61 protein-coding genes, 4 pseudogenes, 1 riboswitch and 1 other annotated feature are annotated in these 57,671 nt (G+C 31.7%); of the genes and pseudogenes, 46 read left to right on the plus strand and 19 right to left on the minus strand.

Annotated features, from left to right (window positions below; translation table 11 throughout):
- From ACQKNI_RS02875 to ACQKNI_RS02890, 4 genes are all read right to left on the minus strand, one after another.
- The coding region (locus ACQKNI_RS02875) for a YrzI family small protein (protein WP_098882331.1) at positions 1-94 on the minus strand (94 nt) is incomplete at its 3' end.
- 26 nt (positions 95-120) lie between these two features.
- Positions 121-264 (minus strand): YrzI family small protein, encoded by a 144-nt coding sequence (locus ACQKNI_RS02880; RefSeq protein ID WP_098253499.1) that lies wholly within the window; start codon positions 262-264, stop codon positions 121-123.
- 28 nt (positions 265-292) lie between these two features.
- Positions 293-436 carry a YrzI family small protein gene (locus ACQKNI_RS02885; protein ID WP_088229387.1) on the minus strand — a complete coding sequence of 48 codons (144 nt, stop codon included), beginning with the start codon at positions 434-436 and terminating at the stop codon, positions 293-295.
- Between the two features lie 27 nt (positions 437-463).
- A complete protein-coding gene (locus ACQKNI_RS02890) occupies positions 464-604 on the minus strand; it encodes a YrzI family small protein (protein WP_088229386.1) in 141 nt (46 codons plus the stop codon).
- A gap of 440 nt (positions 605-1,044) precedes the next feature.
- Here ACQKNI_RS02890 and ACQKNI_RS02895 point away from each other — a divergent pair.
- From ACQKNI_RS02895 to ACQKNI_RS02920, 6 genes and pseudogenes are all read left to right on the plus strand, one after another.
- A pseudogene (locus ACQKNI_RS02895) lies at positions 1,045-1,604 on the plus strand (DUF4825 domain-containing protein).
- A 14-nt stretch (positions 1,605-1,618) separates the two neighbouring features.
- Entirely contained in the window at positions 1,619-2,107 is a 489-nt protein-coding gene (locus tag ACQKNI_RS02900) for a DinB family protein (protein ID WP_427282173.1), read from the plus strand.
- A gap of 125 nt (positions 2,108-2,232) precedes the next feature.
- Positions 2,233-2,613, plus strand: a complete 381-nt coding sequence (locus ACQKNI_RS02905) for a GntR family transcriptional regulator (protein ID WP_427282174.1) — start codon at positions 2,233-2,235, stop codon at positions 2,611-2,613.
- Complete coding sequence (locus ACQKNI_RS02910) at positions 2,610-3,482, plus strand: ATP-binding cassette domain-containing protein (protein WP_427282175.1); 873 nt, start codon at positions 2,610-2,612, stop codon at positions 3,480-3,482. The genes ACQKNI_RS02905 and ACQKNI_RS02910 overlap by 4 nt, the downstream gene beginning before the upstream one ends.
- Positions 3,479-4,150, plus strand: a complete 672-nt coding sequence (locus ACQKNI_RS02915) for a DUF4052 family protein (protein WP_427282176.1) — start codon at positions 3,479-3,481, stop codon at positions 4,148-4,150. The genes ACQKNI_RS02910 and ACQKNI_RS02915 overlap by 4 nt, the downstream gene beginning before the upstream one ends.
- Positions 4,151-4,173: 23 nt before the next feature.
- Positions 4,174-4,437, plus strand: a pseudogene (locus tag ACQKNI_RS02920) (2'-5' RNA ligase family protein); the annotation flags it as partial.
- 15 nt (positions 4,438-4,452) lie between these two features.
- Here the strand turns inward: ACQKNI_RS02920 and coaW are convergent.
- The 6 genes from coaW to ACQKNI_RS02950 all read right to left on the minus strand — a co-directional run bounded on the left by coaW (position 4,453) and on the right by ACQKNI_RS02950 (position 9,643).
- Complete coding sequence (gene coaW, locus ACQKNI_RS02925; protein WP_098266416.1) at positions 4,453-5,274, minus strand: type II pantothenate kinase; 822 nt, start codon at positions 5,272-5,274, stop codon at positions 4,453-4,455.
- Positions 5,275-5,299: 25 nt separating this feature from the next.
- Positions 5,300-5,698 (minus strand): 3-hydroxyacyl-ACP dehydratase FabZ family protein, encoded by a 399-nt coding sequence (locus ACQKNI_RS02930; RefSeq protein WP_144492209.1) that lies wholly within the window; start codon positions 5,696-5,698, stop codon positions 5,300-5,302.
- A gap of 55 nt (positions 5,699-5,753) precedes the next feature.
- Positions 5,754-6,953, minus strand: coding sequence for an LL-diaminopimelate aminotransferase (locus ACQKNI_RS02935; protein ID WP_144492208.1), 1,200 nt, complete (start codon positions 6,951-6,953; stop codon positions 5,754-5,756).
- Positions 6,954-7,436: 483 nt separating this feature from the next.
- Positions 7,437-7,805: a hypothetical protein gene (locus ACQKNI_RS02940; RefSeq protein WP_098768501.1), complete on the minus strand. Its 369-nt coding sequence runs from the start codon at positions 7,803-7,805 to the stop codon at positions 7,437-7,439.
- 181 nt (positions 7,806-7,986) lie between these two features.
- A complete protein-coding gene (locus ACQKNI_RS02945; RefSeq protein ID WP_098266420.1) occupies positions 7,987-8,280 on the minus strand; it encodes a hypothetical protein in 294 nt (97 codons plus the stop codon).
- Positions 8,281-8,440: 160 nt separating this feature from the next.
- Positions 8,441-9,643 carry an MFS transporter gene (locus ACQKNI_RS02950; protein WP_427282180.1) on the minus strand — a complete coding sequence of 401 codons (1,203 nt, stop codon included), beginning with the start codon at positions 9,641-9,643 and terminating at the stop codon, positions 8,441-8,443.
- Between the two features lie 319 nt (positions 9,644-9,962).
- On the opposite strand from ACQKNI_RS02950, the gene ACQKNI_RS02955 reads away from it, so the two are divergent.
- Entirely contained in the window at positions 9,963-10,256 is a 294-nt protein-coding gene (locus ACQKNI_RS02955; protein WP_240522805.1) for a hypothetical protein, read from the plus strand.
- A 49-nt stretch (positions 10,257-10,305) separates the two neighbouring features.
- Here ACQKNI_RS02955 and ACQKNI_RS02960 read toward each other — a convergent pair whose 3' ends face one another.
- Both ACQKNI_RS02960 and ACQKNI_RS02965 read right to left on the minus strand, forming a co-directional pair.
- A complete protein-coding gene (locus ACQKNI_RS02960; protein ID WP_071712142.1) occupies positions 10,306-10,458 on the minus strand; it encodes a YqbF domain-containing protein in 153 nt (50 codons plus the stop codon).
- 726 nt (positions 10,459-11,184) lie between these two features.
- Positions 11,185-11,409, minus strand: coding sequence for a hypothetical protein (locus tag ACQKNI_RS02965; protein WP_071712151.1), 225 nt, complete (start codon positions 11,407-11,409; stop codon positions 11,185-11,187).
- A gap of 503 nt (positions 11,410-11,912) precedes the next feature.
- On the opposite strand from ACQKNI_RS02965, the gene ACQKNI_RS02970 reads away from it, so the two are divergent.
- The 8 genes and pseudogenes from ACQKNI_RS02970 to ACQKNI_RS03005 all read left to right on the plus strand — a co-directional run.
- Complete coding sequence (locus ACQKNI_RS02970; protein ID WP_088229375.1) at positions 11,913-12,317, plus strand: hypothetical protein; 405 nt, start codon at positions 11,913-11,915, stop codon at positions 12,315-12,317.
- Between the two features lie 160 nt (positions 12,318-12,477).
- Positions 12,478-13,713 (plus strand): cytochrome P450 family protein, encoded by a 1,236-nt coding sequence (locus tag ACQKNI_RS02975; RefSeq protein ID WP_088229374.1) that lies wholly within the window; start codon positions 12,478-12,480, stop codon positions 13,711-13,713.
- Between the two features lie 267 nt (positions 13,714-13,980).
- Positions 13,981-15,264 (plus strand): MFS transporter, encoded by a 1,284-nt coding sequence (locus tag ACQKNI_RS02980; RefSeq protein WP_427282183.1) that lies wholly within the window; start codon positions 13,981-13,983, stop codon positions 15,262-15,264.
- Positions 15,254-15,883, plus strand: a complete 630-nt coding sequence (locus tag ACQKNI_RS02985; protein WP_088229372.1) for a Vat family streptogramin A O-acetyltransferase — start codon at positions 15,254-15,256, stop codon at positions 15,881-15,883. The genes ACQKNI_RS02980 and ACQKNI_RS02985 overlap by 11 nt, the downstream gene beginning before the upstream one ends.
- A 73-nt stretch (positions 15,884-15,956) precedes the next feature.
- Positions 15,957-16,112 carry a DUF1540 domain-containing protein gene (locus tag ACQKNI_RS02990; RefSeq protein WP_000046093.1) on the plus strand — a complete coding sequence of 52 codons (156 nt, stop codon included), beginning with the start codon at positions 15,957-15,959 and terminating at the stop codon, positions 16,110-16,112.
- Positions 16,113-16,323: 211 nt separating this feature from the next.
- Positions 16,324-17,178 carry a Cof-type HAD-IIB family hydrolase gene (locus tag ACQKNI_RS02995; protein WP_088229371.1) on the plus strand — a complete coding sequence of 285 codons (855 nt, stop codon included), beginning with the start codon at positions 16,324-16,326 and terminating at the stop codon, positions 17,176-17,178.
- A gap of 448 nt (positions 17,179-17,626) precedes the next feature.
- Positions 17,627-19,366 carry a PAS domain-containing sensor histidine kinase gene (locus tag ACQKNI_RS03000; RefSeq protein WP_098252049.1) on the plus strand — a complete coding sequence of 580 codons (1,740 nt, stop codon included), beginning with the start codon at positions 17,627-17,629 and terminating at the stop codon, positions 19,364-19,366.
- Positions 19,367-19,653: 287 nt separating this feature from the next.
- Positions 19,654-20,196, plus strand: a pseudogene (locus ACQKNI_RS03005) (penicillin-binding transpeptidase domain-containing protein); the annotation flags it as partial.
- Between the two features lie 422 nt (positions 20,197-20,618).
- On the opposite strand, the gene ACQKNI_RS03010 reads toward ACQKNI_RS03005, so the two are convergent.
- Positions 20,619-21,302, minus strand: coding sequence for an aspartate/glutamate racemase family protein (locus tag ACQKNI_RS03010; protein WP_140417265.1), 684 nt, complete (start codon positions 21,300-21,302; stop codon positions 20,619-20,621).
- Positions 21,303-21,453: 151 nt separating this feature from the next.
- A riboswitch (SAM riboswitch) is annotated at positions 21,454-21,569 on the plus strand.
- A 139-nt stretch (positions 21,570-21,708) separates the two neighbouring features.
- Between ACQKNI_RS03010 and ACQKNI_RS03015 the strand changes: the two genes are divergently transcribed.
- From ACQKNI_RS03015 to ACQKNI_RS03030, 4 genes are all read left to right on the plus strand, one after another.
- Positions 21,709-22,257 (plus strand): ECF-type riboflavin transporter substrate-binding protein, encoded by a 549-nt coding sequence (locus ACQKNI_RS03015; protein WP_088229369.1) that lies wholly within the window; start codon positions 21,709-21,711, stop codon positions 22,255-22,257.
- Positions 22,258-22,267: 10 nt separating this feature from the next.
- Positions 22,268-23,968, plus strand: a complete 1,701-nt coding sequence (locus tag ACQKNI_RS03020) for an ABC transporter ATP-binding protein (RefSeq protein WP_088229368.1) — start codon at positions 22,268-22,270, stop codon at positions 23,966-23,968.
- A complete protein-coding gene (locus ACQKNI_RS03025; protein ID WP_088229367.1) occupies positions 23,961-24,761 on the plus strand; it encodes an energy-coupling factor transporter transmembrane component T family protein in 801 nt (266 codons plus the stop codon). The genes ACQKNI_RS03020 and ACQKNI_RS03025 overlap by 8 nt, the downstream gene beginning before the upstream one ends.
- A 134-nt stretch (positions 24,762-24,895) precedes the next feature.
- Entirely contained in the window at positions 24,896-25,003 is a 108-nt protein-coding gene (locus tag ACQKNI_RS03030) for a YjcZ family sporulation protein (RefSeq protein ID WP_088229366.1), read from the plus strand.
- Between the two features lie 101 nt (positions 25,004-25,104).
- Here the strand turns inward: ACQKNI_RS03030 and ACQKNI_RS03035 are convergent, their stop codons facing one another.
- Together ACQKNI_RS03035 and ACQKNI_RS03040 are read right to left on the minus strand one after the other, a co-directional pair.
- On the minus strand, positions 25,105-26,412 hold the full coding sequence (locus tag ACQKNI_RS03035) for a sensor histidine kinase (protein ID WP_098252052.1): 1,308 nt from the start codon (positions 26,410-26,412) through the stop codon (positions 25,105-25,107).
- Between the two features lie 40 nt (positions 26,413-26,452).
- Positions 26,453-27,334, minus strand: a complete 882-nt coding sequence (locus tag ACQKNI_RS03040) for a protein kinase domain-containing protein (RefSeq protein WP_088229364.1) — start codon at positions 27,332-27,334, stop codon at positions 26,453-26,455.
- Positions 27,335-27,461: 127 nt separating this feature from the next.
- On the opposite strand from ACQKNI_RS03040, the gene ACQKNI_RS03045 reads away from it, so the two are divergent.
- The 14 genes from ACQKNI_RS03045 to ACQKNI_RS03110 all read left to right on the plus strand — a co-directional run bounded on the left by ACQKNI_RS03045 (position 27,462) and on the right by ACQKNI_RS03110 (position 42,870).
- On the plus strand, positions 27,462-27,971 hold the full coding sequence (locus ACQKNI_RS03045; protein WP_088229363.1) for a GrpB family protein: 510 nt from the start codon (positions 27,462-27,464) through the stop codon (positions 27,969-27,971).
- 117 nt (positions 27,972-28,088) lie between these two features.
- On the plus strand, positions 28,089-28,619 hold the full coding sequence (locus tag ACQKNI_RS03050) for a hypothetical protein (RefSeq protein WP_427282186.1): 531 nt from the start codon (positions 28,089-28,091) through the stop codon (positions 28,617-28,619).
- Between the two features lie 14 nt (positions 28,620-28,633).
- Entirely contained in the window at positions 28,634-29,308 is a 675-nt protein-coding gene (locus tag ACQKNI_RS03055) for a response regulator transcription factor (protein ID WP_098252053.1), read from the plus strand.
- Complete coding sequence (locus ACQKNI_RS03060) at positions 29,305-30,720, plus strand: HAMP domain-containing sensor histidine kinase (RefSeq protein ID WP_088229360.1); 1,416 nt, start codon at positions 29,305-29,307, stop codon at positions 30,718-30,720. Before ACQKNI_RS03055 ends, ACQKNI_RS03060 begins: the two co-directional genes overlap by 4 nt.
- 432 nt (positions 30,721-31,152) lie before the next feature.
- Positions 31,153-31,752, plus strand: a complete 600-nt coding sequence (locus tag ACQKNI_RS03065; protein WP_098252054.1) for an undecaprenyl-diphosphatase — start codon at positions 31,153-31,155, stop codon at positions 31,750-31,752.
- Positions 31,753-31,981: 229 nt separating this feature from the next.
- The gene (locus tag ACQKNI_RS03070; protein WP_427282187.1) at positions 31,982-34,120 is read left to right on the plus strand and encodes a penicillin-binding protein; all 2,139 of its coding nucleotides are present in this window, start codon (positions 31,982-31,984) and stop codon (positions 34,118-34,120) included.
- A gap of 177 nt (positions 34,121-34,297) precedes the next feature.
- Positions 34,298-34,556: a binding site (T-box leader), on the plus strand.
- 65 nt (positions 34,557-34,621) lie between these two features.
- Positions 34,622-35,860, plus strand: coding sequence for an MFS transporter (locus ACQKNI_RS03075; protein ID WP_088229357.1), 1,239 nt, complete (start codon positions 34,622-34,624; stop codon positions 35,858-35,860).
- 110 nt (positions 35,861-35,970) lie between these two features.
- The gene (locus tag ACQKNI_RS03080) at positions 35,971-36,996 is read left to right on the plus strand and encodes a serine hydrolase domain-containing protein (RefSeq protein ID WP_098252104.1); all 1,026 of its coding nucleotides are present in this window, start codon (positions 35,971-35,973) and stop codon (positions 36,994-36,996) included.
- A 178-nt stretch (positions 36,997-37,174) separates the two neighbouring features.
- A complete protein-coding gene (locus ACQKNI_RS03085) occupies positions 37,175-37,807 on the plus strand; it encodes a VanZ family protein (RefSeq protein WP_240522806.1) in 633 nt (210 codons plus the stop codon).
- Positions 37,808-37,894: 87 nt separating this feature from the next.
- A complete protein-coding gene (locus ACQKNI_RS03090) occupies positions 37,895-38,401 on the plus strand; it encodes a DUF3189 family protein (protein WP_088229356.1) in 507 nt (168 codons plus the stop codon).
- A 200-nt stretch (positions 38,402-38,601) separates the two neighbouring features.
- On the plus strand, positions 38,602-39,408 hold the full coding sequence (locus tag ACQKNI_RS03095) for a DegV family protein (RefSeq protein ID WP_088229355.1): 807 nt from the start codon (positions 38,602-38,604) through the stop codon (positions 39,406-39,408).
- A gap of 366 nt (positions 39,409-39,774) precedes the next feature.
- Positions 39,775-39,990, plus strand: a complete 216-nt coding sequence (locus ACQKNI_RS03100) for a hypothetical protein (RefSeq protein WP_088229925.1) — start codon at positions 39,775-39,777, stop codon at positions 39,988-39,990.
- A 246-nt stretch (positions 39,991-40,236) separates the two neighbouring features.
- A complete protein-coding gene (locus ACQKNI_RS03105; RefSeq protein WP_098840977.1) occupies positions 40,237-41,460 on the plus strand; it encodes a MerR family transcriptional regulator in 1,224 nt (407 codons plus the stop codon).
- Positions 41,461-41,574: 114 nt separating this feature from the next.
- A complete protein-coding gene (locus ACQKNI_RS03110; protein WP_427282188.1) occupies positions 41,575-42,870 on the plus strand; it encodes an MFS transporter in 1,296 nt (431 codons plus the stop codon).
- A gap of 55 nt (positions 42,871-42,925) precedes the next feature.
- Here ACQKNI_RS03110 and ACQKNI_RS03115 read toward each other — a convergent pair whose 3' ends face one another.
- A complete protein-coding gene (locus ACQKNI_RS03115; protein ID WP_140417263.1) occupies positions 42,926-43,642 on the minus strand; it encodes a hypothetical protein in 717 nt (238 codons plus the stop codon).
- Positions 43,643-44,455: 813 nt separating this feature from the next.
- Positions 44,456-44,917 carry a DUF2306 domain-containing protein gene (locus ACQKNI_RS03120; protein WP_088229351.1) on the minus strand — a complete coding sequence of 154 codons (462 nt, stop codon included), beginning with the start codon at positions 44,915-44,917 and terminating at the stop codon, positions 44,456-44,458.
- 159 nt (positions 44,918-45,076) lie between these two features.
- On the opposite strand from ACQKNI_RS03120, the gene ACQKNI_RS03125 reads away from it, so the two are divergent.
- A complete protein-coding gene (locus ACQKNI_RS03125) occupies positions 45,077-45,607 on the plus strand; it encodes a DUF4269 domain-containing protein (RefSeq protein ID WP_088229350.1) in 531 nt (176 codons plus the stop codon).
- 45 nt (positions 45,608-45,652) lie between these two features.
- Here the strand turns inward: ACQKNI_RS03125 and ACQKNI_RS03130 are convergent, their stop codons facing one another.
- Entirely contained in the window at positions 45,653-47,086 is a 1,434-nt protein-coding gene (locus tag ACQKNI_RS03130) for a PLP-dependent aminotransferase family protein (protein ID WP_088229349.1), read from the minus strand.
- A gap of 153 nt (positions 47,087-47,239) precedes the next feature.
- On the opposite strand from ACQKNI_RS03130, the gene ACQKNI_RS03135 reads away from it, so the two are divergent.
- From ACQKNI_RS03135 to ACQKNI_RS03185, 11 genes and pseudogenes are all read left to right on the plus strand, one after another.
- A complete protein-coding gene (locus tag ACQKNI_RS03135; RefSeq protein WP_088229348.1) occupies positions 47,240-48,151 on the plus strand; it encodes a DMT family transporter in 912 nt (303 codons plus the stop codon).
- Positions 48,152-48,261: 110 nt separating this feature from the next.
- Complete coding sequence (locus ACQKNI_RS03140) at positions 48,262-48,720, plus strand: GNAT family N-acetyltransferase (protein WP_098252058.1); 459 nt, start codon at positions 48,262-48,264, stop codon at positions 48,718-48,720.
- 30 nt (positions 48,721-48,750) lie between these two features.
- Positions 48,751-48,846: pseudogene (locus ACQKNI_RS03145) on the plus strand (cytochrome C biogenesis protein); the annotation flags it as partial.
- A 36-nt stretch (positions 48,847-48,882) separates the two neighbouring features.
- Positions 48,883-49,329, plus strand: a complete 447-nt coding sequence (locus tag ACQKNI_RS03150) for an NUDIX domain-containing protein (protein WP_088229346.1) — start codon at positions 48,883-48,885, stop codon at positions 49,327-49,329.
- Between the two features lie 182 nt (positions 49,330-49,511).
- Positions 49,512-49,778 (plus strand): heterocycloanthracin/sonorensin family bacteriocin, encoded by a 267-nt coding sequence (locus ACQKNI_RS03155; RefSeq protein WP_140417262.1) that lies wholly within the window; start codon positions 49,512-49,514, stop codon positions 49,776-49,778.
- Positions 49,779-49,879: 101 nt separating this feature from the next.
- On the plus strand, positions 49,880-50,896 hold the full coding sequence (locus ACQKNI_RS03160) for a serine hydrolase domain-containing protein (protein ID WP_088229344.1): 1,017 nt from the start codon (positions 49,880-49,882) through the stop codon (positions 50,894-50,896).
- 31 nt (positions 50,897-50,927) lie between these two features.
- Positions 50,928-51,071 (plus strand): hypothetical protein, encoded by a 144-nt coding sequence (locus ACQKNI_RS03165; protein ID WP_088229343.1) that lies wholly within the window; start codon positions 50,928-50,930, stop codon positions 51,069-51,071.
- Between the two features lie 278 nt (positions 51,072-51,349).
- Positions 51,350-52,558 (plus strand): L-lactate MFS transporter, encoded by a 1,209-nt coding sequence (locus ACQKNI_RS03170; protein WP_427282189.1) that lies wholly within the window; start codon positions 51,350-51,352, stop codon positions 52,556-52,558.
- 288 nt (positions 52,559-52,846) lie between these two features.
- On the plus strand, positions 52,847-53,290 hold the full coding sequence (locus ACQKNI_RS03175; RefSeq protein WP_427282190.1) for an NUDIX hydrolase: 444 nt from the start codon (positions 52,847-52,849) through the stop codon (positions 53,288-53,290).
- Positions 53,291-53,320: 30 nt separating this feature from the next.
- A complete protein-coding gene (gene dnaN, locus ACQKNI_RS03180) occupies positions 53,321-54,451 on the plus strand; it encodes a DNA polymerase III subunit beta (RefSeq protein ID WP_098840976.1) in 1,131 nt (376 codons plus the stop codon).
- A gap of 22 nt (positions 54,452-54,473) precedes the next feature.
- Positions 54,474-54,995 carry an NUDIX hydrolase gene (locus tag ACQKNI_RS03185; RefSeq protein ID WP_098840975.1) on the plus strand — a complete coding sequence of 174 codons (522 nt, stop codon included), beginning with the start codon at positions 54,474-54,476 and terminating at the stop codon, positions 54,993-54,995.
- Between the two features lie 119 nt (positions 54,996-55,114).
- Here ACQKNI_RS03185 and ACQKNI_RS03190 read toward each other — a convergent pair whose 3' ends face one another.
- Positions 55,115-56,077, minus strand: coding sequence for an MBL fold metallo-hydrolase (locus ACQKNI_RS03190; RefSeq protein ID WP_098840974.1), 963 nt, complete (start codon positions 56,075-56,077; stop codon positions 55,115-55,117).
- Positions 56,078-56,373: 296 nt separating this feature from the next.
- Here ACQKNI_RS03190 and ACQKNI_RS03195 point away from each other — a divergent pair, with 296 nt between their 5' ends.
- Complete coding sequence (locus ACQKNI_RS03195) at positions 56,374-57,144, plus strand: LAGLIDADG family homing endonuclease (protein ID WP_098840995.1); 771 nt, start codon at positions 56,374-56,376, stop codon at positions 57,142-57,144.
- Positions 57,145-57,671 lie beyond the last annotated feature (527 nt).

Raw genomic sequence — 57,671 nt, forward strand, 5'->3', positions numbered from 1 at the left:
TAGTATTTTGAACGTGTTGATCGTGTAAAACCTCATTTTGTGAAAGTCTACGTTTTTGAATGGTAATGGTTAAAAAGAATGCTTTAAATTTCATTAGATTTTTGCCCCTTTAAAAATTATTTAGAAAAGACGGTTGTAAAAAGAGGATTGAAGCTCTTTTACTTCGTCCATAGTATTTTGAACGTGTTGATCGTGTAAAACCTCATTTTGTGAAAGTCTACGTTTTTGAATGGTAATGGTTAAAAAGAATGCTTTAAATTTCATTAAGATATTGCTCCTTTAAAATATATTTTTAACACATTTGTGTATAATGCGAACTTTTAATGTCCGTTATTTTATCCATAGTTTGTTTTAATTGCTGGTTACGAATAATTTCATCTTCAGATAATGTTTTTTTCTGAAGTGCAGTCGTAAAAAAGAAAATATGAAAAGTCATAGACGAATTCCTCCTTTCGAAAAGGAATTACAGGTGATCACAATACAGCACTTGGCGCTCCTTAACATCATTCATAGCTTTTTCAATCTGTTCATTATGAAAAATTTTAGCTTTGGAAATTGTATTTCTTTGAATCGTAATACTTAAAAACAATACGCTAATAGTCATCGAATGTTGCTCCTTTCTTTAAAAAATAATGTAAGAGACTAAAAAATCGCACAAAAAAGCCACAGGAAGATATAGTTCTCCTATGGCGAGGCGTGAAAAAGCCACAGGAAAGTATACGACCTCCTGTGGCGAATTTATGAATTAATAGAAATAAAGTACGATTTTCAATTCTCCGTTAGGGTGGTCGAATTCATATTTAATTGTCCGAAAAACACAGGTGCAGTTAACGCTAAAGTTAAAGCATGTAAATGTAATTTCATCATTTCCTTCGACCTCCTTTTAGAATATTTTTCTTACGTTAGTAATTATATACAATTAATGGATAATTGTAAACATAAAAATTGAAAATTTTTAATTTTGATTAAAATGCGTATATTAAAAAGGGATTTGAAAAGAAGTATTGTAATTAACGAAATATCGATAAAAATGGGGGATGTTAAATGAAATATATGCATCATAACATGCTCGTTATGCTAACAATTTTTTTATTTATTACTGCTTGTTCTAACGGAGAAAGAATAAAAGAAATAGATGATGTTAGATCTGGAGATTTTAAGAAATATGCTGGAACATACGTTGGAAATAATTCAGATGTGGTTGCGATTGTTACAAACTTACCTGGTGGTGAAACATTTCAAAGTTTAAGTTTGAAGGGTGAAATATGGTGCAAAGAAGAATGGGAATCTTACAGAAGATATGATTGAGACGTATTGGTTTGATGGGAAGGATACGATGAAGAAGAACTTTCTCTTTAATGCGATTTATATTGCGATTTTAGTATCAAATGCAAAAGAGTAAGACTTTCTCACTAAAAAGAGAAGAGCTATTACCGATACTTTATAAAGAATTTGATGATTTTCCAAAGGGAGATCATACACGGAATAAGGGTAACGTAATAAACTTCTTTTGTGGTAATTTAGAAAAAATAAATACGCTTGTTAATAATAAAGATTTCCGAAAACAGTTTTTTGAGGAACATCCTGTGAGGGAATTGAAGTGATATGGGGGAGGAAGATGGAGTTAGTTTATAAAATTTCTTATCATAGAATGCAGGATCATTATTTACCTAAGCTAGTACATACGATTAGGTTCATTAGTGAAGAAGAATTGTGGAAAGACGAGGCTTCTGTTAACTCGATTGGTGGAATTGTATTGCATATTTGTGAACATATACAGAGAAATACTAGTCGTTATAAAAATCCAAATATAGTTTTTGAAAAGGGAATCGAGGAGTATTTTCCAGTAAAACGACAAAGTTCTGAAGTTTTGCTACAGTACGTTGAAGAAGTATTTGATGAATGGGGTAAAGCATATATACAAGCATCGGAAGAAAAAAGACATATTGAACTTCATAGTTTATTACATTTAGTGGAGCATACAAGTTATCATTTAGGGCAGATAGTAGATCGTACAAAGTCTATAAAGGGACAACAGTTTAACTTTTGTCAAAATGGTATAAATGAAAAGAATTTGAGGACAAGAGTTGAAACTTCGAACTTTTAGAAAGAGAGTCATTCTTAATCGAATGACTCTCTTTTTTTATAAAAGAAATTTATGGAAATAAATAATTTAATGTGATATGGTTAATCACATAAGTAATGAACCTATGAACCTAAGGTGGTGAAAATGTGAAACCGGCTCTGGAGCAAAATAAGTTAATATACATACAAATTGCAGAAACAATTGAATCTGATATTTTAAAAGACATATTACTTGAAGAAGAACAAGTTCCATCGACAAATCAATTTGCAAAGATGTTACAAATTAATCCAGCTACTGCAGCTAAAGGGGTAAATGTATTAGTGGATGAGGGGATTTTATATAAAAAGAGAGGGATTGGAATGTTTGTTGCAAAGGGAGCGAAAGAAGTTGTACTTAAAAAAAGACAAAATACTTTTATGACCAAATATTTACCTAAAGTGTGGGAAGAAGCAAAAGTGCTAGAAATATCAAAAGATGAATTGATGGATATGATTCAAAAAATTACAAAGGAGGGGAAAGAGGGATGATTGCACTTGAAACGATAGATTTAATGAAAAAATATAAACAGAAAGTAGCTGTAAATGGAGTAACGATTTCATTGGAAGAGCATAAAATATATGGTTTGCTCGGAAGGAACGGAGCGGGAAAAACGACTTTATTAAACTTACTTGCTGGTCAAATTATTTCAAGTAGTGGAAGCGTAGCGGTATTTGGCGAAAATGTATTTGAAAATAGTAAAGCGATGCAAAATATTTGTTTCGTTAGAGTGAAAGAAGAAGCTCATTTAAGTTATAAAGTAAAAGAAATCTTTAAGATGTGTAGCATGTTTTATAAAAATTGGGATCAAAATTATGCTGAAGAAATTGCAGGTAAATTTCAGATTAATATGACAGAGAAATACCATAAACTATCACATGGCATGCAAACAGTCGTAGGAATTATTCAAGGTCTAGCAAGTAGGGCGCCAATTACTATTTTTGATGAGCCGACTACCGGTTTAGATGCAGCACATCGAGAGTTGTTTTATAGTTTGCTATTAGAAGATTACGGTGAGTATCCCCGAACAATTATATTATCAACACATTTAGTAGAAGAAGTAACCCATGTAATTGAAGATGTAATCATCATAAAAGAAGGAAGACTAGTTGTTCAATCATCAGTGGAAGATATATTACAACAGGGGCATATAATTTCAGGACAAAAAGATAAAGTAGATGCGTTTTCGATTAATAAAAAAGTTATAAATCGAGAAGTTTATGGAAATAAGGGCATTGCTTTTATATGGGAAGAATTTACTAATGGAGATTATGACTCTCTTGAAAAAGAAGGATTAGTAGTTGATAAAATTACATTACAAAAACTATTTATTCATATAACTGGTGGTGAAGTGAAATGACGATGTTAATCAAGCAGTTGAAGTTACATATAAATTTTCATTATAAAGCAATTTTAATATTTTGGATCGTAGTTTTATTAATAAAAGGGGCTATGAATGCTGTTAATTTATATGGAATGAAAATTGGTTATTTACCCGAATTTATCAATAATCCTTCTATAGCAATTATGATATTTATAATAGGGAGTACTTTCATCATACAAGATGATTTATTTCGTTTAGCTATATCATTTGGTGTGACAAGGATACAATATTTTATCGGAGCGATTTGTTATATTGTACTGCAATCCGCACTATTTTCATTTCTTCAAGTAATGCTTTTACAAGATATAAAATATAATGAGGGGAATGTTAGCTTTGGAGAACTATTAGTACAACAGTTTATTTTGCAATTTTTATTTTATGTTACAATAGCAAGTTTCTTTCAAGTAGTAGTAGTTTTTAAGCAACGATTTAAGTGGATCGGTCTTATGATTGGTGGGACGTTTTTCTTATCAATTAATAGTGTACTTTATGGAGAAGTGGGGATAACAAGTTTAATATTTACAAACGATGCATCTTTAATCGACATTCCTTATTTTACTGTTATTTCAATCGGATTAACTATTCTTTATATCATAACTAGTAGTATATTTATTCGTAAAGTTTCATTTGAACAAACAATTTAAGGCAATAAAGACAAATGTTTTGAGAGAGAGGAAAAGAACAAATAGAAGAACTACATGATATCCTGTATACAGGACTATTATCACAATTTTTGGAAGGGGACATTCCGTACATACCGCATATAACAGTAGGGAGAAAAGAATGTGCCGAGCGAGCTGTGGAAGTAGTTAATGATATTCCTAGTTTTTATGAGAAGTTAACGTGTGTAATTAATAGAATTAGTGTAGAACGTATTGGGGAGAACGGAGAGTCAATTATTGAATTTGAAGTACCATTGCAAAAAAGCTGACACAAGTCAGCTTTTTTAATTCGTGACATGAAGCAAAGCACCAATTGCACCGCTGTAACCATCATCTTGTAGGAAGACTGGTATTTTGTTTTGATATTCTGTATAGCTACTTATAATTCTTTGAAGATGTCCGTTATTACATAGAGTAGAACCGATGTAAATAATATGGTCAATATTTTTAGCTTCGGCGAATTGAAGGCTTAATGCAGTAACAACTTCACCTACAAGTCCTTGAATGGTAGCAAGTATATCTGAGCTATTAAAATGTGACTCTGTAATGGCTACTTTCCCGAAATTGCTAGCTGTTAAGCTATTATCAATGGGGGAGAGAATCCCGTCATAAATATCTCCAACTGTAATATCTAAATCTTTTCTAGATCCTACTCTTGTTAGAGGGATTACATCTTCAAACTGATCAATATTTGTTAACAGTTTTGAAAGCCCCATAATTGTACCGCCGCCAACACCAGTTCCACCGGCACGAACATATCGCTTGTCATGAACGTAGTGAATCGATGTACCTGTACCGATATTTGTTAATACAAAATTATTGATAGTTTGCTTTTCTTTGTTTAGGATATAGTGCACACCTGTTATAGTAGCATCGAATTCATTTAATGTTACTGTCTCATATGAATCCGAAAGTAAATCTTGCAATTGGGCCGCTTTACCACCTGTAATGCATAATTTTGTAATGAATTTGTTTTGATGAAGCCATTCTTTAATCTTTTGATGGTCATATGAATAAAATTTCTCAAAAGATATTTTATTCTCTACGTTATAGTAAACAATTTTCGTTAATGTTCCTCCAGCATCAATCCCGATAGCACGCTGCATTTTTCTACTCCTAACTATGTGTTGTTTAATCAGCTTGATAAATTAATAGTTTCTCCACTGTAACAATTAGTTCATCGTTAACAGTTGCAGTTCCTTTGCCGAGAATAAAACCTCGTCGGTTACGTGTTAGCTCATAATGTAAATCAAGTTTATCACCAGGATACGCATTTTTATGAAATTTTACCCCATCTAAAGAGGAGAGGAAGCCAAGCCCTACAGATTCCCCTGTACTTACAAAGGCACTAAGTTGAGCCAGTGCTTCTACAATTAGCATATGAGGCATACTTCTTTGATTGTCATTAATAAACCACTCGTTATTTGTGATCAGTTTGTATCCTGTAGCTGATTGTGATTCTTTAACGTTTGTAATTTTATCAATCATTAAAAATGGATAGCGATGGGGAAGAGTATCTTTAATATTCATAGCGTACCTCCAGGAATAATAATACCCCTGCTAAAGTTAAGCAGGGGAGTTATTATTAATTTTTAACTAGTTCCTCTACTTTTCCAAGAGAGAAAATACCACTGTTTTTAATGTTTTCAACTGCTTCTTGTAATACTGCTTTATCTTGAACAAGTGCAATACGTACAAAGCCTTCACCATGAGGGCCGAAAGCATGACCTGGTGTGACAACGACATTTGCGCGATCCATTAATGCATAAGCGAATTCTAGAGAAGTCCACCCTTTTGGAATTTCAGCCCAGACGAACATACTGCCAGCTGGTCTATCGACGTTCCAGCCAAATGTTCGGAATCCATCGACTAAAGTATCTCTACGTTCTTGATAAATACCGCGGTTTTTTTCACAAAATGCAGCGCCATTTCTAAGTGCAGTACATGCTGCTTTTTGAATTGGTAAAAACACACCGTAATCTGTATTAGACTTAAATTGCGTAAGCGCGCCGACAATTTCTTCGTTACCAATCATATACCCAATACGGCTACCTGCTAAACTATAACTTTTAGATAAAGAGTTAATTTCAACGCCAACTTCTTTTGCGCCAGGTACAGATAAGAAGCTAATTGGTTTTTGGCCATCAAAATAAAATTCAGCATAAGCAAAATCATGAACAACGATAATATTATGTTTTTTCGCGAATGCGATTACTTCTTTAAAGAAATCTTCATGAGCCATTGCTGGAACTGGGTTCCCTGGGAAGTTCAAAATCATCATCTTCGCTTTATCGGCGATTTCTTTAGGAATAACTTCTAAATTAGGTAAGAAATCATTTTCTTTTTTTAATGGCATGTAGTAAGATGTTGCACCGGCCATTTGAATACCTGTTTCATAAGCTGTATATCCTGGATCAGGAACTAATATTATATCTCCAGGATTTGCATAAACCATAGGTAAATGAACGAGTCCGTCTTGTGAACCCATTAATAATAAAACTTCTTTTTCAGCGTTTAATATAACGTTATGAGTGTTGTTGTAATATTCAGTTACAGATTCGTGAAATTCTTGTATACCTGCTAATGTATATCCATAGCTTTCTTTTTCACTCGCTGTATGTACCAGTGCTTCTCTTACGAAGTCAGCAGGAGGCATATCAGGATTCCCGATACTTAAATCAATCATTTTATGCCCTGCTGCAATTTTCTCTTTTTTATAGGCCCCTAATTCACTAAAAATAGAAGATTGGAATGCTTTCATTCTAGTTGCTAACGTGTAAGTCATCAAAACCCCTCCTAAAAACTGTGTTTTCTTTCTGCGTTTTTAATTATTCTGAAAACACATGTTTATATTTTATCATTTTTTTATGAAAATTAAAACGATTGACAAATTTAGAGGAAGGATTAGAGTATTATATATTTCTTCTAAAACAGTTAAGATGTTTTATAGTTTTTGTTTATAATATCTCGGATATTTTGTATTAAAAAGAATACGAACACCACACCTATTATGCCGCTAAGCCAATAGTATGAATTCCCTGTAGTGAATTTTTCATAGAATAAAATAGCACTCCATAGAATAAGGATTACGGAACAAACTGTTGATATAATTAAAGAACTTAAGCTCCTCAAAAAAACACCTCACAATAAAAAATGTTTATTAATTAATTCTATATTATAATTAGAGGATTTAAAAGGGGAAATATTTTTAGCATCTATAGTACAAAACCGCAAAAATATATTTTGCGGTTTTGTAAAATCCCTATAGTTAATCACTTGTTTTTTTATATGTACATATTTTTTCAGCATTAGTAAAATATACAATTAATTTATTATCGACAATTTTTAAAGATTGATCCGATGTAAAGGAGTTACCATAATCAATGTGGTATAAGCTAGAGTTATTTACAAACGAACCTTTATATAAATCTTCTTTTTTATTTGTCGTTTGCATTTCCACTAAATTTTGTACAATTTCTACTTTCTTTTCCTCTTTTACAATTGTTTCAAATTTATAAGATACAGGACATTCCCCATTTTTATTGTCAACGATTTCCCAAGAACCGTATATATCATTATTGCTGCACCCACTAAGAAGAATGGCGAGTATAGGAGATATTAATAGAAATTTTTTCATTTTGTGCTCCTTTCGTATGTAATGCTTATAAAACGTACGATATGAATATTGTAAAAAATAAAGTTTAAATTTTTATAAAGAATTACTAAATTTCACATAAAAATTGGGAAAAGCGGTGGGGAAAATAATAGGCATGAATCTAGCGTGATACTAGAATTCATGCCTAACAGTATACTTTTTGTTATGATTTTATGGGGATTAATGTAGAGGAAAGAAGGATGATTATTCCATTTAAAATATATATACCTGAAATAATGAAGGCCAAGGTAGCTGATCCAAATCCACCTTTATCAAATATAGAAGCGAAGGTCAAAGTGCTGAAAAAGACTAAAGGAGTTAATAGTAAGAATACAAAACCTGCCACAATTCTTCTTTTAAAGCTATGTTGAGATAGGGAAATAGCTAAAAAATTAATGATGCCAAACATAATAATATCAAAAAGAAAAATAATAAATAACTGCATACCATCAGACATCTTTACCCCCCTTTTTTATAGATAATATGCTATATAATGTATTCGCAAGTAAGATGGTTTACTCCTTTAAACATTTTCGATAAACGTAATAAATGGGATTATTATAAAACAAAAAGGCATGGTCCAGTATAAAACTAAATCCATACCTAAGGTGTTTATACTATAAATTCGCAGATTGCGAAGGCTGTTTTTCATATTGTTTCTGTTTTGATAAAGAAATAAAAATAATTAACAAGGAAATGACCCCGAAAATTAAGACCATGTACTGTAATCCAATCGTGTCTAAGAAGAAGCCAGTGCCGAGTAATACGATTTGGAACATAACTCTCTCAAACATATTACGAAACGAGAAGAGACGTCCGTGATAACTTTTTTCTACTTTCGTTTGGAAGATTGTCGACATTATTGGGAAGAAACAGCCAACACTAAATCCAAATAAACCAAATGATACAAGAGCCATCCATTTTACATCGCTAAAGAATAGCGAAAGGTGTGCGAACGCAGTACAAACTGCGAAGAAATATAGTAACTTTTCAGGTTTGAAATGATCAGATAGACGTTTAATAACGAAGGCACCTAGCATAAATGCGACACCTTCAATTGTATATATGAATCCTTTAATCGTTGGATCATGTTGCATTTCGCTAATATTAATAACCATTAAATTAAATCCAGCTATAAATAACAGAGGAATAATACTTAATATAAGTGCTGTAAAAGCAATAGGAATTCCTTTTAAAATACGAAATACTTCCATAAAGCTATTGTCTTTTGCGGCTTGTTTACTTGGTTTTGTTGATTTCTTGTCTTCAAATTGTAGGAAGAAAGTTGAGAGGAATAATAAAGCGTATGCTGCCATAGAGAAAGCATACATATACTGTAAACTCATTACAACTAAAAGAATTCCACCTAGTGAAGTACCTGCAATACGAGCGATTGTACCAACATTCATATGTACACCATTCATCTGTAATAACTCATGTTCACTAACAATTAGAGGGATTACAGATTGTAGTGCGGGAAAATAAAATGCTGCTGAAATTTGAAGTGCAATCATGAATGCAATCATAAAGGCGATACTTTCATACTGAATAGCGAAAAACATAAAAATAACACTTAAAACTCGACCAAATCCAGCATATAGAAGAACTTTCTTCTTTTCATACTGATCGATGACACGGCCAGCCATAGGACCAACTAGAACACCTGCTAGTAGTCCAATAAATAATATAACTGATTTCATGAAATCAGAAGGGACATATTTTTGCATGAATTCAAGGTTACCAAGTATACCAAGCCATAATCCTAGACCAGCAATAAACTCCCCAATTAGAACAATCCAAACGTTTTTATTACGCCACATAATATAAAACCTCTCCGTCTTTTAAAATAAAAAACTCGTATATAAAATCTCCTTATTTATGTATTATTTTTTCACGCTCTTTTTTAGAGTCAGAGTCTATAATACGTGTTTCATTAGTGGATTTCAATCTTTTTGATTTGTCGAAATGTTAGTAGGTTTATATATTGAAATAGTGTAAAAATATGAATGTGTAATCCATTTGTAAATTCTTATATAACACTATTTTCATTTAAATATCCGGATGTTAAAATGTAATTATTGATAGGAGGTGAATAGTATAGAAACGCATCTATATGAAGTAAGTCCATGTAGCACATATTTGATTAGCGTAAAGTTTGAAGAGGAAGTATACAAATTCCTCCTTCGTAAAGATGAAATGGTTGGAGAAACTTTATGTTTATTAGAGAATGAAAGAGAATATGTTTTATTACATGAAGAACAAGCTATGAAAACAGGAGTTTATATAACAGGTCAATTAAAAAAAGACTTGTTTAAAGGTTGGTTATGGATAAGTTTGAATGAGTCTGGTATATATAGAAAAAAAGTGACAGAATTAGAATTAGAAACGTATCAATTTATAAAAGAATCGATAAACATCGATATAGGAAATTAAAAAGGTCAAACCCCTCTCATGTGAGAGGGGTTTGACCTTTCAATGTAAATTAGGCAGAAAATTCTTCTTTACGTACTTCGAAGAATTCATTTCGGCGTAAGTAATTATACGTTTTTTCTGAAACTTCTTCTTCTTGAGATACTAAAAAACGACGATTAAAAGCATAGAAGGATTGACCTTTAATTAATTTTACGTAATATATTTTAAACGCCTCCTCTAACAGGATTATGACTTACCTCATATTATGATGACCGATATCTCTATTAAAAATACTTGGGTTTAAAGAAGATAAGCGAAAAAATGAAAGAGCTTACAAATATGTAAGGTTTGTGTCACCTTTTCCGATAGTTTCAATTAATGAATTGCTACTATACTACAAATAAGTTCCATAAAATAAGGGGGGGAAAAGATGGATGAAGTAATTGGAGAAGTTGTAGCTGGAATTTGTGAATTTGTAGTTGAAGTAACGGCAGATGCTATAGGTAACTTAGTTTCAGGAAATGAAAAAGAGGAAAAAGAAACTTTATAGAAAGATTTAAATTTAAAAAATGATTTTAACATACATAGATAAACTGTGGGATACGTTCTCACAGTTTTTTATCTTTTTCGACAAGAAGACTTCATCTGATTTGTGTTACGGGTGAAACCCAACAATTCAGGTGGAGATGAATCGCCGTCAGAAGGTAGACTGAACTCTTTTGTTCCGTTTCGTTCCAAATCACATGAGGGCATCCGATATTGAAGATGTTCTTTTTTGTTTGTAAAACATGTCGAATCAATATAATAAATAGCAATATACCAATTACACTGAAAGAAACAAAAGGTATTTGTACAGAAGAAAAGGATATGAGCAATCATTTTGAGGCAGTGTAAGTTTCTAATAAGCATCTAATTAAAAAAGGATTGAACGTAAAAGAATCACGTTTAATCATAAAGTACTATCATCTTTAATTTTAAATTTATCTTTAATATTGATAAATAAAATGAATAAGATTACAGCACATATTAAGTTAGATAAGTAGAAATCTTGGTGGTACAGTAATTCAAAAGTAACGTCGAAAATGTAAAATAAACTAATTGTAGGGAGTATACATATGAAAAGATATCGCCAGTTTTTTAAAAGGTATTTGTAATTAATTAGTTTTTTCATTATGGAAATTCCTCCTATGTTTTGTTTTATATAATTATACATATAAATAAAAAGATTTATAAAGTGTTTTCTTCATAAAAATAAAATACGTTATAAATAATTTGCAATGGAAAAAATGCAGCAAATTTCACATACTAATACTAAAGATAAAACTTTTAAATATTTGTACTGAAATGATACACTATAGTCTATGTTACTTTTGAAATGAATAGAGGGATTTACATGATAGATAAAATTAAAAATGCTGTTGAGGATATGTATGAAGATGAAGCAAAACATTTACTTCAAAGTATTCTTATATAGTTAAATTTATTAGAAGAAATGCGTTTTTATAGTGTAAAGTTGAAAAAATAAAGATATGTTCTATTTTAAAAAAACTTGTATTTTTGAAAACAAAAATACAAGTTTTTTTCGGTTTGAAATTGGGCTATACATAAGCTTCCTATAGGTGTCAAATCACATATGAATGTTAAAGGTAATTAATGAAAAGAAGGTGATTTGTTACTATGTATAACGAACAAAATTATCCATATGATCAAGCGATGTATTATAATCCGCAAAATTATGGGTATACATCAGCAAATGAAGCGAGAGATATTGAACATGAAGATTACAGACCAGATGATGCGGAAGATGCTCCAACGTCACCACCACCATCACAAGCTCCGTCTTTACCGTCAACATTTGCTTCTCCTGCACAAGCTGGCAATATGAAATCATGGATGTGTAACTGCTTAGGAAGATGGGGATATTTACGTTTACATCGTCCTGGACCTTTTGGAAGAGACTTATGGTTCTTTCCGACTGAAGTGAGAAGCAACGGAGTATCAGGTTACACTTGGCAAGGTGGCCGTCGTCGTAAAGTAAGTTACCGCTATCAACAAATTAGTAATTTTATGTGCTTCGCATAAAGAGAAGTGGGAGAGCTAAATGATTTTACTCTCTCACTTTTTTATTTTTCAACATAAGAAGTAAGCTTCTGATTAAAAACTTACAATTTTTACGTTTTTATTGGAGTATAATGCAAATGTTGGGTTGATTTTCAATAGCAAATGAGAGTGGGGGAATACAATGTCAATGAAAAATAAAGTTGGGCTAAGAATAGAAGATGGTATTAATTTAGCTTCAGCTCATTTTAAAGAAGATGCTTATGAAATTTATAAAGAATCAAGAAAAGTGCAACCTATCTTATTTGTAAATAAAACTGAATTAGGTGCCGAATGGCTTATTACAAGATATGAAGATGCTCTGCCACTTTTAAAAGATAATCGCTTAAAGAAAGATCTGGTAAATGTGTTTCCTCAAGATACAAAGAACATGTATCTTTCCATTGACAATAGTGATCATTTGACAACTCATATGTTGAATTCGGATCCACCTAACCACAATCGTTTACGATCTTTAGTCCAAAAAGCTTTTACACCGAAGATGATTACACAATTAGACGGAAGAATTCAGAAAATCGCGGATAGTTTAATAAGTGCTGCAGAGCAAAAAGGTACATTAAATCTTGTAGATGATTATTCATTCCCATTACCGATTATTGTAATAAGCGAGATGCTTGGAATTCCAAAAGAGGATCAAGCGAAATTTAGAATTTGGTCGCATGCTGTCATTGCATCGCCAAAAACACCTGAAGAAATAAAAGAAATCGAAAAACAACTATCTGAGTTTATTACATATCTTCAATATATAGTTGATGTAAAACGAAAAGATCCAAAAGAAGATTTGGTAAGTGCGCTAATACTTGCAGAAAATGAAGGGCATAAACTTAGTGCTGCAGAGCTATATTCAATGATAATGCTATTAATCGTAGCAGGACACGAGACGACTGTGAATTTAATTACAAATACGGTATTAGCACTTCTTGAAAACCCTAATCAATTACAATTATTAAAAGAAAATCCAACGTTAATTGATACTGCTATTGAGGAAGGTTTACGTTATTATTCTCCAGTTGAGATTACAACTGCAAGATGGGCGGCTGAACCTTTTCAAATCCACGATCAAACAATACAAAAAGGAGACATGGTTATCATTGCATTAGCTTCTGCCAACCGTGATGAAACAGTATTTGAAAATCCGGAAGTATTTGATATTACGAGGGAAAATAATCGTCATATTGCCTTTGGTCATGGTAGCCATTTCTGTCTAGGAGCTCCACTTGCTAGGTTAGAAGCAAAGATTGCTATTTCTACTTTGTTAAAGCGTATGCCTGAACTACAAATAAAAGGGAATCGTGAAAAAATCAAATGGCAAGGTAATTATTTAATGCGTTCTTTAGAGGAATTACCATTAACATTCTAGAATATTTATTTTTAGACATGCATACATCGAAAATGATTTACATAGAGTATGTATGTGTTATTTAAATTCGAAACGGAAGGGTGAAAACATCCCAATGATCAACTAATTCTATTTGTAAGAGATCTTCGTTAAAAAACGAAATATTCTTCTGAATAGGGTTAGTATGTACATTTATAGAAAAGGGATGTGTTTCGCGCCGCGAAAATATAGTCTTTTCATATGATTTGTGCTGCCTCCTGTTCAGAACATGAAATAGGAGGCTTTTTTATGACAACGACTGTGGAAACGAAACAAAATCATGGGGTATCACAAGTGTTAAAAAATCGGTTTGTGCAAGGGATTCTCGCATCAGCATTATTTCTACAAATAGGAATATGGGTTCGAAACTTTGCGGTATTATTGTATGTTATGGAGATGACGAAAGGTGATGCTTTCGCTATTTCCATGATCTCAGTTGCTGAATTTGCCCCGATTTTTATTTTCTCATTTATTGGTGGAACTTTTGCTGATAGGTGGAAGCCAAAGAAGACAATGATATGGTGTGAGACTTTGAGTTCTTTATCAGTATTTGCAGTATTAATTACACTTATGTTTGGAACGTGGAAAATCGTATTTTTTGTGACGCTTATCTCTGCAATCCTTTCTCAGTTTTCTCAACCATCGGGAATGAAGTTATTTAAACAGCATTTATCGGCAGAACAAATTCAATTAGCAATGTCTATATATCAAACGATATTTGCAATATTTATGGTGTTAGGGCCAATTCTCGGCACATTTATTTTTCATAGTTTTGGAATTTATATTTCAATCATTATAACAGGTATCGCGTTTTTACTTGCAGCAGTTGTATTGTTAGTTCTTCCAAAAGATCTTGAAAACGAAGCCGAAAAGAAAAAAATAACGCTGTTACAGGAAATGATTGATGGTATTAAATATGTGAAAAAGAAAAAAGCATTAACTTTGCTTGGACTATGTTTTATGGCAGCAGGGCTAGGGATTGGTTTAATTCAGCCACTAGGTATATTTATTGTGACTGAGCAGTTAGGGTTGTCAAAAGAGAGTTTACAATGGTTACTAACAGTAAATGGTGTAGGGATGATTGTTGGCGGAGCTTTAGCGATGGTATTTGCGAAAAATGTTGCTCCGCAAAAAATGTTAATTATAGGGATGCTTGGTCAGGCAATTGGCATCGGTATAATTGGCTACTCTACAAATTTATGGGTGACACTTACAGCACAATTTTTTAGTGGGTTAGCTCTTCCATGTATCCAAATAGGTATTAATACGCTCATTATTCAAAATAGCGATACTGATTTTATTGGACGGGTAAACGGTATTTTAAGTCCACTATTTACCGGTTCAATGGTAGTAACGATGAGTATTGCTGGTTCATTAAAGGAGATGTTTTCATTAAGTACGATGTATGAGGGAACGGCTCTACTATTTATAATTGGATTATTGTTTATTTTACCCATATACAATTTAAAGCCAATAATAGCGGTAGAAAGTGAAATGAATGGTAAAGGAAGTGCTGTGCAAAATGAATCCTAATCCAAATGTTAAATACCCAATCGGAGGAAATCAAAACGTTCATTTTATTAAAAATACAATAACGAAATCTAATATACTCGTTGGTGACTATTCTTATTATGATGCGAAAGATGGAGAAACATTTGAAGATCGAGTATTATATCATTATGAATTCATCGGAGATCGTCTCGTTATTGGAAATTTTTGTTGCATTGCATCTGGAGTTACCTTTATTATGAACGGAGCAAATCATCGAATGGATGGATTTTCGGCGTATCCTTTTAATGTTTTTGGGAATGGATGGGAAAAATTCACACCCGATTTATGTGATTTACCATATAAAGGAGATACAGTTATAGGAAATGACGTTTGGATTGGCATGGATACAACTATTATGCCTGGAATAAAAATAGGTGATGGTGCAATAATTGCAGCTAAATCTGTTGTGACCAGAGACGTCGCACCATATACAATTGTTGGTGGAAACCCTGCAAGTAAAATAAAAGAGAGATTTTCAAATGAAATAATAGAAGAATTATTGCAAATTCAATGGTGGCATTTTGACATTGAAAAAATAACTGAAAATATAGATGCTATTGTACGAGGGGATATAGACCCATTAAGAAAGCTCAAAAGGTAATAAAAAATGCACCCCAAAGAGTATCATACCTCCGAATTTTGTTAATGATAATAGAACAAGGAGGTGTGATACTATGGCACAAGACGTTTTATGTGAAGTAAACAACTGTAAATTTTGGGCTAATGGTAACAAATGTAGTGCAGATGCAATTTATGTAGTAAGTAATAAAGGGAAACAAGCTTCTACTACGGAAGAAACAGATTGTAAAACTTTCGATCCAGAAATATAAGTTTTTGAAGGGTAGCCAAATCGTGGTTGCCCTTTTATTAATTATAGTATTGATAATAAATCTCATTTTCATTCATGTTTTTTAAAATTATTTCTTGACCTGAAACGCTTTTCATAAATTATAAATAAATAGTACTTTACGAGTTCTGTATGAGAACGATACCTTTTGATCGATTAGAACTCGTGTATTTAAAGAAAGTGGTGAAGAAATAATGAAATTAATCGCAATTGATTTAGATGGAACTCTTCTTTCGGGGAATAAAATGATTAGTAATGAGAATGCAGAAGCAATTCGAAAATGTCAGGAAGCGGGCCATGTTGTAGCAATTTGTACAGGACGTTCTATCGTCGACATTGAACGATTATTGTTAGAAGTTAATTTAGAGTGTCCAATTATTGCAGAAAACGGTGCGCTTATATATAAGGACAAAAAAATGATGAAGAGATATCCAATTCAAAATATGCAGGCACTAGAGATTGTGAACTATCTCGAAGAAAATGGCTTATATTATCAGCTTTATACTGATAAAGGTGTGTACGTACCGGAATATGGGGTAGAGAGTGTACGTAATGAAATCGAATACGTAAAGAATTCAAAAGAAAATATCGACTTGAAAGAGTTAGAAACGATTGCAGCACTATACCTTGAACATACAGCATTTCATAGTGCAGAAAGTTGTAAACCAATTGTAGAAACAGATATACATGTGCATAAGCTTTTGCCATTTTCTTATGATATTGAGAAATTAAAACAATTAAAAGAGAAGTTTCTGCATAATACAGATTTAGCAATTACATCTTCCTATTGGCATAATTTAGAGATTAATCATCGAGATGCTCAAAAAGGAAATGGATTATATACTTTAGCAGGACATCTTAATATTCCGGTTGAAAATACTGTGGCGATAGGTGATGGCCTAAACGATGTTTCCATGATGGAAAAAGCAAATATATCAATTGCAATGGGAAACGCAGTTGAAGAAATAAAAGCGATGTGTCAATACGAAACGTTGACAAATGAAGAGCACGGTGTTGCACATGCTCTGTATACGCATGTGTTAGCATAAAAAGTAAAAAAGAATCCAATGAGGATTCTTTTTTACTTTTTATTAGGGGTAAGGTATTCTATGAGATTCATAGAAGCCTTATTACTTGTTATTATATAGAATATATTGGAATAAATGTTTAAAATTTTCATGATAATTATGAAAATTTTGTGAACTTTATGTTCTTTTTTGTATTTTTATTCTGCTAAGAGTCGTTAACCATTTTGAAATTTAACGAAAGTAAGTTAGAGGGAAATATACACATAATAAGTCGCTTCGTATGGAATGGATAATGTCTGATGGATGAAAGTTTTACTTGAAGTGTATACTATTATCTATTTTTAATTGAAAAATTAAATTTGTTTGAATAATTATTCTACAGCTATATACCTAGACGCACATTCTTCGTATAATGGAGAAGTATGAATTTTGGACTTGTATTAATTTTACATATCGAGGTGGAAAAGCAATGAATGCGCGGCTAAGGGAATTTATTGATGTGAGTACAATAGAAACCATGGCAGAACAATTTTATAAATTAACAAACATATCACATCAACTTCTTGATGCTGAAAGAGTATGTATATTTTCATTTGGAATAAATGAAATGAAAATATGTAAACTTCCCAAAATTGAAATCCCCATTTTCTTATACAATCAATATTTAGGATCTTTTGTAGTATGGTGCCCAAAAAGTGAAATGTTCAATTGTCAAAAATACTTTGAAATGCTAGCAAACCTAATTTTAGATGGAGTAATAAAAGTATTTCAAAGTAAAAATGCAACGTTGCTCTCTCAAAAAGAGGAGGAGCTACATACAATTTTACAAAATATGCCTGTCATGGTTGATGCACTTGATCATAATGGAGATTTTATTCTATGGAATCGTGAATGTGAAATTGTAACAGGTTATACTGCTGAAGAGATAATCGGGAATCCAAATGCACTTCAATTATTGTATCCAGACCATAATTATCGTCACCGAATACAAAGTAAATTTTTGACTCGTGGAAAAAATTTTAGAGATTGGGAAATGCGTCTAACATGTAAAAATGGAGAAGTTAAAACAATCATGTGGTCAAATATATCAGAGCAGTTTCCTGTAACAGGATTCAGCTACTGGGCTGTTGGCGTAGATATTACACATTTAAAAGCGATAGAAAAGCAGTTAAAACAACAAACATCTGAATTGGAATTAATTTTTAAAGCTTTACCCGATTTATGTTTCTTAACAGAAGATGATGGCACAATTATAGATTATAAAGCAGGATCTCCTACAAAATTTTACGTACCCGCAGAAGCTTTTATGGGGAAAAAGTTTTACGAAGTATTACCATCTCAAGTAGCGCAGCAATTTCAAGAAGCAATTCGTCAAGTGAAAGAAAAAGGAACAAATACAATTGTTGAATACCCACTTGCAATTAATGGAAGTATTAATTTCTTTGAAGCTAGATGCCTACCGTTATTGCATGATAAAATTATGATTATTGTACGCGATATTACAGAGCGAAAAAAGACAGAAGAATTACTAAATAAATCGGATACATTAGCAGCAATTGGCCAATTAGCAGCGGGCGTAGCTCATGAAGTTAGAAACCCATTAACCGTAATTAAAGGATTTATACAGTTATTTCAAATCAATAAAGAAGATCAAGAAAAATATTTTGATCTTATGCTTTCGGAAATTGAAAGAATAGAAGCGATTCTCCAAGAGTTTTTGTCGATTGCAAAAACAGATGAAATAAATACGGAAAAGAAAAATATTTATCAAATATTTAAAAATGTCGTATCATTAATAAATACAAAAGCAATTATGACAAATATTCATGTGGAATTATATACAGATTCCAAAGAGTTAATCATTGAGTGTTCAGAAAATCAACTGAAACAGGTATTTATTAACATTTTACAAAATTCAATTGAAGCTATGCCAGCTGGCGGAAAAATTTCAATTCATATAAAAAAAATCAATACTGAGGGCGTTATTATTCATGTAATAGATGAAGGAATCGGAATACCTGAAGAAAGAATTAAGAGATTAGGGGAGCCTTTTTATAGTACGAAAGAAAAAGGTACTGGTATTGGATTAATGTTAAGCTATAAAATTATTGAAAGTCATCAAGGGACAATAAGTATTATGAGTGAGGTTGGTGTCGGGACAACTGTAACGATTTACTTGCCAAAAATTCAGAGTAAACAATGTCTATAAAATTGTGATGATAGCTGTATATCAATACAATCGACTATTAACTCTTAAATTACTAAATACCCAATAACAAAAAGCTAAACTTTTTGTTATTGGGTATTTTTATGTTTACTTTGGTAAACTTTACCTTTTCTTTATCTTTGTTTTAATTTCAATTAAGTTTTTAGCGTTATATTAATATCCATACAAAGTAATGTATAGAAGTTGTACATTATTTTTAATCTAGAGGTACCGTTATTATTCAAATCGCTAAAAGGAGGAAATTATGACAAAGTGAAGAAACAAGAGAAAAAAAGGATCAGCCTGGTTTCTTATTAGATTATTCGATTGGACAATATGATACGTATACACCACTTCAGCTTGCACACTATATATCAACTATCGCAAATGGCGGTTATCGAATGAAACCGCAAATTGTTCAAGAGATTAGAGAACAAACCGTTCAAAAAGATGAAGTTGGTAAAGTAGTGCATTCAATAGAACCAGTCGTTTTAAATAAAGTAGATATGAAAGAGGAGTATATAAATCAAGTAAAAGAAGGATTTAGAAAGGTATTCCAAGAAGGGGATGGAACGGGAGTAAGAGCGTTCCAAAAAGCACCGTATAAACCAGCTGGTAAAACAGGGACCGCACAAACGGTATACGGTGGAGAAAGTGATGTTGGGCGAAATGAGAAAGGCGATCGTAGAGAATGCTATAACTTAACATTAGCAGGATATGCCCCATATGATGATCCAGAAGTAGCATTTTCTATTGTTGTACCGTGGGTTATAAATGATAAATCTGGTATTAACTCTAATATTGGAAAAGAAGTTTTAGATGCTTATTTTTAATTAAAAAGTAAGCGATTAACTGGAGAAGCGACAAAAGTAGAGAATTGAAAAATGTGAATCGTCTCAAGTATGTATAGAAACTAGAGACGTTTTAATATAGGAATAGATTAGAAAAGAGGCATAAAATAATTCTATTAACTATTCACGTTTTATAAAATAAATCATATATTGATAGCATAGGACAAGCTGAAAAGCTTATCCTAACCTCACAGAACACTCCTTATCACATCTAAGCATCTGCCTATGCAGATGCTTTTTTATTGATAACCATTATTTATAAACATAACGTAGCAAGTGTTTTAGGAATAATAGTTTTGTAATATAGTAATTGTAGTTGTAGTTGTAGTTGTAGTTGTGAATCCATAGTTAAATTAATAGTTTGGACAATATAAAAGCATAAAGGTTACACTTGTATATTTTTATTATCCAGCGAACTGCACAGCAGTATTTGCATGTAAAAAAGCAGTGTCAAAAACAGGAACAGTAAGATCATTTTGGGAAATGAGCAAAGGTATTTCAGTGCAGCCAAGTAGTATACCTTCTGCGCCATTTTGAATTAATGAACTTGTAATTTGTAATAGTCTTTCTTTTGATGATTTTGAAATAATTCCTTTACTTAATTCGTTTAATATAATGTGATGGATAAAAGTTCTTTCCTCTTCATTTGGAATGATTGTCTCAATGTTGTAATTTGCTAGTCGTGATGTATAGAAATCTTGTTCCATCGTTTGTTTCGTTCCTAGTAGTCCGATACGCTTTATATTTTGTTCTACCATTTCTTTAGCACTTACATCACCAATGTGAAGGAGCGGAATAGATATTGCATTTTCTACTTCTTCAGCAAATAAATGAACCGTATTTGAACACATTAATAAACATTCAGCCCCAGATTTTTCAACCTTTTTTGCAACTGTCACTAATTCATTTTTCACTTCTTCATATTGGTGGTTTTGTAATAAAGTAGTTACTTCACCAAAGTCCATACTATATAAAACGAGCTTCGCATTTTGATCATATTGAGAAAGTGTAAGTGTATTAATATGTTTATAGTATAGTGAGGTAGATTCCCAACTTAGTCCACCAATTAAACCAATTACTTTCATCATATATTCCTCCCGTAACAATTTTGAATTCATTATTTCATAATTCCGATAAGAATACAATGATATAAATAATCTATTTAACGAAAAATAAAAAATAATTAGAAAAGTATTGAATTTTTTCTTTCTTAGTGCCATAATACGAATTACAAATTAATACTTATCCAGAGAGGTGGAGGGAACGGCCCTAAGAAACCTCAGCAACCCCTATGTAAATTCATAGGAAGGTGCTAACTCCGCAGAGGACACGATGTGTTTTTTGAAAGATAAGAGGATTCTTGAACGTGAAAGAAAATGACCTCTTATGTAAGAGGTCATTTTTTGTTGTATAGAAAGGGAGTGTCGATGCATAATTCGTTTTTTAAACAAATATAGAGTAATTAAAGCTGACTAATATGAGAGGGGAATTGTAATGAATAAATTAGCAACAAAGGTAGTGGTAGCAATTGGAATTGGAGCAGCATTATACGGGATATTAGGACTTTGGGGATTTACTATTGCACCAAATACATTTATTAAACCTGGATTAGCCATTTTAACTGTTTTTGGAGCATTATTTGGTCCAGTGGCGGGACTGTTAATAGGGCTTATCGGTCATACCGTAACAGATACAATTGCTGGATTTGGTATTTGGTGGGGATGGGTTATTAGCTCAGGTATTATCGGTTTTGCGATGGGTCTCATTCAAAAAAGGAATGGCTTTAGTGTGAAAAATGGGGCGTATAGTAAAGGCGATATTTCTTATTTTGCAATTACTGGATTAGTTGGTATTGTCATCGCGATTATATTTGCTGGAGCATTCGATATTATTGTGATGGGAGAACCGTTTGACAAAATTGTTATACAAGTATTAGGAGCGACAATAGCTGATGTTATTGTATTCTTAGTTCTTGGATTACCAATTACAATTGGCTTAGCTAAATCTAATAAGAAACATACACATTTAAAAATTGAAAAGTAGGGGTGTTAATATGCGACCGATTATTTCTTTTGAACAATTTAACTTTCAATACAGGCATGCCGCACAGCCTACGTTGAAAGATATTACGTTTCATATATACCCTGGGGAGAAAGTATTAATTGCTGGACGAAGCGGTTCAGGAAAGTCCACATTAGCTCATTGTATTAATGGGCTAATCCCATTTTCATATGAAGGGATTAGTACGGGAAATATTTCAATTGCTGGTAAAGATCCGAGGGAAGGCAGTATTTTTGAGCAGAGTAAACATGTAGGCACAATTTTGCAAGATCAAGACTCTCAATTTATTGGTCTAACAGTAGAGGAGGATGTAGCTTTTTATTTAGAAAATGAATGTGTACATCAAGATGATATGAAAAAGATTGTTTCGGACTCATTAAGAAAGGTGAAGATGCATACTTCTCATAAACAAAGACCACATGAATTGTCAGGGGGTCAAAAGCAAACCGTTTCTCTAGCAGGTCTGTTAACAACAAATGCCGATATATTATTGTTCGATGAACCGTTAGCAAATTTAGATCCACTAAGCAGCCTACATACGACCGAACTTATTAAAGATATACATAAACAATATAATAAAACAATTGTAATTATTGAACATCGAATAGAAGAAATTTTAAATTTGGATTTAGATAAAATTATTTTAATTGATGAAGGTGTAGTTGTTGCGATAGGGACACCGGAAGAGATTTTAGCGACAAATATATTACCACACATCGGCTTAAGAGAGCCTATTTACATCGAAGCATTAAAGAGATTGCATTGTGATAGAAAAAATGACTTAATATATCCAATTGAAAATCTGCAAAAGGAAAGGATTAATAGCGTTATAAATGAGTGGATGAACAAGCAAGTTATATTAAAACGTAATACTAAAAATAAGGAATTACTTAAAGTGGAGAATTTATCATTTTCATACCCTAACAATCAAAAAGTATTAAAAAATGTGAATCTCTCAATATATGAAGGAGAAATTGTAACGTTTTTGGGCCATAATGGAGCTGGGAAATCAACATTAGCTCATAGTCTAATTGGTATAAACAAAGTAAAAAATGGAGAAATTTTGTTAGATGGAATACCGATTAACTCTTGGTCTATTCGCAAACGTGGGGAGAGTATATGTTATGTGATGCAAAACCCAAATCATATGATTACACAACCAACTGTTTTAGAAGAAGTTGTATTTACTTTAAAAATAAAAAATTTTTCAAAGGAAGAAATTAAGAATAGAGCAGAAGAAACGTTAAAAATTTGTGGTTTATATCCATTTCGGAATTGGCCAATTCAGGCGCTAAGCTACGGACAAAAGAAGAGATTAACTATTGCAACTGTACTAACAATGAATCCAAAACTTATCATATTAGATGAACCGACAGCTGGACAAGATTATTACCATTATAAACAGTTCATGTCGTTTATTAGAAAATTAGCTAAAAAAGGAATCTCATTTATTTTTATCACGCACGATATGAATCTAGCATTAGAATATGGAGACCGAGCGATAGTACTACATGAAGGAGAAATAATTGCAGATAATACTGTGTCCGCTGTATTAGGAAATCAAGAAATACTACAAAGAGCTAACTTAAGAGAAAGTTCTTTATTCAAGCTTGTTACATTTAGCGGAGTTTCATGTCCAGAAAAGTTTATAGAACTTTATTTCGACGATAATAGGAGGGGGGAAGGTGCATAGTACATATTTTCATCGTATGGATGGAGCAGTGAAATTGTTTTTATTTATTTTTTGTATGACGCTTACTTTTTTATTTTTTGATTTTCGTATATTGCTAGTTTTATTTTTTATTGGGTGTATTGGACTTTTACTTTCTAAAATTCCACTTCGTAAAATTTTAATTGTTTTTAGTGTTATATTTACATTTAGTTTATTAAACTCTGTTATGATTTTATTTATTACACCAACCCATGGATCTGAATTAACCGGATCATATACTTCGTTTATATATATTGGTTATGCGACAATTACATATGAAACATTATTTTATGCGGCTACGCTTTCATTAAAGTATTTTACGTTATTACCTTTTACACTCCTCTTTATTTATACGACAGATCCAAGTGAATTTGTGAGTAGCTTAAGTAAACTTGGCATTCATTATAAAATTACATATGCAATAAATATTGCATTACGTTACATACCTGATATTCAGTCTGAATATCAAGTTATTAAGCATGCACAAGAAGTGAGAGGAGTAGCTTTCGAAAAAGGAGAAGCAAGTTTATGGATTCGCATGAAAAATCGTATTTTAATTTTCTGGCCTCTAATTATTCATTCGCTAGAAAGAATCGATACGGTTTCAAATGCAATGGATTTAAGAGGATTTGGAAAGAAGGATAAACGTACGTGGTTCTATACAAAAAAAGCAACCGCTTGGGATTTTATCGCTTTATTTATAGGTGTCTTCGTTTTAATTTTTGCAGTCTATTTAAAATTACATGTATTTCAAGACTTTTGGTATCCATTTTAAAGCACTCTCAAAGGAGTGCTTTTACTTATTTTATGCAGACATGCTCAAAAAAGGGATATTTACATAATGTATAATACGAACCAGTTAAAATGATCAACTACCTATTAGTTTTCAAACCAAAAGGAGGAGAAAATATGAGTCACGGTGGTTCTTGTGGTTTTGGTGGAGGTTTCGCTTTATTAGTTGTGTTGTTTATTTTATTAATTATTGTTGGATGCAGCTGTTGGGGCGGAGGATATTAATTTTTAATTAGTATTCGCTAATGTAAACTAAAAAAACATAGTAGATACTTATGTATCGAAACAAAGAAAAAAGGAGCTATTATGCTCCTTTTTTACTTGTTTTAAGATGGATTTTCGTTATGTTTTGGAAAAGTAATCATTAATGTTGTACCTTTATTAATAACGCTTCGAATTTTTAAAGTACCTTGCATCGTTTCGATAATCTTAACAGCAACCATCGTACCTAAACCTGTACCTTTCGTTTTCGTACTAAAATATGGTTCACCAAATCGATTTATTTGCTCTTGTGACATTCCAACTCCGCTATCCTCAATTCGTATTATAACTTTATTATTACTAATAGAAGAGGAAATATGTAAGGTACCACCATCAGGCATGGCTTCAATAGCATTTTTTATTAAGTTTAAAAAACATTGTTGAAAGTGCTGCTTATTACCAACAATTGTTGCCTTAGCGAAGTCTTTTGTAATATGTATTGTATTCATATTACATAATGGCAATATCATATTAATAACTCGATTTAACTCTTGTTCTACTGAAATATAATCTAGTTTTTCTGATGCGGGTTTAGCAAACGTTAAATAATCATCAATTATTACTTGGGCTCGATTTAACTCTTCGAGTATATGTTCAATATATTTGTCTCTTGATTCTGGAGTTAAATCTGGTGTTTTTAAAAGTTGTGTAAATCCTTTTACGACAGTTAAGGGATTTCTTACTTCGTGTGATATACTAGCAGCTAGTTGGCTAACAATCTCCATTTTTTCCATCTTAATCAACTTCGAGCGCATATATACTGCATCTTTTAGCACTTCATTAAAATAAACAATAAATAGCATCAAAGTAGTTGGTAATATTATAAAATAAATAATATACAAATTATTTACTTCAAAGTCTGATAAAGTTAATACAATCACAGTTGTAAATATTGCTAGGAAAAAAGTTAAAAACATAGAAAAAGCTACTTTAACTTTTCTATTATATGCATTAAATTTTGCAGATGCGAAAGCTGTAATTATGAACATTGTGCCGTAAACAATGACAGTTAACATGTTAAATCCATAAAATGCAAATCTTGTAATTAATAAAATAATAAACAATATGATACCGACAGGGAATCCACCATAAAGTGTGCCTATTAAAACTGGAATTTGCCTTAAATCATGAATACAATTCTCATCCATATAGATAGGATAACGCATACATAAAATAAGTGGGATAATCGTACAAACAGTAATAAGTAGTGTTCTATATTTCTTTAAATAGTGCCCATTATCATATATAAAATAAAAAACAAATATACTACTTAAAATGTATAGAAGATTATTTAATACGTTTTGATTAATATAAACAAAGTTCATAATATTTGCCTCGTTATTCTGAATTTCTATTTCATCTGTATTATACATGATAACAGTATAAACTATATATTAGTTTGAAAATATGTAGTTATATTTTTGCAGTATCAGATACATTTAGCCATGCTTCATAAAATTCTTTAACTGATGCATACCGTTCTGCACGGTTTTCATTTACAGCACGATATGCTACCTCATATAATTCTTTACTTGCGTTCCATTTTATAAAGGTGCGATCTTTTTCACCGCCTAAAAGTGCGAATGCCATCGCACCCATATTAAATACATTTGTCCTCTCATCAATCATTGCGTTAAGCTCAAATTCCTCAGGAGACATAAAACGAGAGGAACCCCATAATCGTCCCATTTTATTTATATATGGTTTTTTAGAATATAAATCAATATCGCAAATTTTCGTCTCATTTGTACTGAAATTATATAAAATACTCCCATCATAAAAATCTATCGCTACATAGTTTTTCTTTTCTACATATGTATGGAAAGAAAAAATGGAATTCAATGAATGAATTCGTTCTGTAACAGATAATTGCTTAAATTTAAAAAATGGAGAGTTTGGATGCATATATTTTTCAGGACGCGAGAAATTCCAATGCGGATGAAGACATTCGCCATCAAACCAATTGAAAACTAAAACATATCCAGATTGAACCGGAAAATGTTCAATTAATTTTATAAGAGATGGATGCTGTAATTCCTCGTATATGGGAACTGAATTTTTTAATCTTTTAATAGCCTCATTCGTATTCCCGTTATATGAAATTGTATGAGCTCCAGCATATTTAATAAATTTCTTATGCCCATCTTTTTCCACACCAAAAGAAAGATTACCGGAATCTTGTTGGTCAAAAACTGCAAATACGGTTCCTAATTTCATAAGCCAATCAAAATTATGACGTTCTTTTAATTGGAAAGTTACATGGTTTAACTGAATTTCAACTGGAATATCTCTCATAATTTACCTCGCATTTATTATAATAAAGTTATATGTTTCAATATTCGACAGATTTTGTGCAATTCCTATGTTACTAACACGAAATTTTATAAATATAATGACACAAGCTTAAAAGGAGGCAAGAAAAATGGATCAAAAAATTATTATCAAGCCACATCAAAAAGAATGGCATGAAGAATACTTAAAAGAAAGATGCAAATTGAATGTTTTGCTGGGAGAAGAAATGATTGCTATTGAGCATATAGGGAGTACAGCGGTAGAAGGATTAGGAGCTAAACCACTTGTTGATATGATGATTGGCGTAACGGATTTGCGAATTACTGATAAGTGGATTGAAGACCTATCAAAAATAGGATATGAGTATGTTCCAAAAGAAACACCTAATTGGCGTTTTTTTAGAAAGGGGAAATGGCGAGCAGGTACCCACCATATACATGTTTATATTTATAATAGTGACGAATGGAGAAATAATCTCTTATTTCGAGACTTTCTAAAAAAACATGAATGGGCACGTAAAGAATATAGAGAATTAAAAGAGGTACTTGCAGCTACATATCCTTTTGATCGTGTGTCATATACAAATGCAAAAGCGCCGTTTATTCAAAACATAATAAAATTAGCTAAACAATATCACTAGAAAATTTTATTAATATTGAAATTCTCATTTTATTTTCATCTTTCTCTCATGTTCTTTTCTTCTGTAGTTGATACACTGTTTGTTATAGGAATTGTAAAAGCAAGGAGATTAAATAAAATGGAGAAGTTACTCAGAAATAAATATTTTCATTTATATGTTAAAATTATAGGTTTTACTATTATTATTTGCAGTGTAGAATTGCTATTTATTAATGTTACATATGGGGATGTATTACATGTAAATGGGTTAAATAAAAAATTAGGTTCTGTTGGTGAGTATGGGGCAATTTTCGCTGCATCTTTATGGTTCTTACGTCATTTATGGTTGTTTTTAAAGAAAAAAAACATAAATTTATTTAAAAGTATTAAAGAACTATATCTTTTCATAAAAAAGTTTCATGTATTAATTGGATATGCTGTAATTGCTGTTGCGATTACTCACGGTACCTACTTTTTAATAAAAGGGAGTCACCATATTTTATTAATATACAGTGGTATCTTTTCTCTATTAGTTTTACTAGCACTAGGTTTAACTGGTTTTTTTTCACAAAAATTAAATAAGAAAACAAAATGTATGGTATATAGAAAAGTACATCAAGTTATTGCAATTATATTTGGGATAGGTTTACTTATTCATTTAAACGTATAGGGAGGGAACTGTTGTTGCAACATATATTAATTATTGAAGATGAGGAAAGTTTAGCAGATTTTTTAGAGTTAGAATTAAAGTATGAAGGGTATAAAGTAGATATACAGTTTGATGGAAGAAAGGGATTAACAGCTGCGCTTGAAAAAAATTATGATCTTATATTACTCGATTTAATGCTTCCAGGATTAAATGGATTAGAAGTATGTCGTCGATTAAGAGCAACTAAAAAGACCCCCATTATCATGTTGACCGCTCGTGATAGTATTATGGATCGTGTGACAGGATTAGATAGTGGAGCTGATGATTACCTTCCAAAGCCATTTGCAATCGAAGAATTGTTAGCGCGTATGAGAGTTATTTTTAGACGAGAAGAAAATATAGAAAATAAGCCTGTCACATTCCTTACATTCAAAGATTTACAGCTCCAGATTGAATCGCGAACGATTACAAAAGAAAATGAAGAAATCGAACTTACAAATAAAGAATTCGAGCTATTGCTTATGTTTATGAAAAATATTAATCGAGTACTTACACGTGATGTTTTATTGGATCAAGTATGGGGATATGACGCAATCGTTGAGACGAATATTGTGGATGTATATGTTCGTTATTTACGAAATAAGTTACATAGTGTTGATAAGGAGGAATATATCCAAACAGTCCGAGGAGCAGGATATATAATGAAATGATAAAAAATATTATGTTTCGCATTCGAAATCTACCTATAAAGTGGAAGTTAACACTTTGGTCTACTGCATTAGTATTTATTTTATTCATTTTATATAGTACGTTACAATTTTTGGTTATTAATAAGTGGACTATAGATTATGAACAGAAACAAATAAATAGACAAGTGACAGAAATAGCGGCATATTTCCAAGATAAAAATGATAGCCTTTCTACGAAAACTTTCGAAAATAGTAAAGATTTTCTAAATAATATGATTGATAAGCATCAAATGATTCGTATTATCGATATTAATGGAAAACCGATTGTCTCTGTCTCACGAGATTTTAATGAAAATTGGATAAAACCGAAGTATATTATAGAAGATGAATCTTTAATAACGAGGCATCTAGAAGATCGAATATTAGTGGAGCGTATACCAATTCAAACAAAAGGATTCACTGGAACGATTGAACTTACGAAAAACTTAGAGACTTTTGATCACTTATTAAAAATTATTTTAGTTGTAATGGTTATTTCTGGGGTATTCGGATTGATATTTAGTTTTTTAGGTGGAATACTTATATCAAAAAAACTATTATCAAGTGTTCAAAATATAACAGACACGATGAACCGTATTAAGAAAAACGGATTAAATGAGCGTGTTCCAGTACGAGAAAATAATGATGAACTCGCTAAATTATCATTTCTATTTAACGAAATGATGGATGAAGTAGAAACTTCTTTTACGCAACAGAAACAGTTTGTAGAAGACGCATCCCATGAATTAAGAACACCGTTAACAATCATTCAGGGACACTTAGCGATGTTAAATCGGTGGGGGAAAAATGATCCAGCGGTATTAGATAAATCTCTTCAATCCAGTTTAAAAGAAGTAGAACGTTTAAATAAATTGGTTTCAGAATTGCTAGAACTATCAAGAGCTGATTCTGAACAGATGCATCCAATAGAAGCTGAGCCAGTCCATGTAAATAGCGTATTAAAACAAGTTGCGCAAAACTTTGCGGTACTTCAAACTGATTTTCAATTTGATCTAAAATTAGATGGTAATGCAGCGTATGTATCAATGCCATCATCTTACTTAGAACAAATTATTATTATCATAATGGATAATGCAGTAAAATATACAAAAGAAGTTAATAAGTATATTTGCATAGAATCCTGTATACAATCGGAGAAAGTTAAAATTTGTATATTAGACCGTGGATCAGGAATACCTGAAGAAGATTTACCATTTGTTCTAAATCGCTTTTATCGAGTTGATAAAGCTAGGAGCAGAAAGCAAGGGGGAAATGGGCTAGGGTTGTCTATTGCAAAACGAATTGTAGAGAAATACGACGGAGCTATTGAAATAGAGAGTAAAGAAAATGAGGGAACAGTTGTTACGGTTGCACTACCTTGCATCATAAAATAAATGCTTTGAAGTATTGAAAAGAAGGGATGTTTTGTACATTCCTTCTTTTTTGCGATCGAATTAGTTTGCTTATTTCGAACTTGCTTGTACAATTAGTGGCATTAAAAGGAAATAATAATGAAAGCAATCGTAGATCAAAATAAAAGAGGATTTGATGATATATTCTTGTACTTCCGTATGCATTAATAATATGATTTTGTAACTCGCATATTTAAATGTATATGTTATGTATTTTATATATGAAAAATATTCGAGTTGTATAATTTAAAAGGTTTTTAAGCTTTGTACATAAATAGCCTATAAAATTAGTTTCATCATTGTAAAGTAAATGATAGTAAAATGAGAATTAGATGAGAAAAGCTTAAGCCCATTTTCATAATGATGTTGTATACTGTGTAAATCAAGAACACTTGTATGTAAGGAGAGAGTAGTATGAATTACACAGTATTTCAATGGTTTAATCATTTCGCGGGATCGTCCAAGCTTTTAGATACGCTAATGATCGCTATTACAAATAGTGCTGTTTATGTAGCGATTCTGTTTATGCTTATCTTATGGTTTAATAACGGAAAGAAAGAGAATGCAATTAGAAAACAATATACAGTTTTATATACGACACTTTCAGTTAGTATTGCATTACTAGTAAATGTTTTCATTCATGCGGTGTATTATCATCCGCGTCCTTTTATATCACATGAAGTACATCAATTAGTACCACATGCAGCAGATTCATCATTTGTTAGTGATCATTCTGTACTTGTATTTTCCATTGCATTTGTATTTATTCTTAGAGGAGAAAAACTGAAATATATTGCACTTATTTGGGCAGTGTTAGTTGGCATATCACGTATGTACGTAGGCGTTCATTATCCACTAGATATACTTGGCGCTGCTTTCTTAACATTTATTACGAGTGGCTTAGTAATGCAAAGTGCACGTATATTTGAACCGATAGCGAAATTTGTTTTTAAAATGTATGGATTGGTAGCGAAACGAATTCCTTTTTTAGCGAAATATAACCATATAGCTTAAATTTAAGAACCTACAAAATAAGTAGGTTCTTTTTGTTTGAATATTTTTAAAATTTCACGCACTGAATTATATTAAAAAGTAAATAAAAACAAAAAAAATTATTTGCACACCTAGATTCTTACTAATATAAAGGGATTACCAAAAAAACTACGAAAAATATAGTATTAAATAAAATCATACTTAGAAGCGTATCTTTTCATTGATTAATTGTAAAAGAAAGGAGAAAAGTATGCATAAACTTCAAACAAATAAAGGTGCTCGGTACATGATGATTGCTTTTATTATTTTGTTTCTTACTATGCTTTTACGTTTTTTTTACATTCAAGCAGTAGGGGTCGTGCAAAATGTTGATGTAAAGGAACTTGCGAATGAACAGCATAATAAAAATGGTGTTTTAGAAGCTAATCGTGGCACAATTTATGATCAAACTGGAAAAGTACTAGTCCAAGATTCCACAACGTATCGTGTTGTTGTGAATTTAAAAGGGAAGGATAAAGTGAAAAATAAAGATGAAACTGCAGGGCGATTAGCTGATGCGCTTGAAATTGATAAAGAAGAAGTAATAAAAAATTTTCATGAGGGACGTACGCAAGTTGAAATTGGAAAAGCTGGTCGGAATTTATCTAGAGAAATGAAAGATCAAATAAAAAAATTGAAAATACCAGGAGTGTCTTTTAGTCCAGAGAAAGCAAGAGTATATCCAAATGAAAATTTTGCATCCTATATACTTGGATTTGCTAGACCCGACGCTAAAGGAAATACAGAAGGGAAATTTGGACTTGAAAAAAGTTTGGATAAATATTTACGCTCTACAAACGGGAATATAGAATATGTAGGCTCACAAAAAGGTATTCCGCTTACAAATGATATTAGAAAAGTAGAACCTGCTAAAAATGGAAATAATGTATATCTTACACTTGATAAACAAATTAATAGTTTTTTAGAAGAAGCGATGAATAAAGCACAAGAGCACTATGATCCTTCTATGTTAATAGGAATCATTGCAGATCCCAAGACAGGAAAAGTTTTAGGGATGTCTAGTAAGCCTAGTTTTAATCCTAATAAAGGCGATATAGAGTATTTTTTAAATGATCCAATTGCAAATGCATATGAACCAGGTTCAACAATGAAAGTGTTTACGCTAGCTGCTGCCATTAATGAAGGTGTATATAACGGGAAAGAATATTTCCAATCCGGAAAATATTCAGTTGGTTCATCGAATATAAAAGATCATAATGGCGGATTGGGATGGGGATCTATTACATTTGATGAAGGTTTTGAAAGATCATCAAACGTAGCGTTTTCTATTTTAGAAGATCAATTACTAAAACCGGATAAATTTAAGCAATATATGAATAAATTTGGATTCAACCAAAAAACAGGAATAGATTTACCTGGTGAGAGTAAAAATACTTTATTATTAAATACACAAATTCAACAAGTCACAACTTCTTTCGGACAAGGTTCTACAGTAACTCCTATTCAAATAATCCAAGCAGCTAGCGCAATAGCTAATGACGGGAAAATGATGCAACCGTATATCGTTGACAAAATTGTAAATCCAACAAACAAACAAGTTATTATGGAAAATCAACCGAAAGAAATTGGAAATCCGATAAAAAAAGAGACAGCGGACAAGGTAAGGAGCTTAATGGAGCGTGTTATTACGTCTTCAAAAGGTACTGGTACAATGTATAAAGTAGATGGTTATCCAATAGGCGGTAAGACAGGAACAGCTCAAATTCCGAATCCGGAAAATGGACGATATATGGAAGGGAAAGAAAATTATATTTTTTCATTTTTAGGAATGGCTCCGATTGATGACCCAGAATTAATTGTATATTTAGCTATTAAACAACCAAAATTAAAGGGAGATGAATATGGAGCGCAGCCACTTGCTGAAATATTTAAACCAGTTATGAAAAATAGTCTTGAATATTTAAAGGTGAAACCATATACCGAAAAACAAATGGCAGATGCGACGAAACAATCTCAAATAAAAGTGCAAAATTATGTTAACCAAACGATGGATACAGTAGAGAACAGTGTAGAAAAAATGAAACTCCAGCCAGTAATTTTAGGAAAAGGCAAGATAACAAAACAATATCCGCAGTCTGGCGAAATAATGAGTGAAGGAGATCGTATATTTCTATTAGGAAATAACGCAAAAATGCCAAATTTAAAAGGTTGGTCTATGCGTGATGTTATGCATTTCTCCAAGCTATTAAAATTAGATTTAAAAACGTTAGGTACGGGATATGTAACGAGCCAAAGTATTGAACGAGGACAAGATATACAAGAAGGAGATACGTTAATATTAGAATTAGAACCTCCACTACAACCGTTAGCAGAGGCGAATGCAAATTAATTCAGACGATCTAAAGGGGCTATCTATATACAGTAGGCCCTTTTTTAGGTTTAGGTAATTTCACGCACCGTAATTTTTAGAAAAAATAATAAACAAGATCAGTAACGTTGGCATAATTTGAAACGACAGATTATTCTTTATTTACAGTTATATAAAACTGTGATAATATGGAAAAAATCAAATGCAATGAAGAGAAGAGTAAATAAAATGAATTTTTCACAGAGAGCTCCATGCAGCTGAAAAGGAGCAAAAATTCTTTATTGAACCAAGCCTCTGAGCAGCACATCGGAACCTTTCATAAAGGGGGTGGTGTGACGGGAGCTCCCGTTATAGAGATAAGGTATAAGCATGAAAACAATGTAGTACCTGATAAGATTAATATGGCGACATATTAATAAACTAGGGTGGCACCGCGATGGTAAATCTCGTCCCTAAGACTAAAAGTCTTGGGGGTGAGATTTTTTTATTGCTTTAAAACCATTTGGAAAGCGGGGGCCAAAAATGAAACACATACTTAAAGATTGGAAATATCCTTTATTACTACTATCCGGAGTTGGTATTGCGAATTTAGGTGCGTGGATTTACTTAATAGCACTGAATGTACTTGTCTATAATATGGGTGGCTCAGCCTTAGCTGTTGCTACTTTATATGTAATAAAACCATTAGCCGCTCTATTTACAAATGCTTGGTCAGGGAGTATGATTGATCGTTTAAACAAACAAAAATTAATGATTCACCTTGATATATATCGTGCAGTATTTATCGCTATTTTACCTTTCCTTCCATCACTTTGGATTGTTTATGTATTCGTATTTTTTATAAGTATGGGCAGTGCGATTTATGAGCCGACTGCTATGACATATATGACGAAATTAATTCCAGTAGAGAAAAGACAACATTTCAACTCACTACGTACTTTAATAGGATCTGGTGCATCTTTAATTGGTCCGGCGGTAGCGGGGGGACTATTATTTGCGAGTACACCAGAGTTTGCTATTTATATAAATGCTACTGCCTTTCTTATATCAGGAGCCATTACACTACTTCTGCCCAACCTTGATAAGAAAGAAGATTTGGATACGACTAGTAATACATTATCCCTTACTGTATTAAGAAAAGATTGGAGCGCTGTTATAAATTTTAGTAGAAAACATGTGTATGTCGTATATGTCTACTTCTTATTTCAAGGCATAATCGTATTAGCAACCGCTACTGATTCACTTGAACTATCGTTTGCGAAAGAGGTATTACTATTAACAGATAGTGAATATGGTTTTTTAGTTAGTATAGCTGGTGCAGGCTATATATTAGGTGCCATTACAAATACAATTTTATCAAAAAAAATAGCACCTTCATTATTAATTGGAATAGGATCATTATTCATTGCAATCGGTTATTTATTTTATGCTTTTTCAAATGAGTTTTTAATAGCTGCTATCGGATTTTTTATTTTATCTTTCTCTATGGCATATGCAAATACAGGGTTTTATACCTTTTACCAAAATAACGTTCCTGTTCATATGATGGGACGGATTGGAAGTATATATGGGCTATTAATCGCGGTAATAACTATTTTTGCAACGATTTTGTTCGGCGTTGCAACTCAAGTTATTTCTATACAACTTGTAGTTATTGTAGGATCATTAATAATGTTACTTATTACTATCATATTGTGTGTGTTTACTTTATTGCGATCACAATCTAAGGTGTATTCTACTGAATCGATAAATTCGAAATAAATTTTGTGTTCTCATTAATAATTTATCGTATTCAATAAGAAGGTTCTTCTCCCTTTATATGGAGAAATAATAAGGGGGAAGAACAATATCGAAAGATAAGGGTGGTTGTCGTGATAAAAATAAAAGATGCAATGGATAAAATTATAAAAGATATACATAAGAAAATAGATTTCTCTGGAGTAGTTTTAATAAAAAAAGAAAAAGAATTAGTCTATGAAAAGGCATTTGGTTACGCAAACAAAAGTGAATGTATAAATAATACACTACAAACAAGATTCGGAATTGCCTCAGGGTGTAAAATTTTCACTGCTATCGGCATCTGCCAACTTGTTGAAAAGGGTATAATTACTTTTCATACAAAGTTAAAGGATTGTTTAAGCATTGAATTTCCAAACTTCAATGAAAATATTACAGTACATCATCTTTTAACGCATAGTTCGGGTATTCCAGATTATTTTGATGAAAGTATTATGGACAACTTTGAGGACCTTTGGAAACAAAATCCAATGTATCTTTTAAAAAGTTTACGAGACTTTTTACCATTATTCCAAAACAATAAAATGATGTTTACACCAGGTGAGCAGTTTCACTACAACAATGCCGGTTTTATCCTACTTGGATTAATTATAGAAGAACAAACAGGGCTTGGATTTACGGAATATATAGAAAAAAATATATTCATTCCACTAGGCATGAAGGGTTCTGGCTATTTCTCTTTAGATAGATTACCAGGACACACAGCTCTCGGATATATAAAAGGTGTAAATAAACAAACATGGAGAACAAATGTATACTCTATACCAATAAAAGGAGGTTCTGATGGTGGTGCTTTTATTACTGCTCCAGACATGCTGAGGTTTTGGGAAGCATTATTTAACTATGAAGTAATAAGCCAAGAAAATACAGAGTTACTTTTAAAACCTCACATTCAAGTTAAAAATAATCAGTTTTATGGCTATGGAGTATGGATTGAAACTAGACAAAACAATGTTTTTAAATATCATGTGATGGGCTATGATCCAGGCGTCAGTTTTCGCTCTGCTGTATATCCAGATTTGGGAATTACATTAGTTATTCCTTCGAATAAAGGAGCGGGACCTGAAAAAATAATAGGAGAAATAGAACAGGCTTTTTAATTGTACAAATACTTTTAAAAACCATCATTTTATTTACAAAATGATGGTTTTCAATAATGAATATTAGAGATAATAAAATACAAATTTATAAACATAAAAACATTTAATTAATCAAATTTACAGATTAATGGTTTTTCGGTAATATAAAAATAATAATATGAAGGGGTGTGTTAACAGTTTGCATATGATCAACGGAAGTTTGTTTATCATTTTGGGGATTATCTGTTATTTGATAGTACGAATTATATTAATTGGAGTAATAAGTAAAGAACGTATAAATTGGTGGACAGAATTAATTTGTTGTCTATTCGCAGTATATATTTGTATGGTTGTTGCCGTAACCCTATTTCCTTTACCAATTGGTTTTCCTTCTAGTGCCGAAAATCTAAGTCGTTCAGTTAATGTTATCCCTTTTGCATCAATTATTAAAGATATCAATCAAATTGGAAGTGCTTATGATGGGGATGCTTTATTTATGATTGCTTTAATCATAAGGAATGTAGGAGGTAATATTTTATTATTAATGCCTTTAGGATTTTTAGCACCAATCATATGGGGTACATATAAAAAGATCAAAAATACTATTTTATTAGGATTTGCTGTATCAGTTAGTATTGAATTATTACAATTACTTGAGTCTTTATTTAGTGGATGGGGACGTATTACTGATATTGATGATGTAATTTGCAATGTTCTAGGCTCTATTTTTGGATATTATGTTTATAAAGTTTTTTTAAAGTTAGTTACTAAATGTAACATTCAAATGTTAGAGAAAAATAATACTAATAATGTGAAATGTATTGATAAATAAAATTGAAAATAAATTCATCCCGTGTTTAACAATACTGTGAACGGTAATACTAATTAACATTGAACTTTTACAACAAGGGATGATAATATGATATTCATTTACACAGACTTCGGTGGAACACATACAACATCACTCGCTGCAGCTTATCATTTGAATAAATTACCAACCGATCGTAAGTTGACGAAAGAAGAAATTTTAAATGTAGATTACTTTAATAAATTGAAAACAGAAGATATGGGGAAAATTATTTTTCATGGAATAGACGAAAATGGTCATCCTGTTTATACGATTGGATGTGGCGCATCAAAAGTCGTGGTACCTGCGATGAAGCATTTAGGAGAGATTCTGCAAAAACACTATCAAAGTCATGAAAAGATTATTTTTTCTAATACATCACCAACAGTGCCTATTCCAATGACTTTTGGGGGGTTGTTTTCTAGAAGATTCCATATCGACTTTATCGGCGTACCGTTACTCGTATGGGGAGCGAAAATTTGCTGTGATAATATACAAAGGTTAGTCAGTTATACAAAAGAAGCTGGGCGATTGACGAATGATTATGTTGTAATTTTAGATAATGAAACCTTTAAATAGTATGTTTTAAAAAGAAAATTGGGCGAATGCTTTAATTTTCTTTTTTAATTTATGAAAAAGACAAGAAATAGTCACATTTGATATACATCTACTATAGCCAAAACAATAAAGTCCTGTTACTATTACAGGGATATTCTCTTTTCATAACATAAATATATAGAAAAATTAGAAAAGAGGAATTGAATTAAGGGAGGAACAACATGAAGCGTGTTGCTTGGATTACTGATAGTACAACTGCGGGTTTTATAACAGAAGGAGATAACTTTGTTATTCCAATTGAAGTTATTATTGATGGGGTGTCGTACAAAGATTGTGAAGAAGGTGTACGTGAACGCGTCTATGCTGCGTTAAACGAAGGTAAAACTGTCACTACATCACAACCTAACATTGGGGAAATGGTTGAGTTATTTACGAAATGTAAAGAAGAATATGAAGAAGGATTTGCAGTTGCTATTAGCGGAAAAGTAAGTGGAACTTATCAAAATATGAAACTTGCTGCAGAAATGGCAGGGTTCCCTTTAACAGTGCTAGATAGTGAATCGACCAGTTATCCAATGGATGAACTAATTAGAAAAGCGAAATCGTTATACAATGATGGTATGACTTTACAAGATATACACAAAACATTAATAGATGAAAAAAGAAGACCTTTTTATGTATTTCCAAAGAGCTTAAAAGGTTTATATGCAAGCGGTCGTGTAAAAGGCGTACAATTTTTACTTGGAAGTTTATTAAGTGTCAATTTAATATTAGAAGTAAAAGGTGGAGAACTTTTACTTGAAAAAAAAGTTCGTAAAATCCAAAAATGTAGAGAGTACATTAAAAGTGAACTTGAAAAAGAGTTACCTAAAGTACTTCATATGTTCCATGCCAATGATAAGGATGGAGCGGAAGAATGGATTTCAGATATTAGACAAGCATTCCCTGAAATGGATTTTAAATTATATCCATTACCAATCTCATTTGCTGTTCATGCGGGTGAAGGAACAATAGCAATTAGTTATTAAAGTAAACCCGTGGATTATTCACGGGTTTTTTATTTGATTAATACGAAAGTAGGGACCAGCCACATGCCCATGTCACTACCTATACCTGCTTCCTAAAACAATTAATATTCTCACATAGTGATTAAGATGAAATGAGTGGTTATTCAAATCGTACCAGTATGAAGACCTTCGGAATTAAAAAAGTTCTATAAATTTGACAATGAATATCATTTTCATTTAATATGAAATCGTCACATTTAATTGGACATTATTTTTGTAGAAAAATTTTACTTTTTTATTAGTGTAATAGATTCCCGTTAGGGTGTCACTGTCAAGAACTATCACGGGATTTTTATGAATTTAAACGCAGGAAGGGATAAAATAAAAATGAACTGGAAAAAAGGCGGATTATGGATTATTATTTTTTTCATTGTAAAAGGTACGATTTCTACCCTTTTAATTGTTACAGGTGCTAAATATTTTGATTTATCATTTATACAAATTTTAGTACTAATACTGATTTTATTACTGATTTCTCTTACATCTCGTAAATTACTTTATAGACATAAACAAACGAAAAAGCAAAAAGAGATAAATATATAATAAAGCCCCAGAAACCTTTGGATTTCTGGGGTTTTACTTTGGTTACACAAGTAATACCATCATTTGATGCGGATTAGTCAACCTTAGGGTCATTAACTATAAGGTTTCTAAAACAAACTAGTGAACCAAATCTATTTGTCGGTTTATTTAATTTGCGCTACAAATAATCTTGTATAGAGAGATAAAAGGATTTTTAAAAATAAAAAAGAAGTATATATAAACAAATACATAAATGGTAGTGATAGTATGAAAATCAGTAAGTTTGCAGAAGTAAATAATGTAAGTGTAGATACGATTAGACATTATTTAGACCTCGGGCTCATTATTCCTGAAAAAAGGGGAGGTCACTATTTTTTTGATGAGTATTGTCAAAAAGATATAGAACTTATTTTAGAGTACAAATGGCTAGGATTTAGCTTAAATGAAATTAAAGAACTGTTTCTTTATAAAAATTTAGGGAAATCTATTGATTACGAAAAAGATACTTTATATCAATCCTTATTTAAATTGAAATATGAAAAGATTGAACAGGAAATAAAAGGTTTAGAGGAAAGAAAAGATAAATTAAAAGAAACTTTAAGTAATTTATCTATAACAAATGAAATTTCAAATTCAGTTTTAGGGATAGATTTAAAAGTACTTATTTTGTTTACATGTTTTAAGTGTAGCGGAAATTTAACTCTTGAAGATGGCATAATAAATAAGAATCAAATTATTGAAGGAAAGTTAATTTGTAGTTGTGGTGAAGAATACGCGATTACTTCCGGAATTTTAACAGCTGGTAAATCATTTAAAGAGTATGAAAAAACATCACTTAAAGATTCTATTTCGGATTATATTTATGAAACAGATAGTACTTTTTTGGAGAATATACAAAGAGGCGGAGAATGGGCGAAAAAGAAACTAATGCAGCTAGATTTGAATAACAAGATACTACTTGATTTAGGATCGGGCCTTGGGTTCTTTTTACGAAATATTTATGAAGAGTTACCAGAGAATTGCTTATATATAGCTGTTGATCGAGATTTGAATAAACTTTCATTTTTAAAAGATGTAATTGAAAAAAGAAATCCGAAAAAAAATATTCTTTTTATTTGCGCTGATTTTTTAAATATACCTATTCAGAATGATTCTGTTGATATTGTAATTGATCAGTCTGGTACAAGTAATTATAGTTTTGAGCATAAAGATTTTTTATTGTACATGTTAAATTCCCTTTTTAAACCAGATTGTTATTTATTAAGTTCATTTATTTTATTTAATAAATTCAGCATAAATAGCCAAATTCCACCTGGATTTCGAGATAATTTTATTTCTTCAAAAGTTAAGAAAGCAATCAAAAAGCTACAGTTTCATTCCATTGATGAAAGAACTTCTAAAAATTTGGAACGGGGCGGGAAGTATGAAAATTTCTTTGTTCAAGGAGAGGAAATTTATATATATTCATTTTTCGGAAGAAGATGGGGTTAACCCCATCTTCTATTTATTTTCCCTCAAAAAATTTCTAATAGTACATATTGCTATCGGGTTGACCCAAGTACTTACAATGTACGTAATACAAAATTAAACAGAGAGGAAAAAATTATGGGGAATTTACAATTACATTTAGAAAATAAAAAAATCAACCAAGAACTAAGAAACATTTGTTTATATTCCATTGCGAAAACAGTATCTATATTTGGTAGCTCTATTTATAGTTTTGCATTAGGATTATATGTTTTACAAATAACTGGATCAGCATTAAACTTCGCGATTACGCTCATATTAGGAACGATTCCAATGATTATAATGAATCCATTTGCTGGCGTAATCGCAGATAAGGTTGATAAAAAGAAATTAGTTGTTTATATGGATCTGCTTAATGGAGGGGTGTTAATCTCAGTTTATATATTTAGCAGTAATTTTGGATTAAACTTATTTATTATTTATGCTACTACATTTCTTATTACTGTATTTACAACATTTTTTGGGATAGGATTAGAATCTGCAAAACCCAATATTGTTTCTAAAGAGCGGTTAATGAGTATTAATTCTATAAGCAAAATAATTGATTCCGTTTCTTTGATTCTCGGTCCTATGTTAGGTGGCATTGTTTTTGCTGTCTTAAATATAAAAACTTTTATAATAATAAACGGTATTTCATTCATCCTTTCAAGCATATTTATAATGTTTATTCGCTTTAAATTGTTCGAGCATAACACAAATGAGGAATGTTTAATAAAAGAAATTAATTTTATTAAAGATATAAAAGAAGGGTATTCTTACTTAATTAAGAAAGAGACTTTAAAGAATACGTTTAGTATTTTAATTGCACTTAATTTCTTCTTAGGGTTTGCTGTAACGGTTCCTTTACCATATATAATACACACGGTTCTCAATCTCAGTTCGAATCAATTCGGTATAATCCAAGGGACTTTTCCAATAGGAATGATAGTTGGTGCAATATTAGTAAAAAAGATAACTGATCGTTTTTCTTATTCTTATCTTTTGAAAAAAATAAGTTTTACGTTGGGGATTTTTATGATAGTTTCAGGAATTCCTGTTTTATTTAGAAGTATTGAAGTAAATAACTTTGTATACGTTTCTATATATTGTGTGAGTATGTTCTTTTTAGGGCTAATGATAGCACTAATTGATATCCCATTAATTTATTTCATGCAAAAAGAGATTCCTGATGAATATAGGGGAAGGGTACTTAGTATCGGAATAAGTATAGGTAAAATGATGCAGCCAATAGCACTGGCAGTATCAGGTTTATTATTAAATTATGTTCCAGCTTATACGTTACCTATTGCAGGAGGGATAGTATTTCTTATTTTGAATGAGGCTTACTCAAATAAGTTGAATTTAGAACTTCATTCAAAAGATTATAGTGCTTAACATAATTAAATGATATTGTTTCATATTTAAAAAGCGCAGGTTTCCCTGCGCTTTTCTATCGTAATTCAGCGGTTTTTCTAATTACAATTTTATCAATATCATCTTCTTCATCACCAATAAATAACCCTCGTTCTTTTAAATACGCTTCAAAATATAAATCTGCTTCTGCACGTTCATCATACGGTTTTACTGATAGAACGAAACCTAATTTATTTTGTTCTTCTAAATGAGAAGTGGAGATGTAGGCCGGTACGTTGTGGCGTAAAAAGAGTTCTTTAACTGGAATAATCATATCTTTCATTAATTTCGTTAACATACCCATTTCAAACTCGAAATTAAAGCGATCTATACTAGATAAATCAGCGAATACTACACCGATAAAACCCGTATTAAATACTTCTTGATATTCTACATCTTCATCATGGCCGCCGTAAAAGTTTTTTTCGATTAAATAATTTACAAAATAAGCAACGCCATCACTTTGTTCAAATGGTTTCGTTGAAAGAACGAAACCAATTTTCTTTTGTTTATGTAAGTACACACATGACATGTATGCTGAAATATTATGTTCTTTAAATAGGGAACTCGTTGCCCCGGAGAGGCCATCTAAAACATGATGAACGATTTGGAGTTTTTTACGAGCGAAGTAATAGGATTTCTTTTGTAACTCCAATGTATCAATAAAGACAGAGCCAATAAAGCCTGTATTTGAAATAATAGGTGTTTGCTTTTTTCTTCCTCTGCGCTTTGCTTGAGCCATTGTAAAAATCATCCCTTCATGTACAATTAAAATAAAAAGAACATTCGTTCGTATATTTATATTTTACTATTAAAACGCTCTAAAGTAAAGGGTTTTTGATGAAAAAAACAACAAAAAAGGCACCTGTAAAAGGTGCCTTAAACGCTGTAGGGAAGAGGGTTCATCCCAACTATTTATATTATGATACAGAAACAATCTCTTCTGTATCTTCTACATCTAAATGACAGTCCATAGTACGAACATCTTGATCTTCATGACTTCCGAAATAAATAGTAATTTTCATATGTATCGCTCCTTTATTCTAGGAATACCTAAAATAATTACTAGTAATGTTAATATTTATTATATACCACTTTTTTCATTCCGACAACGTTATATCATTTTTAATTCTTTCATACTATAACGTGTCATATAAAGGGGGTAAAAAGGGCGTTTTCAAAGAATAAGTAAAATTCCCTCTATGTTATATTTAATATAGAGGATATTAAATCATTACTTTCTGTGAAAGGGGAACAATCGTAATTGATGATCTGCAGGAAGTAAAAAACTAATCTTAAACTATAATGGTGTAATGATCAATAAACCAATACAAGTACCTACAGGCATGAAAATGATAGTTCGTCATCCAGATGGTAACATCATTGAATACATAGAGCCGATATTGAAATGAAATCCGAAAAAGAATCCAATACTTTTATTGGATTCTTTTTATTTAGCGCTAAATGACTAACTTAAAGCAATACGATTTTGACTTTATTAATAAAATATTACATTGGGTATATTTTTTATAATGATAATCAGTAAGTAATCAAAATGTAATTAATTTTAACTACGCTTTTTATATTTTTTTGATACACTAGCTACGAGAGGAATTCCGATTAAGGTAGGTAAAAACCAAAACCATATTGGCGGAAGCAAATTTAAAATGGGAATATGAATGCCGATGTTTACTAATAGTGCGGTAACAGCACCGATATAGGAGCCTAACATTCCCCTAATATGGTGGTGGAGCCAATTTTTCCAACGCTTTTTTCTTGCAAGGTAACCATAAATCGCAAATGAATAAGAAAAAATTGCTACATAGAATAAATATGCGATTTTATCCCAGTTGATAATGGATAGTATTATTGCAGTAATTGTGACAACAACGTAGGATGCATGATATATTTCGCCCCATTCCGTATGCTTCCCTTTCTTTTTTTGAGCAACCATCGCTATAATACCGGTAATTAAGCAGATCGTGCCAAATAGTATGTGGATGATCAAAAGAATATTGAAAATACCCATATTTATTTCTCCTTTTTATTTTTATAGTATTGCAGTATAGGAGAAAAGTTGAAAAATATAGTTAGTTCGGCTTAATTTATTGAAATAAAGGTACTCCTAGAACAAATTTTTCTTGAATTTAGTGAGACACGTATTACGTGAAATGAAGGAGAGACTTCAATGTTTACATCTATTACATATTTACAATCTGGGAATGACAAGCAACAACAAGTATATAATGTTTTAAATAAACTAAACATAATGGAGGATTTATCTTTATATAGTCCAGTTCTTTGCGGGACAATCCCTATTAGAATTGATACTCCTCAATCTGACTTAGATATTGTAATGGAAGTACATCACTTTAATGCTTTTGAACAAGAAATGAGATCTTTATATGGTTCTTATGAAGGGTTCAAAATAAAAAAGAAAAAAATTAAAAATACCGAATCGATAAAGGTGAATTTTAAATTTGAAGGTTTTGAATTTGAATTATTTGCTCAACCTAAGCCAGTGCGTAACCAAAATGCATATAAACATATGATTGTAGAACACATGCTGTTAATGCAGCATCCATATATAAGAGAAAAAATAATCCACTTGAAGGAACAAGGTTTAAAAACTGAAACAGCTTTTGCTCAAGTATTAAAAATTAACGGAGATCCTTATGAAGAACTTATTTTATTGGGGCAAGAAATGAGATTGTGGTAAATAAGACACATAAAAACTCCTCTATAGATAAATGAGGAGTTTTTGTTATGCCATTAACTTACGGATTAATCCGCTTAATAGTTTAATTCCGTTAGTGATTTGTTCTGAAGAAGCATATCCATATGATAAACGTATGCATTGATCTGATTTTTCTTCATAAATACGTCCAGGGTTTAAAAGAAGACCTTTTGATAGTGCCTCTGAAAATAGTTTCTTCATCGGAATGTTAGGTACAATCTTTATCCATATAAAAACTCCGCCAGTAGGAACGTCCCAAGTGGCAATGTCTGTACAATACTCATTTAAAGCTTGTATCATCATTAGTCTTCGTTTTTTAAGGTGAATTCTTACATTTGCTACATGATCCTCATAAAATCCTTTATTTATCCATTCAGCAGCAACTCTTTGAGATAAAGAGCTAGACCCATAGTCAGTTTGCATTTTTATATCTGATAATCTATCAATTACAGGTTCTGGCCCGATAATCCACCCAATTCTAAGTCCAGGGGTAAGTGTTTTAGAAAGACTGCCAATATATAATACATGTCCGTGTTTATCCATTGATTTTAATGGTACTGGTGGTTGTTCATCAATCCATAATTCACGGTAAATATCGTCTTCGATGATAGGTAACTGTTCTTTCTCGCATATTTTTAATATTTCTTTCCGTCGCTCTTTAGACATTAATATCCCTGTTGGATTTTGAAAGCAAGGAATAGAATATAAAATATTTTGCTTTTGACTGTATTTAATTCGTTTTAATAAGTCGCTAGGTAAAATACCGTGATGGTCCATTGATATACCAGATAGGTGTATATTTGCTGATTGAAATACATGAAGTGAATATAAGTAAGAAGGTTGTTCAAGTAAAACAGTTGACTCTCTATGTAAAAGACCAATTGAAATTAATTGTAATGCTTGTAGTGCACCAGAGACGATTAATATAGAATTAGGCGATACATGTATTCCGAATGTTTTTACGTATGTACTTATTGCTTCACGTAATGGATAAAACCCTTTTTGTTCCTCGTATCCGAAATAATCTAATTCTGTGCTTACGTTCTTCATAATAGCCTGCATAGTTTCTATCGGGAAAAGATCAGGTGAAAGTTCGCCTTTACTAAGCTGGATAAGTTTTTTATTTGCTTCTGCTTCATTTATTTCTCGTACCATTAATTTGCTGGGTTTATGGATACCAGCTTTTACATACTCACTCCAATCGGGAGGAGGGTTCGTCGCTAACAATGACCATGTATTATTCGTTACAATTGTTCCTACTCCGATTTGTCCTTGAATTAAGCCATCCGCCATAATTTCATCTAGCGCAGTTATTACAGTACTCCGATTTACATGAAATAATTTTGCTAACTGCCGTTGACTCGGAATCTTACTTCCAATTGGCCATTCTCCATTTTCAATTTTTTCTTTTATATAGTCTACAATTTGCTGATATTTGGGCGTTTTTTTATGAGTTTTCATGTGAAAAATCTCCCTCTTTTATTTAAAAGTTGAAAAGTGGTTGGTTTTTTCAATAAATAACTGGTTGAAGACATTGTAGCAACTATTAAATATGATGAAAAGAAATAATTGGTAATTTGAAAATGGTTGGTTTATTAGGGAGGGAGAAAAAACATGCATAATAAAAAGTGGGATTTACGCATTATATGTGCTCATACTTTAACCATTCTTATATGGGGAACTGCTTTTCCGGCAATTCGTAGGGGGCTTGAATCTTATACACCTGAGCATTTGACTTTACTACGTTTATTAATTGCTTCATTTATACTTCTTTTGTTCTCCTTTATATATAAGTTACGGCTACCTGATTTAAAAGATATCCCAGCAATTTTTATGTTCGGTGCTTTAGGGTTTACTATTTATCATATTGCATTAAACTACGGCGAAAAAACAGTAAATGCTGGATCTGCAAGTTTAATTGTTTCAGTCACACCTATAGTAACGGCAATTATTGCTTTTGTTTTTTTGAATGAAAAAATGAAATTAAATGGATGGATCGGTGGGGTAATTAGTTTTATAGGGATTGCATTCATATCGTTCAGCCAAGGAGATTCTATTCAGTTAAAAAGTGGAGGGTTATTTATATTATTAGCAGCCGTTTCAGAAAGCCTATTTTTCGTTTTCCAAACATCTTACTTAAAAAAGTACGGCTTCTTGCCATTTACCATATATACAATTTTATCTAGTACGGTATGTATGCTTATTTTCTTACCGGGAATTTATCAAGAAATACTAGCAGCTCCTCTTGAAGTTAATTTGAGCGTTATATATTTAGGCTTATTTCCAACAGTACTCCCGTATATTGCATTGGCATATATTATATCTCATGCTGGTGCTTCCGAGGCAACAAGTTCTCTATATTTAACGCCAGTAACTGCGTGTTTTATAGCTTGGGTATGGTTAGGTGAAGTACCTACTTTTATTTCGGTAGTTGGTGGGGTAATTACTATACTTGGAGTTTTAATAGCACATGTATCATTAAAGAAAGATATTCGAAGTGAAAAGTACAGCAATATTAATGGATAGATTTTTTTAAGAAGTGATAATTCAACACATTTCTTAAAATCAAGAAACAGGGAATTATTTTACAGCGTTGAATATAAAAATATATCCTCTTAATAAAGGAGCTTACAATATTGAATATCCACTTAAAGGTTGTTACGAGAGAGAATTGGAGAGATGCATTAAATTTACAAGTTAAAAAAGAGCAAAGAAACTTTGTTCCATCAGTAGCAGTTTCACTTGCTAAAGTATATATAAAACCAGATGGTGACAATGTAGAGTACGTACCATTTGCGATATATGACGGCGACCATATGGTTGGTTTTATTATGCATGCTTTTGCAAGAGAAACAACTGATATGTATTGGATAAACGGATTTATTATCGATCAAAAGCAGCAAGGTAATGGTTATGGAAAAGCAGCATTACAAGAAAGTATTTATTTAATAAAAAATACAAGTATGGCGTGTAAAGAAATTAGATTAACAGTACATAAAGATAATATCTCTGCAAAGAAACTATATGAACGTTATGGTTTTCAATCATTGGGACATGATTATGATGGTGAAGAAGTATATCGTTTATTCGTTTAACTTTTGTTAAGTAAAGGCGTGAAATAAAACATGTACTTTACAGAAGTGAAAATCGAAGTATGTATTCCTGAAGAATACATTTCATTATTACGAGATGAATTAAATAAAGTCGACACTTGTAAAACGTGCTATTTTAAATTGAATGACTAGGAGGAATATAGATTGAAAAGCAAATTCCATCATATTGTACGGGCTGTCATGATAAAAGATGAAAAATTGCTAGTTGCTGAATACATCGGATATCATTATTTTTTACCAGGTGGTCATGTTGAAGTTGGCGAATCAGCTGAGAATGCATTAATAAGAGAACTACGAGAAGAACTCGGAGTAAATTGTAGTATAAAACAATTTTTAGGAGTCATAGAAAACCAATGGCAAGATCGAGAAGTTCTTCACCATGAAATCAATCATATTTTTGAGATAGATTCACAAGAGTTACATATTGAATTCATACCGAAATCTAAAGAATCTCATTTAGCGTTTCACTGGATAGATTATAATCAAGAAGCTTTAAATGATTATAAAATCATGCCAGCACCTTCAGTTAAAGAGTTACTAGAAAGAAAATTAAGTGATGAACTACTAAACTGTTGGATTAGCAATTTTTAAACGCCTCTATCAATAGTAAATCCGTCCGCCAAAAGGAAAGTAAGAAAATAGGCTAAAAAACAAGGTACATCACCTAGAGTAAGTTCATATTTTGTTGATGTACGCATTTAGTCTATAGCCTTGTTTCTATATTAATTTTAATATTTGGACGGAATTTATATTTATAAATGGAGGGTTTCGTAATGAATCAGTTTCAACAAGAACTACAATCATTAAACCTAAATGATTATCAGTCTGGTAATGTTGTGTATTGGGATCAACAACAAAATCAATATCCATATTACTACATTCAGGACGATGCACGTCGCTGCGGTGGATGTGGCGGTTGTGGTGGACGCTGTGGTGGTTGTGGCGGCAGATGCGGCGGTTGTGCAGGTCGTTGCGGTGGATGTATAGGTTGCGCTGGATGTTTCAGCTGCTTTAATTGCTGGAACTGGTGGTTTATTTAATTGTAGTAAATCACTAATATTTCATATGAAAGAAAGGCGTAAATACTAGTTTATGCTTTTCTTTCATACTGTGATTTTTATGCGTATTAAGGAGGATTTATTTGTATACATATGATAAGTTGATCTCTTGGGTAGAGAATATAAAAGAAAAAAATCATAGTTCTGCTACAGCACTTTGTATTATAAAGGATAACAAAATTGTACTAGAGCATTATAGTGGATACCATTCAAATACATCTAAAAGTAAAAAGGTAACAGCATCTTCTCAGTTTAACGTTGCTTCTGCGAGAAAAAGTTATTTAGGATTAATGGTAGCGTATGCGCTTTACGAGGGGAAAATAAACTCTATTGAGGACGAGGCGATACAATATTTTAAAGACTTCAATCCTTTATTACTTGGTAAAACAACGATAAGACATTTAGTAACTCACTCGCATGGCTTAACGGAAACGGATGACGGGACAATTTTTCGTGAATTTGAACCCGGACAAGCTTGGGCGTATAGAGATATTAATGTAAGAATGATGACACGTCTTATTTATCAGCTATATAACAAAAGTTTTCCTGAATTGTTAAAAGAGCGTGTGTTTAAACCTGCTAAATTCCAAGAAACAGGATGGAGAATTCAGCAAGATGAAAATTTAGTTAAAGTTGTTAATAATCCAAATGAAGCCGCGATTAGCGAAGTGGGTACAGTAGATGATGGTACTGAAAAAAATCTGTTTGTCTCAGCTAGAGAGTTTGCATGTTGGGGTAACCTCCATTTAAATCAAGGTATGATAAATAGTAAACAAATTGTTCCAAAAGAAGTTATAAAAATTGCTACCAGCTTGCAGAGTCCAAATTATAAAAATAATGAATTACCACAAAACGGGTTGTTTTGGTTCGTTCAAAATGAACCTGCACAATTAAGTGAAATTGGTGAACGTGTTCCAAAAGGTTCGTATCAAATATTAGGAATTACTGGACCAACCATTTTAGTGATACCTGAATATAATGTAGTTGTTGCAAAAATGTACAATAAAAGGTTTAATTACGGCGGTGATAATTATTTATATTATTTACGTGAATTTAGCAATTTAGTAGCAGATACATTTAGTAGCGGTAATAGGGCATAATTACTCCTATAACAAAAAGGAGTGATATAACGTGAAAGAAAATGTAAGCAAAAATAAAAAGAAAAATATAAAAGATGTAACTACAGAGCAAAATGCGATTTATAGCGACCCAAAAGACGCAGCAAACATGCAGACAGTACCGCAGCCGAAGGATTTTGATGAAATTGAATATTAATTTCTTATCCGACTATATGATGAATTAAAAATACATCTCAAGTCCCATTACATGTAAGAAATCATTTGGTAATATATACATAAGCATTTGAAAATGTCTTATCTTAACAAAGCTTTCTTTAAATATATCTGATATAACCTGCAAAAAGGCACTTCATTATGAAGTGTCTTTTTGTGTATATGAAATTAATTACCATTTTCCGTACAGTATCTTGCATTTTATCGTGGATATACTAACTATGAAAATTCATGTCATGATAAAAGAAGGGGACAGTACGTATGAAACAAACATCTATAAATCCGTTGCTAATTGTTCTAGGTACAATCATTGTTCAAATTGGCCTAGGAACAATTTATACATGGAGTTTATTTAATCAACCCCTTGTAAGTAAGTTTGGATGGAATCTCAATTCAGTCGCGATTACTTTCTCTATTACGAGTTTTTCTTTATCATTTTCAACTCTATTTGCAGGAAAGCTACAACAAAAATTTGGTCTTCGTAAACTTATCGCTACTGCAGGAATTGTTTTAGGACTCGGTTTAATACTTAGTTCACAAGTTTCCTCATTACCATTACTTTATTTATTGGCCGGTGTTGTCGTTGGATATGCTGATGGAACAGCATATATTACATCACTATCTAATTTAATTAAATGGTTTCCAAACCGTAAAGGGCTTATTTCTGGTATATCTGTTTCAGCATATGGAATGGGGAGTTTAATCTTTAGATATATAAATGGTAATCTTATCGATAGTCTTGGTGTATCACAAGCATTTTTATATTGGGGTATTATCGTTTTACTTTTAGTATTGATTGGATCGTTCTTCTTACGTGAAGCAATTGTAAGCAACACGGTAACAGAAACATTACACAATGATTATACGCCACGTGAAATGATGAAAACGAAACAAGTATATTTCTTGTTTTTCATGCTATTTACGTCGTGTATGGGTGGATTGTATTTAATCGGGATGGTAAAAGATATCGGAGTCCAGCTCGTTGGTCTTAGTGCAGCAACTGCTGCTAACGCCGTCGCTATGATTGCAATTTTTAATACAATAGGTAGAATCATCCTTGGAACGTTATCAGATAAAATAGGTCGATTAAAAATTGTCTCGGCAACGTTTATTGTTATAGGATTGTCAGTCTTTACACTAAGTTTTATCCCACTAAATTACGGGATATATTTCGCTTGTGTAGCAAGCGTTGCTTTTTGTTTCGGTGGTAACATCACAATATTCCCAGCCATTGTTGGTGATTTCTTCGGTTTAAAAAACCATAGTACAAATTACGGTATCGTATACCAAGGTTTTGGATTTGGTGCACTTGCAGGTTCATTTATTGGTGCACTACTTGGAGGGTTTCAGCCAACCTTCATAACAATTGGTGTTTTATGTGTGATCTCTTTCTTCATTTCTATTTTAATCCGTCCGCCAAGTGCAGAAACGAAAAAGGATTCAAATCAGTTACATCGGAAAATAGCTTGATTTTAAAAAGAGTCCTTATGCTAGGGCTCTTTTTCACTACAACGTAAACTTTGCTCCGTAAATTGATCAGTAAAGACAGGACAATACAATTATGAAATGGAATAGATAAAATAAAAAGACCGTACTTTGGATAACCTTTTCAAAATAATGTCTTTTTTATATGTAGCAGCAGACGTTACTTATAGCGATAAATGAAGGGTTTAATTAATTTATATATATCGAAACGAGAAAATGATAAAATGAGATAAATACAGAAAATTCCTTTTATTAAAATTAGAGGAGGTACGTATGAAAAAAGTCAATGTTACATACGCGCTTTTGTACGATAAAGCTAACGAAAAGATCTTGATGGTAAAAAACAAAGGGAAAAATGGTTCTTATTACACACTACCAGGCGGTGCGGTTAAATTCGGGGAAACGTTAGAAGAGGCAGTAATTCGAGAAGTGAAAGAAGAAACAGGACTACATATATCTGTAAACGGGATTTGCTCTATCAGCGAAGCCTTTTTCGAGGAGAGAGACCATCACGCCATTTTCTTTAATTTTTCAGGCGAGATAATCGGCGGAGAGACATATATATCCCGGCCAAAAGAAATTGAAGAGATTACTTGGATGGAGCTTCATATAGTAGCACCGTATTTACGTATACCAGAACATTTACTAGACATTTTACAAAAGAAAGAAACAGTACCGTACTTTTTTAACGGAACAATCGTTCATCAATCTACATAAAAATATCATTTCATATAAGGCGGGGGAAAAATGGAGTTTATCGTTAATCATAAACACTTCACTCAAGCACTTTCAGAAGTAAGTAAAGCTATATCGACAAAAGCTTTAATTCCTATATTATCTGGTATCAAAATAACAGCAGATCAATCTGGAATTACTTTAATCGCGAGTAATTCGAATATTTTTATCGAGAAATTCATCCCTATTTCAATCGAAGACGAACAAATTACAACTATCTTAAAAGCAGGAACTATTGTTGTACCTGCAAAATATTTCATTGAAATAATAAAAAAAATGCCAAATGATATAGTAATAAAAAGTAAGAATGAGCAAACAATTACCATACAATCAGCAGAAATTACTTTAAACTTAAATGGATTTCCAGCAGATGAGTTTCCTAACGTACCACTAATAGACAATCATACAGAAATACAAATAGAAACAGAACAATTAATTGAAGTGTTTAAACAAACTGTTTTTGCAGTGGCTAAAAATGAATCTAGACCCGTTCTTACCGGCGTACATATAGAGTTAGATCATAATAAATTAATTTGTGCTGCAACTGACTCGCATAGACTTGCTATACGTGAAACACTAGTTTCTACAAATGTGAAGGCAAACTGTATAGTACCTAGTTCAACTATTAGTGAACTACTTAAATTAATGAATAGTAATTCGAAACTCGTATATATCTATTTTTCAGAGAGTCATATTGTTTTTACATTCGGCACAACTACGTTATATTCAAGACTAATTGAAGGGAAATATCCTAATATATCTAGTCTCATTCCAAATGAATTTCAAACGGTTATTCACATAGATAGAAAAAAGATTTTACAAGGCGTAGATCGATCGAGTTTATTAGCAAGTGAATGGGCAAATAACAATGTAAACTTAGAAATCATCAACGAATCCACTATTAAAATCTATTCTAACGACTCTCAAGTTGGTAAAATAGCTGAAACACAACAAATAGATGTGATTCAAGGTGAAACACAATTAAATATATCTTTCGATGGACGATTTATGGTCGATGCTTTAAGGGTAATAAAAGAAGAAACCGTCACTTTAAGTTTTGGTGGTTCAATGAGACCGATATTAATTGAAGCAGGTGAGCAATCTGCAGCAGTTCATCTTATATCACCAGTGAGAGCTTATTAGGAACGAAGGAAGGAACTACATTATGTACAAGTACACTTTATGTTTCATTAAAAGAAATGAAGAAATACTTATGCTAAATAGAGAATATGATCCTGTAAAAGGATTATGGAACGGGGTAGGTGGGAAGATAGAACCAGGAGAATCGCCTTTAGAAAATGCGATTCGTGAAATAAAAGAAGAGACAAGTATAGATGTTAAGCAAAATCAAATTCAATTTAAAGGAATTATTAAGTGGGAGGACTCTTCATACTCTGGTGGCATGTATATTTATGTAGTAGTACTACCGTCTGAATTTACATATGACACACCTAAAAAAGTATCCGAAGGGATTTTAGACTGGAAAAATGTGTCCTGGATATTAAGCGACTATAATTACGGTGTAGGAGAGATGTTACCAAAATTATTACCTGAAGTCCTACATAATGAATTAATATTAGAACACAATTTTGTTTTATCTAATCAAAAATTAATAGATTACAGGAATGAAGAATTGGTTAAGCAGGACGGTTCGATAGATGATATACATAACTTAATTAATACATAAACGAAACTGTCATTATAATTTGTAATCTAAAAACGTTTGAGGAAATAGAATGAAAAAATTAAATACAGAATAAAGAGCGAATCCCTAATAAAAAGGTTCGCTCTTTATTACATTTATAATTAAACTTCACGCCACCAAGCTGCTGAGGGATAATCCGTAGATTTTAACGTAATAGATTCACCGATTTGCGGCGTTGCAATATTAACTCCTAAACGTTTTGCTTCTTTCGTAACACGTTCAATAGGATCACTCCATTCATGTAATGCTAATGTAAAAGCACCCCAATGAATCGGAAGTAGTAATTCTCCTTTAACGTCAATATGAGCTTGTACCGTTTCTTCTGGCAACATATGAATAGCAGACCAGCGTGTATCATATTGCCCACATTCCATTAATGTAAGATCGAATGGACCATATTTATCACCAATTTCTTTAAAGTGAGGCGCATATCCGCTATCACCACTAAAGAAGACTTTAGTTTCTTGACCGAGAATAAGCCATGAACACCATAACGAACGATCTCTATCTGTCATACTTCGTCCAGAAAAATGTCTTGCAGGAGCGCATACCAACTTAATATTATCAAACATAATTTCATCCCACCAATTATGTTCACTAATTTTACTAGGTGAAACACCCCATTTAATAAGATATTGTGCAACTCCATTCGGAACATAAAAATGCTTTGCACGATCTTTTAATTGCATAATACTTTTATAATTTAAATGATCATAGTGATTATGAGAAATGATAATCGCATCAATTTCTTGAAGATCTTCACGTTCCAATGAAAACGTCCCACTATAACGTTTACTATTAAAGACAGGGAATGGGGAAGAGGCATCTCCAAACATAGGATCTAATAACAATTTTTTACCTTCTATTTTTAGAAGAGAAGCAGAGTGTCCAAACCATGTCACACTCTCTAAAGATTCATTATCTGTATTCGATAAAACAATAGGTAAATTCTTTAAAGGACGCAGTTTAGATTTTATTTTAAAGTAATCAGCCATTAAACCTATAGTATCTTTCAGTTTAAAACTCATATCAGTATGGATTTGATTTTCATATTTCTTTTTCATTATTTCTCCTTTTTACGTTTAACAATGTACGTATGTAGTTATTGTGGTTATTTGTAGTGTAAACTATATCATTTTACCTTTCATCTTTAATGCATTACATTTCATAATTCCATCAAATTTATTATTCGTATATATAAAATGAAGTTTATTCAGCAGCAGATAAAACCAATATGAAGTAAATGTAAATTGTTTTAATTTAGTAAATTTCTTTTTATATGCAACAAAGAACGTATGTTTTGTTATATGTTATAGAAGAAAATATGTCTCTAATTAACAAAAGGAAGAAGAGGATGCCAGTGCAAATACAGGGAAAAAAGAATTCAAAATGTAAACTATCGAAATCTGAAATCATTCATCTGTATGCAGAAGGGAAGAGCACCTCAGAAATCGCCATACTTGCTAATGTGTCTGCTAGGTATATTCGTATGGTTCTATCAGACAGCAACATTCCAAGGCGCGCTATAGGCAGTTGGAAGAGAAAGTATGACATAACAGAAGATTATTTTAAAACGTGGTCAAATAACATGGCTTATATATTAGGGTTTATAGCAGCAGATGGTGTTATACAGAAGGAAAATCAATGTGTCAGTATATCTCAAAAAGAAAGTTACATTTTAGAAGATATAAAACAAGAACTAAACACCAACCAGCCACTATATCAAAATAAAAAAACAGGCGTATATATGCTAAACATTAATAGCAAAACAATAAAAAACGATCTTATGAACATACACGGAATCATGCCATGTAAATCATTTAACATCGAATTTCCTTTCGTACCAGAAGAATATTTACATCATTTTGTTCGTGGGTATTTTGATGGAGATGGTCATGTAAACTCCCATAAATATTTTGTTAGCTTTGTTGGAGGATCGTATAATTTTATGAATTCTTTTAAAGATATCCTTGAGGATAATAAATTCAAATTAAGTTTTGTTGATAAAGAAAGACAATATCGTATATACCTAAGTGGTAAAAATAATGTTAATAAATTTTCACAGTGGATTTATAAAGATAAAGGTTTACATTTAAAGCGTAAATATAATATTTTTCAACAAAAAGAATAATTGTAATGATAATCAAATCATACACGAGCAAGTTCAATTATATATAAAATTTAAATTCAAAATGAAGTATTAATCGAAATCAAAGTAATTGCTGTAGAAAGCTAATTATAAATATAGTTTGGTCAATCTAAAAACAACTTGTTTAATTATTAATTCTAAACAAGTTGTTTTTAATTTTGTTAATTAACATCATATACAAGAAACAATTAGAATTCCAAAAAGCTATCAATTCACACCAATTCAAAACAATGAATGAATCACTAATAAAAAAAGAAAAGGGAAGTGTAAAACATGCCGCTAATATATAATAAGTTTATTACTTTTTACTAGTTGACATAATATATATTATAGGCAGTTATAGAAACAAAGCAATATCAGGTATCAAAAACCAAGTAAACTATACTTAATGAGACAGAACGGAGATTTTTAATGAGATTCACACAAAATCTTATCTAAACGAATTTCTACAGTTTTTATTGTTTTTTGTTATAAATCCTTCACAGCAAATTTAAATTAATAATCGATTA

This window comes from Bacillus sp. NPDC094064 (genome assembly GCF_050279585.1).
Lineage (GTDB): Bacteria > Bacillota > Bacilli > Bacillales > Bacillaceae_G > Bacillus_A.

What these genes read in the sequence shown, in the direction of transcription:
- ACQKNI_RS03040 (WP_088229364.1), bottom strand. Translation starts at nt 27,334, where the DNA reads ATGAGAGATATTCCAGTTGAAATTCAGTTAAACCATGTAACTTTCCAA.
- ACQKNI_RS03185 (WP_098840975.1), top strand. Translation starts at nt 54,474, where the DNA reads ATGTACAAGTACACTTTATGTTTCATTAAAAGAAATGAAGAAATACTT.
- coaW (WP_098266416.1), bottom strand. Translation starts at nt 5,274, where the DNA reads ATGCAGCGTGCTATCGGGATTGATGCTGGAGGAACATTAACGAAAATT.
- ACQKNI_RS03010 (WP_140417265.1), bottom strand. Translation starts at nt 21,302, where the DNA reads ATGATGAAAGTAATTGGTTTAATTGGTGGACTAAGTTGGGAATCTACC.
- ACQKNI_RS03100 (WP_088229925.1), top strand. Translation starts at nt 39,775, where the DNA reads ATGAACTGGAAAAAAGGCGGATTATGGATTATTATTTTTTTCATTGTA.
- ACQKNI_RS02910 (WP_427282175.1), top strand. Translation starts at nt 2,610, where the DNA reads ATGATTGCACTTGAAACGATAGATTTAATGAAAAAATATAAACAGAAA.
- ACQKNI_RS03135 (WP_088229348.1), top strand. Translation starts at nt 47,240, where the DNA reads ATGCATAATAAAAAGTGGGATTTACGCATTATATGTGCTCATACTTTA.
- ACQKNI_RS03190 (WP_098840974.1), bottom strand. Translation starts at nt 56,077, where the DNA reads ATGAAAAAGAAATATGAAAATCAAATCCATACTGATATGAGTTTTAAA.
- ACQKNI_RS03035 (WP_098252052.1), bottom strand. Translation starts at nt 26,412, where the DNA reads ATGTATAATACAGATGAAATAGAAATTCAGAATAACGAGGCAAATATT.
- ACQKNI_RS03090 (WP_088229356.1), top strand. Translation starts at nt 37,895, where the DNA reads ATGATATTCATTTACACAGACTTCGGTGGAACACATACAACATCACTC.
- ACQKNI_RS02940 (WP_098768501.1), bottom strand. Translation starts at nt 7,805, where the DNA reads ATGAAAAAATTTCTATTAATATCTCCTATACTCGCCATTCTTCTTAGT.
- ACQKNI_RS02970 (WP_088229375.1), top strand. Translation starts at nt 11,913, where the DNA reads ATGTATAACGAACAAAATTATCCATATGATCAAGCGATGTATTATAAT.
- ACQKNI_RS02930 (WP_144492209.1), bottom strand. Translation starts at nt 5,698, where the DNA reads ATGAATATTAAAGATACTCTTCCCCATCGCTATCCATTTTTAATGATT.
- ACQKNI_RS03155 (WP_140417262.1), top strand. Translation starts at nt 49,512, where the DNA reads ATGAATCAGTTTCAACAAGAACTACAATCATTAAACCTAAATGATTAT.
- ACQKNI_RS03095 (WP_088229355.1), top strand. Translation starts at nt 38,602, where the DNA reads ATGAAGCGTGTTGCTTGGATTACTGATAGTACAACTGCGGGTTTTATA.
- ACQKNI_RS03030 (WP_088229366.1), top strand. Translation starts at nt 24,896, where the DNA reads ATGAGTCACGGTGGTTCTTGTGGTTTTGGTGGAGGTTTCGCTTTATTA.
- ACQKNI_RS03050 (WP_427282186.1), top strand. Translation starts at nt 28,089, where the DNA reads ATGGAGAAGTTACTCAGAAATAAATATTTTCATTTATATGTTAAAATT.
- ACQKNI_RS03125 (WP_088229350.1), top strand. Translation starts at nt 45,077, where the DNA reads ATGTTTACATCTATTACATATTTACAATCTGGGAATGACAAGCAACAA.
- ACQKNI_RS02900 (WP_427282173.1), top strand. Translation starts at nt 1,619, where the DNA reads ATGGAGTTAGTTTATAAAATTTCTTATCATAGAATGCAGGATCATTAT.
- ACQKNI_RS03045 (WP_088229363.1), top strand. Translation starts at nt 27,462, where the DNA reads ATGGATCAAAAAATTATTATCAAGCCACATCAAAAAGAATGGCATGAA.
- ACQKNI_RS03065 (WP_098252054.1), top strand. Translation starts at nt 31,153, where the DNA reads ATGAATTACACAGTATTTCAATGGTTTAATCATTTCGCGGGATCGTCC.
- dnaN (WP_098840976.1), top strand. Translation starts at nt 53,321, where the DNA reads ATGGAGTTTATCGTTAATCATAAACACTTCACTCAAGCACTTTCAGAA.
- ACQKNI_RS03110 (WP_427282188.1), top strand. Translation starts at nt 41,575, where the DNA reads ATGGGGAATTTACAATTACATTTAGAAAATAAAAAAATCAACCAAGAA.
- ACQKNI_RS03070 (WP_427282187.1), top strand. Translation starts at nt 31,982, where the DNA reads ATGCATAAACTTCAAACAAATAAAGGTGCTCGGTACATGATGATTGCT.
- ACQKNI_RS02885 (WP_088229387.1), bottom strand. Translation starts at nt 436, where the DNA reads ATGACTTTTCATATTTTCTTTTTTACGACTGCACTTCAGAAAAAAACA.
- ACQKNI_RS02995 (WP_088229371.1), top strand. Translation starts at nt 16,324, where the DNA reads ATGAAATTAATCGCAATTGATTTAGATGGAACTCTTCTTTCGGGGAAT.
- ACQKNI_RS03020 (WP_088229368.1), top strand. Translation starts at nt 22,268, where the DNA reads ATGCGACCGATTATTTCTTTTGAACAATTTAACTTTCAATACAGGCAT.
- ACQKNI_RS02915 (WP_427282176.1), top strand. Translation starts at nt 3,479, where the DNA reads ATGACGATGTTAATCAAGCAGTTGAAGTTACATATAAATTTTCATTAT.
- ACQKNI_RS03060 (WP_088229360.1), top strand. Translation starts at nt 29,305, where the DNA reads ATGATAAAAAATATTATGTTTCGCATTCGAAATCTACCTATAAAGTGG.
- ACQKNI_RS03170 (WP_427282189.1), top strand. Translation starts at nt 51,350, where the DNA reads ATGAAACAAACATCTATAAATCCGTTGCTAATTGTTCTAGGTACAATC.
- ACQKNI_RS02950 (WP_427282180.1), bottom strand. Translation starts at nt 9,643, where the DNA reads ATGTGGCGTAATAAAAACGTTTGGATTGTTCTAATTGGGGAGTTTATT.
- ACQKNI_RS02935 (WP_144492208.1), bottom strand. Translation starts at nt 6,953, where the DNA reads ATGACTTACACGTTAGCAACTAGAATGAAAGCATTCCAATCTTCTATT.
- ACQKNI_RS03175 (WP_427282190.1), top strand. Translation starts at nt 52,847, where the DNA reads ATGAAAAAAGTCAATGTTACATACGCGCTTTTGTACGATAAAGCTAAC.
- ACQKNI_RS02880 (WP_098253499.1), bottom strand. Translation starts at nt 264, where the DNA reads ATGAAATTTAAAGCATTCTTTTTAACCATTACCATTCAAAAACGTAGA.
- ACQKNI_RS03115 (WP_140417263.1), bottom strand. Translation starts at nt 43,642, where the DNA reads ATGATTTTTACAATGGCTCAAGCAAAGCGCAGAGGAAGAAAAAAGCAA.
- ACQKNI_RS02890 (WP_088229386.1), bottom strand. Translation starts at nt 604, where the DNA reads ATGACTATTAGCGTATTGTTTTTAAGTATTACGATTCAAAGAAATACA.
- ACQKNI_RS02975 (WP_088229374.1), top strand. Translation starts at nt 12,478, where the DNA reads ATGTCAATGAAAAATAAAGTTGGGCTAAGAATAGAAGATGGTATTAAT.
- ACQKNI_RS03000 (WP_098252049.1), top strand. Translation starts at nt 17,627, where the DNA reads ATGAATGCGCGGCTAAGGGAATTTATTGATGTGAGTACAATAGAAACC.
- ACQKNI_RS02985 (WP_088229372.1), top strand. Translation starts at nt 15,254, where the DNA reads ATGAATCCTAATCCAAATGTTAAATACCCAATCGGAGGAAATCAAAAC.
- ACQKNI_RS02945 (WP_098266420.1), bottom strand. Translation starts at nt 8,280, where the DNA reads ATGTCTGATGGTATGCAGTTATTTATTATTTTTCTTTTTGATATTATT.
- ACQKNI_RS02990 (WP_000046093.1), top strand. Translation starts at nt 15,957, where the DNA reads ATGGCACAAGACGTTTTATGTGAAGTAAACAACTGTAAATTTTGGGCT.
- ACQKNI_RS02980 (WP_427282183.1), top strand. Translation starts at nt 13,981, where the DNA reads ATGACAACGACTGTGGAAACGAAACAAAATCATGGGGTATCACAAGTG.
- ACQKNI_RS03015 (WP_088229369.1), top strand. Translation starts at nt 21,709, where the DNA reads ATGAATAAATTAGCAACAAAGGTAGTGGTAGCAATTGGAATTGGAGCA.
- ACQKNI_RS03075 (WP_088229357.1), top strand. Translation starts at nt 34,622, where the DNA reads ATGAAACACATACTTAAAGATTGGAAATATCCTTTATTACTACTATCC.
- ACQKNI_RS03105 (WP_098840977.1), top strand. Translation starts at nt 40,237, where the DNA reads ATGAAAATCAGTAAGTTTGCAGAAGTAAATAATGTAAGTGTAGATACG.
- ACQKNI_RS03130 (WP_088229349.1), bottom strand. Translation starts at nt 47,086, where the DNA reads ATGAAAACTCATAAAAAAACGCCCAAATATCAGCAAATTGTAGACTAT.
- ACQKNI_RS03120 (WP_088229351.1), bottom strand. Translation starts at nt 44,917, where the DNA reads ATGGGTATTTTCAATATTCTTTTGATCATCCACATACTATTTGGCACG.